Annotated in this window: 47 protein-coding genes and 3 pseudogenes; 19 read left to right on the forward strand and 31 right to left on the reverse strand. The window is 52.7% G+C overall.

Annotated elements, in window-relative coordinates; translation table 11 throughout:
* Positions 1 to 994: 994 nt before the first annotated feature.
* The 10 genes from yqjG to FDW88_RS14010 form a co-directional block, all read right to left on the reverse strand.
* Positions 995 to 1981 carry a glutathionyl-hydroquinone reductase YqjG gene (gene yqjG / locus FDW88_RS13965; protein WP_096755575.1) on the reverse strand — a complete coding sequence of 329 codons (987 nt, stop codon included), beginning with the start codon at positions 1979 to 1981 and terminating at the stop codon, positions 995 to 997.
* A gap of 71 nt (positions 1982 to 2052) precedes the next feature.
* The gene (locus FDW88_RS13970; RefSeq protein WP_135324236.1) at positions 2053 to 2445 is read right to left on the reverse strand and encodes a DoxX family protein; all 393 of its coding nucleotides are present in this window, start codon (positions 2443 to 2445) and stop codon (positions 2053 to 2055) included.
* Positions 2446 to 2663: 218 nt separating this feature from the next.
* Positions 2664 to 2963 (reverse strand): YqjK-like family protein, encoded by a 300-nt coding sequence (locus FDW88_RS13975; RefSeq protein ID WP_096755577.1) that lies wholly within the window; start codon positions 2961 to 2963, stop codon positions 2664 to 2666.
* Positions 2963 to 3358: a phage holin family protein gene (locus FDW88_RS13980; protein WP_096755578.1), complete on the reverse strand. Its 396-nt coding sequence runs from the start codon at positions 3356 to 3358 to the stop codon at positions 2963 to 2965. The genes FDW88_RS13975 and FDW88_RS13980 overlap by 1 nt, the downstream gene beginning before the upstream one ends.
* A gap of 2 nt (positions 3359 to 3360) precedes the next feature.
* Positions 3361 to 3666 carry a YqjD family protein gene (locus FDW88_RS13985; RefSeq protein WP_096755579.1) on the reverse strand — a complete coding sequence of 102 codons (306 nt, stop codon included), beginning with the start codon at positions 3664 to 3666 and terminating at the stop codon, positions 3361 to 3363.
* A gap of 33 nt (positions 3667 to 3699) precedes the next feature.
* Positions 3700 to 4068: a DUF1090 domain-containing protein gene (locus tag FDW88_RS13990; protein WP_137362785.1), complete on the reverse strand. Its 369-nt coding sequence runs from the start codon at positions 4066 to 4068 to the stop codon at positions 3700 to 3702.
* A 147-nt stretch (positions 4069 to 4215) separates the two neighbouring features.
* Complete coding sequence (gene mzrA, locus FDW88_RS13995) at positions 4216 to 4599, reverse strand: EnvZ/OmpR regulon moderator MzrA (protein WP_096755580.1); 384 nt, start codon at positions 4597 to 4599, stop codon at positions 4216 to 4218.
* A 3-nt stretch (positions 4600 to 4602) separates the two neighbouring features.
* Entirely contained in the window at positions 4603 to 5265 is a 663-nt protein-coding gene (yqjA, locus tag FDW88_RS14000) for a DedA family general envelope maintenance protein YqjA (RefSeq protein WP_045447871.1), read from the reverse strand.
* A gap of 350 nt (positions 5266 to 5615) precedes the next feature.
* Positions 5616 to 6392, reverse strand: a complete 777-nt coding sequence (exuR, locus tag FDW88_RS14005) for a transcriptional regulator ExuR (RefSeq protein WP_096755581.1) — start codon at positions 6390 to 6392, stop codon at positions 5616 to 5618.
* A 132-nt stretch (positions 6393 to 6524) separates the two neighbouring features.
* Positions 6525 to 7826 carry an MFS transporter gene (locus tag FDW88_RS14010; RefSeq protein WP_135911358.1) on the reverse strand — a complete coding sequence of 434 codons (1302 nt, stop codon included), beginning with the start codon at positions 7824 to 7826 and terminating at the stop codon, positions 6525 to 6527.
* A 473-nt stretch (positions 7827 to 8299) separates the two neighbouring features.
* Here FDW88_RS14010 and uxaC point away from each other — a divergent pair, with 473 nt between their 5' ends.
* The 3 genes from uxaC (at position 8300) to FDW88_RS14025 (ending at position 11975) form a co-directional block, all read left to right on the forward strand.
* On the forward strand, positions 8300 to 9712 hold the full coding sequence (gene uxaC, locus FDW88_RS14015) for a glucuronate isomerase (RefSeq protein ID WP_096755582.1): 1413 nt from the start codon (positions 8300 to 8302) through the stop codon (positions 9710 to 9712).
* Between the two features lie 13 nt (positions 9713 to 9725).
* A complete protein-coding gene (locus FDW88_RS14020; protein WP_096755583.1) occupies positions 9726 to 11213 on the forward strand; it encodes a UxaA family hydrolase in 1488 nt (495 codons plus the stop codon).
* 207 nt (positions 11214 to 11420) lie between these two features.
* Positions 11421 to 11975, forward strand: a complete 555-nt coding sequence (locus tag FDW88_RS14025) for a YgjV family protein (protein ID WP_137362786.1) — start codon at positions 11421 to 11423, stop codon at positions 11973 to 11975.
* A 16-nt stretch (positions 11976 to 11991) separates the two neighbouring features.
* Here FDW88_RS14025 and sstT read toward each other — a convergent pair whose 3' ends face one another.
* From sstT to FDW88_RS14045, 4 genes are all read right to left on the reverse strand, one after another.
* Positions 11992 to 13236, reverse strand: a complete 1245-nt coding sequence (gene sstT, locus FDW88_RS14030; protein ID WP_096755585.1) for a serine/threonine transporter SstT — start codon at positions 13234 to 13236, stop codon at positions 11992 to 11994.
* A gap of 218 nt (positions 13237 to 13454) precedes the next feature.
* On the reverse strand, positions 13455 to 14423 hold the full coding sequence (locus tag FDW88_RS14035; RefSeq protein WP_115257431.1) for a TerC family protein: 969 nt from the start codon (positions 14421 to 14423) through the stop codon (positions 13455 to 13457).
* Between the two features lie 270 nt (positions 14424 to 14693).
* A complete protein-coding gene (locus FDW88_RS14040; RefSeq protein WP_096755587.1) occupies positions 14694 to 15692 on the reverse strand; it encodes a Gfo/Idh/MocA family protein in 999 nt (332 codons plus the stop codon).
* 69 nt (positions 15693 to 15761) lie between these two features.
* Positions 15762 to 16265: a M48 family metallopeptidase gene (locus tag FDW88_RS14045; protein WP_096755588.1), complete on the reverse strand. Its 504-nt coding sequence runs from the start codon at positions 16263 to 16265 to the stop codon at positions 15762 to 15764.
* An 84-nt stretch (positions 16266 to 16349) separates the two neighbouring features.
* On the opposite strand from FDW88_RS14045, the gene rlmG reads away from it, so the two are divergent.
* Positions 16350 to 17486 (forward strand): 23S rRNA (guanine(1835)-N(2))-methyltransferase RlmG, encoded by a 1137-nt coding sequence (gene rlmG, locus FDW88_RS14050; protein ID WP_115257432.1) that lies wholly within the window; start codon positions 16350 to 16352, stop codon positions 17484 to 17486.
* A gap of 130 nt (positions 17487 to 17616) precedes the next feature.
* Here the strand turns inward: rlmG and FDW88_RS14055 are convergent, their stop codons facing one another.
* The 7 genes and pseudogenes from FDW88_RS14055 to ebgR all read right to left on the reverse strand — a co-directional run bounded on the left by FDW88_RS14055 (position 17617) and on the right by ebgR (position 29557).
* Positions 17617 to 19635, reverse strand: coding sequence for an NADPH-dependent 2,4-dienoyl-CoA reductase (locus FDW88_RS14055; RefSeq protein ID WP_096755590.1), 2019 nt, complete (start codon positions 19633 to 19635; stop codon positions 17617 to 17619).
* Positions 19636 to 19816: 181 nt separating this feature from the next.
* Positions 19817 to 22168, reverse strand: coding sequence for an alpha-glucosidase (ygjK, locus tag FDW88_RS14060; RefSeq protein WP_137362787.1), 2352 nt, complete (start codon positions 22166 to 22168; stop codon positions 19817 to 19819).
* Between the two features lie 16 nt (positions 22169 to 22184).
* On the reverse strand, positions 22185 to 23246 hold the full coding sequence (ygjJ, locus tag FDW88_RS14065; RefSeq protein WP_137362788.1) for a protein YgjJ: 1062 nt from the start codon (positions 23244 to 23246) through the stop codon (positions 22185 to 22187).
* 83 nt (positions 23247 to 23329) lie between these two features.
* Positions 23330 to 24762: pseudogene (locus FDW88_RS14070) on the reverse strand (amino acid permease).
* Between the two features lie 65 nt (positions 24763 to 24827).
* Positions 24828 to 25277, reverse strand: coding sequence for a beta-galactosidase subunit beta (locus tag FDW88_RS14075; RefSeq protein WP_115257437.1), 450 nt, complete (start codon positions 25275 to 25277; stop codon positions 24828 to 24830).
* Positions 25274 to 28366: a beta-galactosidase subunit alpha gene (gene ebgA / locus FDW88_RS14080; protein ID WP_137362789.1), complete on the reverse strand. Its 3093-nt coding sequence runs from the start codon at positions 28364 to 28366 to the stop codon at positions 25274 to 25276. The genes FDW88_RS14075 and ebgA overlap by 4 nt, the downstream gene beginning before the upstream one ends.
* Before the next feature lie 207 nt (positions 28367 to 28573).
* Positions 28574 to 29557 carry a transcriptional regulator EbgR gene (ebgR, locus tag FDW88_RS14085; RefSeq protein ID WP_096755596.1) on the reverse strand — a complete coding sequence of 328 codons (984 nt, stop codon included), beginning with the start codon at positions 29555 to 29557 and terminating at the stop codon, positions 28574 to 28576.
* 209 nt (positions 29558 to 29766) lie between these two features.
* Here ebgR and FDW88_RS14090 point away from each other — a divergent pair, with 209 nt between their 5' ends.
* Positions 29767 to 30099: a tRNA-binding protein gene (locus tag FDW88_RS14090; RefSeq protein WP_096755597.1), complete on the forward strand. Its 333-nt coding sequence runs from the start codon at positions 29767 to 29769 to the stop codon at positions 30097 to 30099.
* Positions 30100 to 30188: 89 nt separating this feature from the next.
* On the opposite strand, the gene ygjG is transcribed toward FDW88_RS14090, so the two are convergent.
* On the reverse strand, positions 30189 to 31568 hold the full coding sequence (gene ygjG / locus FDW88_RS14095) for a putrescine aminotransferase (protein WP_170974173.1): 1380 nt from the start codon (positions 31566 to 31568) through the stop codon (positions 30189 to 30191).
* Positions 31569 to 31998: 430 nt separating this feature from the next.
* On the opposite strand from ygjG, the gene FDW88_RS14100 reads away from it, so the two are divergent.
* Positions 31999 to 33519: a PAS domain-containing methyl-accepting chemotaxis protein gene (locus tag FDW88_RS14100; RefSeq protein ID WP_096755599.1), complete on the forward strand. Its 1521-nt coding sequence runs from the start codon at positions 31999 to 32001 to the stop codon at positions 33517 to 33519.
* 45 nt (positions 33520 to 33564) lie between these two features.
* Here FDW88_RS14100 and FDW88_RS14105 read toward each other — a convergent pair whose 3' ends face one another.
* On the reverse strand, positions 33565 to 34185 hold the full coding sequence (locus FDW88_RS14105) for a PadR family transcriptional regulator (RefSeq protein WP_137362791.1): 621 nt from the start codon (positions 34183 to 34185) through the stop codon (positions 33565 to 33567).
* Between the two features lie 238 nt (positions 34186 to 34423).
* Between FDW88_RS14105 and FDW88_RS14110 the strand changes: the two genes are divergently transcribed.
* Entirely contained in the window at positions 34424 to 35206 is a 783-nt protein-coding gene (locus FDW88_RS14110; protein ID WP_115257442.1) for a siderophore-interacting protein, read from the forward strand.
* On the opposite strand, the pseudogene FDW88_RS14115 reads toward FDW88_RS14110, so the two are convergent.
* Positions 35203 to 36050 (reverse strand): annotated as a pseudogene (locus FDW88_RS14115) (helix-turn-helix domain-containing protein). The gene FDW88_RS14110 and the pseudogene FDW88_RS14115 overlap by 4 nt on opposite strands.
* Before the next feature lie 67 nt (positions 36051 to 36117).
* On the opposite strand from FDW88_RS14115, the gene cfa reads away from it, so the two are divergent.
* Positions 36118 to 37272, forward strand: a complete 1155-nt coding sequence (cfa, locus tag FDW88_RS14120) for a cyclopropane fatty acyl phospholipid synthase (RefSeq protein ID WP_096755602.1) — start codon at positions 36118 to 36120, stop codon at positions 37270 to 37272.
* Between the two features lie 111 nt (positions 37273 to 37383).
* Here the strand turns inward: cfa and FDW88_RS14125 are convergent, their stop codons facing one another.
* Complete coding sequence (locus FDW88_RS14125; RefSeq protein WP_137362792.1) at positions 37384 to 39042, reverse strand: glycerone kinase; 1659 nt, start codon at positions 39040 to 39042, stop codon at positions 37384 to 37386.
* Between the two features lie 564 nt (positions 39043 to 39606).
* Here FDW88_RS14125 and FDW88_RS14130 point away from each other — a divergent pair.
* Together FDW88_RS14130 and dhaR are read left to right on the forward strand one after the other, a co-directional pair.
* Positions 39607 to 40704: a glycerol dehydrogenase gene (locus FDW88_RS14130; protein ID WP_115257445.1), complete on the forward strand. Its 1098-nt coding sequence runs from the start codon at positions 39607 to 39609 to the stop codon at positions 40702 to 40704.
* Between the two features lie 91 nt (positions 40705 to 40795).
* Positions 40796 to 42724, forward strand: a complete 1929-nt coding sequence (dhaR, locus tag FDW88_RS14135; RefSeq protein WP_137362793.1) for a dihydroxyacetone kinase operon transcriptional regulator DhaR — start codon at positions 40796 to 40798, stop codon at positions 42722 to 42724.
* Here dhaR and FDW88_RS14140 read toward each other — a convergent pair.
* The 4 genes from FDW88_RS14140 to FDW88_RS14155 are packed head-to-tail and all read right to left on the reverse strand — an operon-like array spanning position 42699 to position 45217.
* Positions 42699 to 43232, reverse strand: a complete 534-nt coding sequence (locus tag FDW88_RS14140) for a cob(I)yrinic acid a,c-diamide adenosyltransferase (RefSeq protein WP_137362794.1) — start codon at positions 43230 to 43232, stop codon at positions 42699 to 42701. The two genes, dhaR and FDW88_RS14140, sit on opposite strands and share 26 nt — an antisense overlap.
* Positions 43233 to 43586 (reverse strand): glycerol dehydratase reactivase beta/small subunit family protein, encoded by a 354-nt coding sequence (locus tag FDW88_RS14145; protein ID WP_137362795.1) that lies wholly within the window; start codon positions 43584 to 43586, stop codon positions 43233 to 43235.
* Positions 43587 to 43602: 16 nt separating this feature from the next.
* The gene (gene dhaT / locus FDW88_RS14150) at positions 43603 to 44766 is read right to left on the reverse strand and encodes a 1,3-propanediol dehydrogenase (protein WP_135911375.1); all 1164 of its coding nucleotides are present in this window, start codon (positions 44764 to 44766) and stop codon (positions 43603 to 43605) included.
* A gap of 22 nt (positions 44767 to 44788) precedes the next feature.
* Positions 44789 to 45217 carry a heme-binding protein gene (locus FDW88_RS14155; protein WP_117342700.1) on the reverse strand — a complete coding sequence of 143 codons (429 nt, stop codon included), beginning with the start codon at positions 45215 to 45217 and terminating at the stop codon, positions 44789 to 44791.
* A 392-nt stretch (positions 45218 to 45609) separates the two neighbouring features.
* Between FDW88_RS14155 and FDW88_RS14160 the strand changes: the two genes are divergently transcribed.
* The 7 genes from FDW88_RS14160 to FDW88_RS14190 all read left to right on the forward strand — a co-directional run bounded on the left by FDW88_RS14160 (position 45610) and on the right by FDW88_RS14190 (position 52314).
* On the forward strand, positions 45610 to 47277 hold the full coding sequence (locus FDW88_RS14160; RefSeq protein WP_137362796.1) for a propanediol/glycerol family dehydratase large subunit: 1668 nt from the start codon (positions 45610 to 45612) through the stop codon (positions 47275 to 47277).
* Between the two features lie 11 nt (positions 47278 to 47288).
* Complete coding sequence (locus FDW88_RS14165) at positions 47289 to 47873, forward strand: propanediol/glycerol family dehydratase medium subunit (protein WP_096755611.1); 585 nt, start codon at positions 47289 to 47291, stop codon at positions 47871 to 47873.
* Between the two features lie 2 nt (positions 47874 to 47875).
* On the forward strand, positions 47876 to 48304 hold the full coding sequence (locus FDW88_RS14170) for a diol dehydratase small subunit (RefSeq protein WP_137362797.1): 429 nt from the start codon (positions 47876 to 47878) through the stop codon (positions 48302 to 48304).
* Positions 48305 to 48314: 10 nt separating this feature from the next.
* Positions 48315 to 50129 (forward strand): diol dehydratase reactivase subunit alpha, encoded by a 1815-nt coding sequence (locus FDW88_RS14175; RefSeq protein ID WP_137362798.1) that lies wholly within the window; start codon positions 48315 to 48317, stop codon positions 50127 to 50129.
* Positions 50130 to 50263: 134 nt separating this feature from the next.
* Entirely contained in the window at positions 50264 to 50563 is a 300-nt protein-coding gene (locus FDW88_RS14180; RefSeq protein ID WP_115257453.1) for a DUF1889 family protein, read from the forward strand.
* A 696-nt stretch (positions 50564 to 51259) separates the two neighbouring features.
* Positions 51260 to 51598 carry a LysR family transcriptional regulator gene (locus FDW88_RS14185; RefSeq protein ID WP_135911380.1) on the forward strand — a complete coding sequence of 113 codons (339 nt, stop codon included), beginning with the start codon at positions 51260 to 51262 and terminating at the stop codon, positions 51596 to 51598.
* A gap of 68 nt (positions 51599 to 51666) precedes the next feature.
* Positions 51667 to 52314: a hypothetical protein gene (locus FDW88_RS14190; protein ID WP_137362799.1), complete on the forward strand. Its 648-nt coding sequence runs from the start codon at positions 51667 to 51669 to the stop codon at positions 52312 to 52314.
* A 147-nt stretch (positions 52315 to 52461) separates the two neighbouring features.
* On the opposite strand, the gene FDW88_RS22810 is transcribed toward FDW88_RS14190, so the two are convergent.
* Positions 52462 to 52752: a LysR family transcriptional regulator gene (locus tag FDW88_RS22810; protein WP_371414757.1), complete on the reverse strand. Its 291-nt coding sequence runs from the start codon at positions 52750 to 52752 to the stop codon at positions 52462 to 52464.
* A 610-nt stretch (positions 52753 to 53362) separates the two neighbouring features.
* On the opposite strand from FDW88_RS22810, the gene FDW88_RS14200 reads away from it, so the two are divergent.
* Positions 53363 to 54679 (forward strand): site-specific integrase, encoded by a 1317-nt coding sequence (locus FDW88_RS14200; RefSeq protein WP_006812031.1) that lies wholly within the window; start codon positions 53363 to 53365, stop codon positions 54677 to 54679.
* A gap of 4 nt (positions 54680 to 54683) precedes the next feature.
* Positions 54684 to 55296: pseudogene (locus FDW88_RS22815) on the forward strand (Fic/DOC family protein).
* On the opposite strand, the gene FDW88_RS14215 reads toward FDW88_RS22815, so the two are convergent.
* The gene (locus FDW88_RS14215; protein WP_006812029.1) at positions 55293 to 55451 is read right to left on the reverse strand and encodes a hypothetical protein; all 159 of its coding nucleotides are present in this window, start codon (positions 55449 to 55451) and stop codon (positions 55293 to 55295) included. The pseudogene FDW88_RS22815 and the gene FDW88_RS14215 sit on opposite strands and share 4 nt — an antisense overlap.
* Between the last annotated feature and the right edge of the window lie 98 nt (positions 55452 to 55549).

Here is a 55549-nt window from a genome sequence, read left to right on the forward strand (position 1 = left end):
ATGGAGAACATGTGATTCCGGCTCAGGGTTCCGTTCACTTTAGCGGTATTATTTCTCTGAAGTGCAGATACCCGTGAACGTGCAAGGGAGGCTCACCGCCGCCTCCCTTGCAACCCAGGCTCCCGGCGGGAAAATCGTCGCTGCGCGAGTTATTCGTCTTATTCCGTCTGCCTGTCGGGTCGGGGCCGAGCCTGCATCCATGCAGGCCGTCCCCTCTGCCCGCATCCCTGCGGGCAGACCCGGTCAGCCGTCAACACCTCATCGATTTTCAGCCGGACCAGGGTGTCGCTTCAGCGCTCTGGCTTTCAGCTATATCCGTTTTGCTGTTCAGAGATATTCAAGTAAAAGCGCAGGTGGTCAGTTGTGGGCTGGTCCGGCTGAAAATTGCCGACGTGTTTCCGTAAGGCCGGGTGAGCCAGCATGGATGATTAAAGCGCAAGTGGTCAGGTGTGGGCTGGTCCGGCTGAAAATTGCCGACGTGTTTCCGTAAGGCCGGGAGAACCCGCAAGGATGCGGGTTCAGGGCGCGTTTTGCAGGGATGCTACCTCGCGCCCGGCCCGGTAGCCTGGAGGAATAAGCGTAGGGGATTGCGAAGCAACAATTTTCCGTGCCGGGAGCCGGGATTGTAAAGGGCGTGGCGAAGAACGCCCTTTACACGTTCACCGTAATCAGTGCTTCAGAGAAATGATTAACATGAGGTGAACGGAACCCTTTCTCTGATGCTACCTCGCGCCCGGCCCGGTAGCCTGGAGGAATAAGCGTAGGGGATTGCGAAGCAACAATTTTCCGTGCCGGGAGCCGGGATTGTAAAGGGCGTGGCGAAGAACGCCCTTTACACGTTCACCGTAATCAGTGCTTCAGAGAAATGATTAACATGAGGTGAACGGAACCCTTTCTCTGAGGTAGCATGTTCATTACTTCCGTCAATACAGGTTTATACTTTCTGAAACTGAAGCGTTAACTGAACGGCATTGCCCAAAGGGACCCGTGTAAATCATGCGAAACGGCTGTCTCGTCCATGTGGCTCGCTGAGATCCTGCCATGGCCCGATTGAAATAATACCGGTCGGATTGATGGTTTTGTGGCTACGGAAGTAGTGATGACGGATATGGTCAAAATTGACGGTCTCCGCAATGCCCGGCATCTGGTAAATATCGCGCAGGAAACCGTACAGATTCAGGTAGTCACTGATGCGGTGCTTATCGCACTTGAAGTGGGTAACATACACCGGATCAAAGCGTACCAGCGTGGTCCACAGGCGAATATCTGCCTCGGTCAACTGGTCACCGGTCAGATAGCGATGCTGACCCAGAATCTGCTCCAGTCGCGCCAGTGAGTGAAACACTTTATCAACCGCCTCATCATATGCCTCCTGACTGGTGGCAAAACCGGCTTTATAGACGCCATTATTGACGTTGTCATAAATCCAGCTGTTCAGCTCGTCAATTTTACTTTGCAGGGCAGGCGGGTAGTAATCACCGGCTTTGGCGCCCAGTGCATCAAACGCCGTGTTAAACATGCGGATGATCTCCGCCGATTCATTACTGACGATGGTGTGATTCTTTTTATCCCACAGCACCGGTACGGTGACGCGGCCGCTGTACTGCGGGTCGGCGTGCAAATAGAGCTGATAGAGAAACTCGTGCTGGTAGAGCGTATCTCCCGTGGCGGCCGGGAAATTATCATCAAACGTCCAGCCGTTCTCTAGCATCAGCGGATGCACAACGGAAACGGAGATAAATGGCTCCAGACCTTTGAGCGTGCGTAGAATCAGCGTGCGATGCGCCCACGGACAGGCGAGGGAAACGTACAGGTGGTAACGGTCTTTTTCGGCGGCAAAACCGCCAGTGCCGGTCGGGCCAGGTTCGCCATCCGCGGTGAGCCAGTTACGGAAAGCCGATGCAGAACGTTGAAATTTTCCCCCGGTAGATTTTGTGTCATACCAGGTGTCATGCCAGACGCCGTCAATAAGTTGTCCCATGGTTTTGCCTCCTCAGATAGCAAAAGCGAGGAGATGTCTCCTCGCTTTTTGATGCGTTTAGTATAGCTTGCTTACCACTTTTTATTCAGTACGCGGTCAATGCTGAATGCGCCTGGACCGGTGATAGCCAGCAGCAGGAAACCGCCTGCGATGGTTAAGTTTTTCATGAACATCAGCGAGTTCATCCCTTCCGCAAAGTTGCTGTGGAAGATGAACGCGGTCAGCACCGTGAAGCCTGCGGTAAACAGCGCGGTAGTACGGGTCAGGAAGCCGAACAGAATGGCCAGGCCGCCGCCGAACTCAAGCAGAATAACCAGCGGTAACATGAACCCCGGAACGCCCATGGCTTCCATATATTGTTGGGTACCCGCATATCCGCTGATTTTTCCCCAGCCTGCAGAAATAAACAGGATTGGCATCAGAATGCGCGCTACCAGTACACCAACATCTTCTAATTTTTTCATCGTACTCTCCAGGAAACCACTCAGGCGGCTGATTTTGTTTTTTGTTGCATTAACGCTGTATGGGGCGTTATTGCTGTCGATGGAGAGAATCATAAACGTGACGAATGACAATTGTTAGCAAGGAAAACTGTCAGTATTTTTCAAAAATTTTGAGTGAAGGGGGGTGATAGAATGAAGTAGGCCTTGCCATCAGGCCTACGTGGGGAGAACAGAAGAGATTAACCGCGCAGTTGCTGCTGTCTGATGGTCGCTTTGACCAGTCGCCAGGCGCTCCAGACGCTAAAGCCGCGTTTGGCCCAGCGTACGAGCATATTTGGGTGGCGAATAGTACGAACGGCTATGATGCTGCTGCCAACCAGTATCCACGAGCGCAGGTTCAACAGCGTGTTCCAGCCGCGATCGTATGCAGCAGTGACCTCCAGCCAGTCGCGGCGGGTGGCGGTCAGATCCAGCCGTTGCTGCTGGATCTGACTAAGCAGCAGCGCCTTACGTTTTTCGCGTTCGACTTTACTGCTCATTATGCATCATCCTCCAGGGCCTGCCTGTCGTTAGCAAGTTCATGGCGGGTATGACGTAACAGCGTTGACTTACGGGCTTTACGTAGCGTCCATATCCCGCCAATGAGCGCCAGAAGCAACAGCACAACGGTGGTGGCTATCATCGCGTTGAGACGGTACTGAGGGTCAATGGCCCAGATGATAAGCACCATCAGGCTCATCAGGCCAAATGCTGCGAACAGCATAGTTAGCCCCAGCATCAGCAGTAGCTGAAAGAGGTTGGCTTTTTCCTCTTCCAGTTCAACAACGGCCAGACGTAACCGGGTCTCAACTATCTCGACGAGGATCGTGATGATCCGTTGTCCGATACCCAGTACGTTTTTGCCTGGACCTTGTGCGTGATCGGAGTCCGCCATTGTTAGCGGCGCGACAGCAGTACGCCAAGCACCACGCCGACCGCAGCGCCAATACCAACGCCTGTCCATGGATTTTCGCGTACGTAGTTGTCGGCTTTTGCCGCGGCTTCGCGAGTTTGCTTAGCAATCACATCGCTGGTTTCACCCAAGCGATTGCGGCTCTCTTTCAGCGCGCGTTCTGCTTTACTGCGAATTTTACTCAACTCTTCTTTCGACTTATCGCCAGAGGAGCTCAGTACCTCTTCAAGCGTATCCGCAAGGGATTTCAGCTCAGCGCGCAGGTGTTCCGTAGCATTATCTTTTGACATAGTTTTCTCCAGGTGAGTGGGTCGTTACCGTACTTAGTAATCGCGTGACTCGAGTTCTTTCAGTTCAGTCTGAGCTTCGGCAAGCTTGCGCTCGCGTTTGGTGATTTTATCTGTATCGCCTTTTTGTTTCGCCTCGGCGAGATCACGTTTACGCTCGGCGATCTCATCTTTCTGTTCTTCAATTTTTTTCTGATGCTCGGCACGTAGCTTGCTGTCAGAACAATTGGCCCGGACTTCGCTCAGGGCCTTGTTCAGGCCGTTGATACGACTCTGATTGTTGTGCTTTTCGGCATAGCTAATCTCCCGCTGAATATCGTGTTCTTTTTCCTGACAGAGGGTGTTGGCGTAGCTGCTGGCACTGAGAGCGAAAAGGGTAACAGCCAAAGCGATGCGGTATTTCATACTTGAACCTTCCATTGTGATTCGACCCGGTAACGCGAGGGTCGTTGCTCCAGATAAAAAAGCGTGGGCCATAAACCCAGCTTATTAATCATAGGCACTAAACGGCAAAATCACCAAAGTGGGTGAAATAATTCAGATTCCTGGAAGTTAACCAAAACGGTGTGGGTTATCACGCAAACGTGATAACCACTGCACCGCCTGATTATCATCATCCTGTTGGGCGATGACGAAGCCATGCGGCAACGTTCTGTCGAGAACGACCTTCGCGGCTGCGCTTTGCGCGCTGGAATCAAAGGTGATCAGCAGCGCATCATTTTGCGGGGTAATGCTTTTAAAGCGAATGCCGTTGGCATCCAGATGATGCCAGATAGAAAAACCATCTGGCATGCTGGCGCCCTGGTTAACGGCGCGAATGGCTAGCGTCGACTCCTGCTGACGAATGGCAGACCAGGTCAGGATAAGCGCGCCTAAAAACAGGATAAAGGTGGTTGTCCAGGCCAATCGTCGGAGCGTTATGCGTGGTAGCAGCATAATTTATCCCCGGTTCCCGTATTTCTTTTTCCATAAAACAACCAGTGAACCGGCGAGGCCAAACACCAGTAAAACAACGGGAAGCAGCATCAGGCACGACATTAACTGATCTTCGTACTTGAGGAACACCGGCGTTTTGCCCAGCAGATAACCGAGTGACGTCAGGATCAAGACCCACAGCAGTCCGCTCATCCAGTTGAAGAACTGAAAGCGCGCATTGTTCAGGCCGGAGAGTCCTGCAATGGTCGGCAGCAGCGTTCTGACGAAGGCAATGAATCGCCCGACCAGCAACGCAGACAGGCCATGTTTATGGAACAGATGGTGCGCGCGCTGATGATAATGCGCGGGAAGATGAGAAAGCCAGTTTTGCACGATGCGGGTATTCCCCAGCCATCGTCCCTGGATGTAGCTGACCCAACAGCCGAGGCTGGCCGCGGTGGTGAGGAGCAGCACCGTTTGTGGAAAGCCCATTGCGCCTTTAGCAATAAGCACGCCGACCAGCACCAGTAAGCTGTCACCAGGTAAAAAGGCCGCAGGAAGCAGCCCGTTTTCCAGAAACAAAATGGTAAACAGGACAAAATACAGCATGCCAATCATCGACGGATTGGCCAGAGTTTCAAAATCCTGAGCCCACAAGGCATTCAGTAATTGAGTCAGTAGTTCCATTCAGTATTCCTGGAGAAATCGGTTGTCGTCATGCCGGTTTTCTGGAGTTTGTAACGCCGCAATATTATTGATCTTTTTTTGCATGTATCGCGGTCTGACACAAATTCACGGCCTGAACTGTTCCCTGTTAAGTTGCAAAGTAAGCAAGCACTGATACACAAAAATTCAAAACGCATGTAATTGTAACAAAGGTCAACGTAGTCCGTTATAGAAATTACGGTCGCTGAACCGTGATTTTGCTTATCGCAAAGGAGGGTGGCGAGAGGATTTACACAGGCTGACACTTTATACCTAATGCTTACCGAGCGTCAGAAACAGGCGCCCTGGCGCGCCTGTAAATATGAGAACGCTTATTTTGCCCCGTTAGCGGCCGTATCCAGATGAACCACCGGATTATCGGTAAAAAGATAACGGTCGGCGTTGAACTCAAAATCATCGCTGGTTTCGTTAAACAGCATCTGTTTGGTGTTCTCAAGGTGCTGCCACATCGCCAGTTTGGCAGCATGGGGATCTTTACGGATTAATGCCCGTAGGATCTGGTCATGGTCATCGCACCAGTTATCTACCGTGCGCAGGTCGATGTGATCGTGCAATTTCTTCCAGTACGGGTTGTGAACACGCTGAGTCCACATTTTTTCAACAATCGCCGCCAGTGCGGTATTTTGCGTTGCCAGCGCCACTTGCACATGGAACTGGAGATCCCACTCGGAGTCACGGAAGCTTTTTTCGTTGCGCGACTTCTCCTGGATTTCCATCAGTTTCATGATGTCCTGTTTAGTCACCTGGGTGGCGGCAAACTCGGCAATATTGCTCTCTATAAGCTGGCGTGCCTGCAGCAGTTCAAATGGACCGTAGCTGGCAAACTCAAGATTGGCATCTGGCGCGACGTAGTGTTTTGGCTGGTTAGAGATGACGTGGATCCCAGATCCTTTACGCACCTCAACGTAGCCCTCAACCTCGAGCATGATAATGGCTTCACGGACCACGGTACGGCTGACGTTCTTTTCATCGGCGATAAAGCGCTCGGCGGGAAGTTTTTCACCCACCAGGTAAACACCCTGCTCAATGCGCGCCTTCAGATCGGCAGCAAGTTGTTGGTACAAACGTCGTGGTTCGGTGATTTCCATATGCGCTCCAGGCATGATACGGCAGACTCTATTTGTTATACCACTTTTGCGAATTTGGCTCCACTTGTGACGATAAAAAAGCCGCCAGAACGCTGGCGGCTTTGAACGTATTTCGTTGGTGATTGAGTCAGGTCAACTTTGTGGTGCGGGATCGCCGGTTTGCGGTCCCGAGTCGAGCTCGCTGGCCGGTTTGTTTTGCAGCACCGTCCAGATGACTAACGCACCGAGCAGGTCGAATACTGCCAGTACCGCAAACAGTGGGCTAAAGCCGATGGTGTCAGCCAGGGCGCCCACGACCAGCGCAAACAGGGTGCTTGCCAGCCAGGCAGACATCCCGGTCAGACCGTTCGCTGTAGCCACTTCATTACGACCAAAGACGTCAGAAGAGAGGGTGATCAGCGCACCGGACAGGGCCTGGTGAGCAAAGCCCCCGACGCACAGCAGCGCGATGGCAATATACGGGCTGGTAAACAGACCAATCATGCCCGGGCCAATCATCAGGAATGCGCCCATGGTGACGACCATTTTACGTGACACAATCAGGTTGACGCCGAACCAGCGCTGGAACAGCGGCGGCAGATACCCACCAACGATACAGCCGAGGTCAGCAAACAGCATGGGCATCCAGGCGAACATGGCAATTTCTTTCAGGTTAAAGCCGTAAACTTTAAACATGAACAGCGGGATCCAGGCGTTAAAGGTACCCCAGGCCGGCTCTGCCAGGAAACGCGGCAGTGCAATGCCCCAGAACTGGCGGTTACGCAGGATCTGCGCGACGGACATTTTCTTCGCCGTGCCGTTTTTATGCTGTGATTCCTGGCCGTTGAGAATGTAATCACGTTCTTCGTCGGACAGTTTTTTCTGATCGCGTGGGTGTTTGTAAAACACAAGCCAGCACATGGCCCAGATGAAGCTCAGGACACCAGAGATAATGAACGCCATCTGCCAGCTGTGCATCACGATGGCCCAGACTACCAGCGGCGGTGCAATCATCGCGCCAATAGAGGAACCGACGTTAAAGTAACCGACGGCAATGGAGCGCTCTTTGGCCGGGAACCACTCCGAGCTGGCTTTCAGGCCCGCTGGGATCATCGCCGCTTCAGCTGCACCGACCGCGCCTCGCGCCAGCGCCAGTCCACCCCAGCTTCCAGCCAGTGCAGTCGCGCCACAGAAGACGGCCCACAGAACGGCGAACATCGCGTAACCTATTTTTGTTCCCAGCACGTCCAGAACGTAGCCAGCAACGGGTTGCATAACGGTGTAAGCAGCAGAGTATGCTGCGATGATATAGGAATACTGTTGAGTGGAGATGTGTAACTCTTCCATCAGCGTTGGCGCAGCTGCCGCCACAGTGTTACGCGTCAGGTAACCCAGCACGGTGCCAAGCGTCACCAGTGCGATCATATACCAACGTAACCCTTTAATTTTACGCATGTAAAACCTCATCGTTTTGTTATTTCCGCGAACGAGCGGTCATCTTCCTGTGTAGGGCGGAGGATGTTCTTTTTACGAAAGGGGTGACCGAAAAAAACCGGGACTCCCCGAACTTTGCCATTTCAAGAATCGTGCTAATTCGGTTTCCGTACCGGTCAATCCGATGGTGGACCATCGGTAATTTGCATTCCGTCGGCTTATGTATTGCGACGGCAAAAAGATAACTTGTCATACATCTTTAAAAGGTGAGTGCCATCACAAAAGTGTGAATCTTCGTGTGGTCATTATTTCGATTCAGCAAAGCCAGAACTGGCGCGGGTTGGCGTAAGATTTACCTCTTTGAGAGTAATTTTTTTGTCGCCATTTGTTGATCTAACTCACGAAAATATCTTCAGCCTGTGGAAATTGGTGTGATAACTTTGTCAGCATCAAAACATAAGCAATCTGACGCACTCGCTGAGAGGAAGACGATAATGACCCCGTTTATGACTGAAGATTTTCTGCTGGATACCGAATTTGCCCGCCGTCTGTATCATGATTACGCCAAAGATCAGCCAATCTTCGATTACCACTGCCATCTGCCGCCGCAGCAAATCGCGGACAACTACCGTTTTAACAACCTGTATGACATCTGGCTGAAAGGCGATCACTACAAATGGCGCGCTATGCGTACTAACGGTGTTGCTGAGCGCCTGTGTACCGGCGATGCGTCCGATCGTGAGAAGTTTGACGCCTGGGCCGCGACGGTTCCGCACACTATTGGCAACCCGCTTTACCACTGGACGCATCTTGAATTGCGTCGCCCGTTTGGTATTACAGGTAAGCTGCTGTCGCCTGCGACGGCGGATGAAATCTGGAATCAGTGCAACGAACTGCTGGCGCAGGAACAATTTTCCGCGCGCGGCATCATGCAGCAGATGAACGTGAAAATGGTCGGTACCACTGACGATCCGATTGATTCACTGGAACATCACGCCTCGGTCGCCAAGGACAGCACCTTTGCCGTCAAAGTGCTGCCGAGCTGGCGCCCGGATAAAGCCTTCAATATTGAGCAGGCAACCTTTAACGACTACATGACGAAGCTGGGTGAGGTGTCCGACACCGATATCCGTCGCTTCACCGATCTGCAAACCGCGTTGACCAAACGCCTGGATCACTTCGCTGCACACGGCTGTAAAGTGTCTGACCATGCGCTGGATGTGGTGCTGTTTGCTGAATCTAATGAATCTGAACTCGACAACATCCTGACGCGTCGTCTGGCCGGTGAAACGCTGAGCGAGCATGAAGTGGCGCAGTTTAAAACGGCCGTGCTGGTGTTCCTTGGTGCGGAATATGCCCGTCGTGGTTGGGTCCAGCAGTACCATATTGGCGCACTGCGTAATAACAACCTGCGTCAGTTCAAACTGTTGGGGCCGGACGTGGGCTTTGACTCGATCAACGATCGTCCGGTTGCGGAAGAACTTTCCAAACTGCTGAGCAAGCAGAACGAAGAAAACCTGCTGCCAAAAACTATCCTGTACTGCCTGAACCCGCGCGACAACGAAGTGCTGGGCACCATGATCGGCAACTTCCAGGGCGAAGGTATGCCGGGAAAAATGCAGTTCGGGTCCGGCTGGTGGTTCAACGATCAGAAAGACGGAATGGAACGCCAAATGACGCAGTTGGCGCAGCTCGGTCTGCTGAGCCGTTTTGTCGGCATGCTGACCGACAGCCGTAGCTTCCTGTCATATACGCGCCATGAATATTTCCGCCGCATTCTGTGCCAGATGATTGGCCGCTGGGTTGCCGCGGGTGAAGCCCCGGCAGATATCCAGCTGCTGGGTGAAATGGTGAGAAATATCTGCTTCAACAATGCGCGCGATTATTTTGCCATTGAACTGAACTAAGGTCCGGGTTGATATGCAATACATCAAGATCCATACGCTGGATAACGTTGCGGTTGCGCTGGCCGATCTGGCGCAAGGCACGCAGGTTAGTGTAGATAGCCATACCGTAACGCTACGACAGGACGTTGTACGTGGACACAAATTTGCCTTGAGCGATATTGCTCAGGGTGAGAACGTCATTAAATATGGCCTGCCGATTGGCCATGCCCTGGCGGATATTGCGGCGGGTGAACATATCCATGCTCACAATACGCGCACCAATCTGAGCGATCTGGATGAATATAGCTATCAACCCGACTTTCAGGAACCTGAGGTACAACCGGCAGATCGCGATGTGCAGATCTACCGTCGTGCCAACGGCGATGTCGGGGTGCGTAACGAACTGTGGATCCTGCCGACGGTCGGCTGCGTCAATGCCATGGCGCGACAGATGCAGACCCGCTTCCTGAAAGAGACCAACGATGCTGAAGGCATCGATGGCGTTCATCTTTTCAGCCACACCTACGGCTGCTCGCAGCTGGGTGACGATCACATCAACACCCGCACCATGCTGCAAAACATGGTGCGTCACCCGAACGCGGGGGCGGTGCTGGTGGTGGGGCTTGGTTGTGAAAACAACCAGGTGGATGCCTTCCGCGAAACGTTGGGCGAGTTCGATCCTGAACGCGTGCACTTCATGGTCTGCCAACATCAGGAAGACGAAGTGGAGGCGGGGATCGAACATCTCCATCAGTTGTACAACGTGATGCGCCACGATAAGCGTGAGCCAGGTAAACTGGGCGAGCTGAAGTTTGGTCTGGAATGCGGCGGGTCTGATGGCCTGTCCGGCATCACGGCTAACCCGATGCTGGGACGTTTCTCCGACTATGTGATTGCCAACGGTGGCACCACCGTGCTGACCGAAGTTCCGGAAATGTTTGGCGCTGAGCAACTGCTGATGAGCCATTGCCGTGACGAAGAGACGTTTGGCAAGCTGGTGACGATGGTCAATGACTTCAAGCAGTACTTCATTGCCCACGACCAGCCGATTTATGAGAACCCGTCACCGGGTAACAAGGCGGGGGGCATCACCACGCTGGAAGATAAATCACTGGGCTGCACGCAGAAAGCGGGTTCCAGCCAGGTTGTCGATGTATTGCGTTACGGCGAACGGCTAAAAACGCACGGTCTGAATCTGTTAAGCGCACCGGGGAACGACGCCGTTGCCACCAGCGCGCTGGCGGGTGCTGGCTGCCATATGGTGCTATTCAGTACCGGTCGCGGCACGCCTTACGGCGGATTTGTACCGACGGTGAAAATCGCCACGAACAGCGAGCTGGCAGCGAAGAAAAAGCACTGGATCGATTTTGATGCGGGACAGCTGATCCACGGTAAAGCCATGCCTCAACTGCTGAATGAGTTTGTCGATACCATCGTCGAGTTTGCTAATGGTAAACCGACCTGTAACGAACGTAATGACTTCCGTGAGCTGGCTATTTTCAAAAGTGGCGTAACGTTGTAATTACCCTTCATTTTTTGCACCACAGCCGTGTTGGCTGCGTTCGCCCACCCCGGTCACTTACTCATGTAAGCTCCCGGGGATGTGCGAACTTGCCGCCTTGCTGTGGCACAAAATCTTTTGGGTAAGATTGTTTATGGTGGAATCTAAAAACGGTGTTTCATAATATGGAACGCCGTTTGTTTTTGCATTTCCTCACAAGGATTTTTCATGACCGCGTATTGGCTGGCCCAGGGCGTAGGTGTCATCGCCTTTCTGATCGGGATTACCACCTTTTTCAACCGCGATGAGCGCCGCTTCCGGCTGCAGCTTGCCGTCTATAGTGCCACTATCGGGGTACACTTCTTTTTGATGGGGGCCTGGCCCGCGGGGATGAGTGCGGAGCTAAACACCATCCGAACCCTGGTCTCGATGCGCACCCGCAAACTGTGGGTGATGATCGTTTTTATCGTTCTCACGCTGGTTCTTGGGTTGGCGAAACTACAGCATGCGATGGAGTTACTCCCCATTATTGGCACGCTGGCCAGCACCTGGGCGCTGTTTCGCTGTAAAGGATTAACCGTCCGCTGTGTGATGTGGTGCGCGACCGCCTGCTGGGTGGTGCATAATTTCTGGTTGGGATCGATTGGCGGCACGATGATTGAAGGCAGTTTTCTGGTGATGAACGGCCTGAATATTATTCGTTTCAGACGCATGCAAAAACGGGGGATAGATCCCTTCAAAATTGAAAAAAGCGTACAGAAAGAAAACCCCTCCGCACCATGACGGAGGGGAAAAGTGATTAGCCGCGCAGGGCGTTGTTTGCCAGACGTTCGTCTTCAGCCTGGCAGGCTGCAGCGGTAAACAATACGTCGGTTGAGGAGTTCAGTGCGGTTTCACAGGAGTCCTGCAACACGCCGATAATAAAGCCGACGGCAACTACCTGCATGGCGATATCATTCGGGATACCGAACATATTACACGCCAGTGGGATCAGCAGCAGAGAGCCACCCGCCACGCCAGATGCGCCACAGGCACAAAGCGATGCCACGACGCTCAACAGCAGCGCAGTCGGTAAATCAACCGGGATCCCCAGTGTATTCACCGCTGCCAGCGTCAGCACGGTAATGGTGATCGCCGCGCCAGCCATGTTGATGGTTGCACCCAGTGGGATAGAAACCGAGTAGGTATCGCGGTCCAGATTCAGCTTCTCACACAGCGCCATATTCACCGGAATGTTGGCGGCAGAGCTGCGGGTAAAGAAGGCATACACGCCGCTTTCACGCAGGCAAGCCAGCACCAGCGGATAGGGGTTGCGACGAATTTTCCAGAACACCAGCAGCGGGTTGACCACGAACGCCACCAGCAGCATACAACCTACCAGCACTGCCAACAGCTGCGCATAGCCCCACAATGTAGCAAAACCCGTGGTAGCAAGCGTGGAGGAGACCAGGCCGAAAATACCGATAGGGGCGAAACGAATCACCAGTTTCACCATAAAGGTGACGGCGTTGGACATATCGTTGACCAGATTCTTAGTCGTTTCATTCCCGTGGCGCAGGGCAAAGCCCAGGCCGACGGCCCATACCAGAATGCCGATATAGTTCGCGTTAAGCAGGGCATCAATCGGGTTCGACACCATACTCATCAACAGCCCGCGCATCACTTCGACAATGCCCGATGGTGGCACAATATCGTTAGCGCTGCTGGCAAGATGCAGCGTCGAGGGGAAGGCAAAGCTGAACACCACTGCCGCTAATGCCGCGGAGAAGGTACCGAGCAGGTAGAGGAACAGAATCGGACGGATATTGGTTTTTTGCCCATGCTGATGGTTCGCAATAGAGGCCATTACCAGCATCAGAACCAGGATGGGAGCGACGGCTTTTAATGCGCCGACGAACAGGGTGCCCAGCAAACCAGCGGCTTCTGCAGCCGGTTTTGAGATCAGTGCCAGCGCAATCCCCAGTACTAAACCTATCAAAATTTGCTTAACAAGGCTCCCTTGCGCCAAACGCGAGATCAGCCCCGACGAACGTTGCGTAGTCATTTCGTAATCCTTTTATTGTGTTGTCGCCTGACCCTTGTGCGTTCTATAGACGCATCTTTCAGAGTGAGGCAAATGTTTGCATGGCTGAGTATAAGGAAAGAACACGCTTCGGGAAGCGAAATATCCTGGATTTTACGCTGAGATCATATTTTATAACTTTAAATTAACATTGTGATGACATGTTAAACAAAAAGCCCGACGCAGCTAGTGGATGAGTGTTACTGCGTTTGCTGCTTTTTATCGTGCTGGTGGTTGACCCACGCATTCACAATCAGCGTTACAAACAGGATCCCGAACACCACGCCTAACGAGATAGCGATAGGGATATGGTAGAAGTCGACGATCAGCATCTTGATGCCGATAAACACCAGAATGATCGACAGGCCGTACTTCAGCATCGAGAAACGCTCCGCCACGCCGGCCAGCAGGAAGTACATCGCACGCAGACCAAGGATGGCAAACAGGTTAGAGGTCAGCACGATGAACGGGTCGGTGGTCACGGCAAAGATTGCCGGAATGCTGTCGACGGCAAAGATAACATCGCTCAACTCAACCAGAATCAGCACCAGCATCAGCGGCGTAACGAACAGCAGACCGTTTTTACGCACGAAGAAATGCTCGTTCTCGATGGTGTCGGTCATACGCAGATGACCGCGCAGCCAGCGCACTAACGGCCTGTCGCCAATGCCGGAAGCATCTTCTTTTGCCAGCGCCATCTTCACGCCGGTAAACAGCAGGAACGCGCCGAACACGTACAGCAGCCATTCGAACTGGGTGATTAGCCAACTGCCCGCGAAGATCATGATAGTACGCAGAACAATCGCCCCCAGCACGCCATACACCAGCACTCGACGCTGCAACGCTGGCGGCACCGAGAAGTAGCTAAACAGCATCAGCCAGACAAAGACGTTATCCACCGCCAATGATTTCTCGATCAAATAGCCGGTGAGGAACGCCAACGCCTGCGGGTCTGCGACCGCACGCCCCTGGGTTTCTGCCAGATACCACCAGAATACGGCGTTAAACAGTAACGACAAGGTGACCCAGACGATTGACCAGGCAGCCGCCTGCTTCATTGACATCGTATGCGCGCCGCGACGACCCTGCAACAGCAGGTCGATGGCCAGCATAATCACCACTACAACAGCGAAGCCACCCCATAACAACGGTGTGCCGACAGTATTCATTATATTTCCCCATGCATAAAAAAACGGCCAACGCCGAATGACGTTAGCCGCTGCTTTTCATGCATAGACCTTGCCATTCGGCAAGGTCTCACTTACAACAACAAAGGAATACGTTGACGTATTCCTTTGTTATCGCCCGGCGACCGGATGTGGTTTTTCACACATCGTAATGACGATCAACCGACAACGAAGTTACTCCCCTTTGCGGGTAACAAAGTATTACAGGCCACGCTTTCAGTCAATGGCCTGCAACATTTGTTTTACACAGTTTTACGCAATCAGCGACGTATTCGCGCTATCTGCTGGGAAAACGACGCCGGTCTGGCGGCGAATTTCCGTTTGCAGCTTAGCGGTAATGCGACTGACAGCCAGTGCCGGGTGATCCACTTCGCCGGATTCAACCAGATGAGCAAAGCGCTCTGCCTCATACAGCATAGTATTGATGTGCTGAGGCACCGTCAGATCCTGCGTTTTTCCACCACGCGGAACAAAACAGACTTTCTGGCATTCGGAGATTTTCTCAATAACCAGTGACCCTGATTCGCCCTGAATCTCGCTGGCCAGCACCGAGTCGCTCACTTTGGAATGCTGTAACGTGACGCTGAAATCACCGTAGTTCAGCACCACAACGCCGTGGGCATCAACACCGCTTGCCAGCAGGCTGGCGCTGGCCTGTACGCTCTGCGGTTCGCCCCACAGCGCAACCGCCGAAGCCAGGCAGTAAAAGCCGATATCCATAATCGAGCCATTTGAGAACGCTGGATTAAAGGTATTCGGGTTTTCACCGTTCAGATAACGCTGGTAGCGTGAAGAGTACTGGCAGTAATTGATAAACGCCTTTCTGACATTTCCTACCTTGGGCAGAGATTGCTGCAGCAGCAGGAAATTGGGCAGGCAGGCGGTTTTAAACGCCTCAAACAGCACCACCTGATTTTCCCGAGCGCAGGCGATAGCGGCATCGACTTCTGCCAGGTTTGATGCCAGAGGTTTCTCACAAATGACGTGCTTTTTATGGCGTAAGAACAGCTCGGTCTGCGGGAAGTGCAGAGAGTTTGGGCTGGCGATATACACTGCATCAATAGCGTCACTCTGCGCCATTGCATCCAGCGAAGTAAACAAATGCTCGACGAGATAATCGTTAGCGAAGCTTTGCGCCTGTTCAAGGCTGCGGGAATAGACTGCGGTTAACTTATATTTGCCGGTTTCATGGGCGGCATCCACAAACTGGCGGGTGATCCAGTTTGTGCCAATCACTGCGAAACGTATCATAAAGGCCTTCAGGCTGCGAAAAGGGATCCTTGCGCCAATTTAGCATGCCTTGCTGACAAAGCCAGTGCGCTACTGCGCAGTTTGCTTTAGCGATTGTTGCGTTAACCACAGGCGGGTGTCGAACTCCAGTTGGTGATACTGAGGTTCCATATGGCAGCACAGCTGGTAAAACGCTTTGTCGTGTTCTTTTTCTTTCAGATGCGCCAGTTCATGAACCACGATCATGCGTAAAAAAGGTTCCGGGGCGTTGCGAAATACGGTGGCGACGCGAATTTCCGCTTTTGCTTTCAGCTTGCCGCCCTGCACGCGAGAGACGGCAGTATGCAGTCCAAGCGCATTCTTCAACACGTGGATCTTACTGTCATACATCACTTTATTGAGCGGTGGGGCATTGCGCAGAAACTGACTTTTCAGATCCTGGGTATATTGCCAGAGCGCCTTATCGGTCGCGAAGTCATGCGTACCCGGATAACGCTTTTCCAGGACCGCGCCCAGACGTTGCTCGCTGATCAAGGTTCGAACCTGATCAAGTAAATTCTCCGGGTAGCCCTGCAGATAGGTCAACTGACTCATTTGTGCCCCATATAAAGTATAAAAAGTGTATACTCACGCACCCTTTTCAGGGATACGCCGAAATTTTACCATTCAGGAGGGCCGATGAGCCACATAGACAACGGTTTCCGTTCGCTGTCACTTAAACGTTTCCCGGAAACGGATGACGTTAACCCGCTGCTGGCGTGGGAAGCTGCAGATGAATATCTGCTGCAACAGCTGGACGATACCGAGATTTGCGGCCCGGTGCTGCTCCTGAATGATACCTTCGGTGCGCTGGGCTGTGCGCTGGCGGAACATTCGCCGTACAGCATTGGCGACTCTTATTTAAGCGAACTGGCAACGCGTGAAAACCTGCGTCATAACGACATTGCCGAATCCAGCGTCCAGTTCCTCGACAGCACGGTCGATTACCCACAGGCGCCGGGCGTGGTACTGATTAAGCTGCCAAAAACCATGGCGCTGCTGGAACAGCAATTGCGTGCGTTACGCCTGGTCGTCACGCCGCAAACGCGCATTATCGCCGGGGCGAAGGCGCGCGATGTGCATACCTCAACGCTTGAGCTGTTTGAAAAGGTGCTGGGCCCAACCACCACCACGCTGGCATGGAAAAAAGCCCGTCTGATCAACTGTACGTTCAGCAATCCTGAACTGGCTGACGCCTCACAAACGCTGAGCTGGAAGCTGGAAGGCACCGACTGGACGATCCACAATCACGCTAACGTCTTCTCCCGTACCGGGCTGGATATTGGCGCACGTTTCTTTATCGAACATCTGCCGGACAATCTGGAAGGTGAGATTGTCGATCTCGGTTGCGGTAATGGCGTAGTGGGTCTGACGTTGCTGGAGAAGAACCCGCAAGCGAGCGTGGTGTTTGTGGATGAATCGCCGATGGCGGTGGCGTCCAGCCGCCTGAACGTGGAAACCAACATGCCAGACGCGCTGGATCGCTGCGAGTTTATGATCAACAACGCACTGTCTGGCGTGGAACCGTTCCGCTATAACGCTGTGCTGTGTAATCCGCCGTTCCATCAGAAGCACGCGCTGACCGATAACATCGCGTGGGAGATGTTCCACCACGCCCGCCGTTGCCTGAAGATTAACGGCGAGCTGTATATCGTGGCAAACCGTCACCTCGACTACTTCCACAAGCTGAAGAAGATTTTCGGCAACTGCGAAACCATCGCCACCAACAACAAATTTGTGGTGCTGAAAGCGGTGAAATTAGGGCGTCGCCGCTAATCGCTGATGCCGGATGGCGGTTAACACCTTATCAGGCCTACAACGAACTGCCTCGTAGGCCTGATAAGCGTAGCGCCATCAGGCAATGATGTGTGCAATTACCTTATCCGGCCAACGTAAAGACATAACGTTAAATTTCCAGCGCCAGTCGAGTGCCTTGCGCGATGGCGCGTCGGGCATCCAGTTCTAACGCCACATCACACCCGCCGATCAGATGTACTGTTTTACCGGCAGCATGCAGCGGATCGACCAGTCCACGACGAGGTTCCTGACCTGCACAAATTACCACATGATCCACGTTCAGGAGCTGAGGCTCGCCGTTGATCAACACGTGCAGTCCATCATCATCGATCTTCTGATAGCTCACCGCCGGGATCATTTTCACTCCACGAGACAGCAGGGTGGCGCGATGGATCCAGCCCGTGGTTTTACCTAACCCTTGTCCCGGTTTACTGGCTTTACGCTGCAACATGACTATCTGGCGCGGGCTACGGGATAACTGTGGCCCTTCCGGGCGTAAACCACCTGCTTGCTGGAGGCTGGTATCGATTCCCCATTCCACGCAGAATTCTGCAATGTTTTGGCTGGTGGGCTCGCCGGGCTGGCTCAGATACATGGCAGTATCAAAGCCGATCCCGCCGCTGCCGATAATCGCCACGCGTTGACCTACCGGCGTTTTATCACGTAAGACATCAAGATAGGTCAGTACCTTAGGATGATCGATGCCGTCGATCGGCGGCGTGCGTGGTTCGATCCCGCTGGCGAGGATCACTTCATCAAACGAGAGCAGATCGTCTGCGGTGACAAAATGATTCAGCTTCAGCGTCACGCCGGTGACGTCGATCATCCGGCGGTAATAGCGCAATGTTTCGTAAAATTCTTCTTTGCCGGGGATCTGTTTGGCGATATTGAACTGTCCGCCGATCTCCGCGTTGGCATCAAACAACGTGACCTGATGACCGCGTGAAGCGGCGTTGATGGCAAAGGCGAGCCCCGCAGGACCGGCACCGACTACCGCCAGATTCTTCAGATGTGTCGCCGCTACGATCGGCATTTTGGTTTCATGACAGGCGCGGGGGTTCACCAGGCAGGACGTCACTTTGCCGACGAAGATCTGATCCAGACAGGCCTGATTACAGCCTATGCAGGTGTTGATCTCATCCGCTCGCCCGCTTTGCGCTTTTGACAGCAGCTCGGCATCGGCGAGGAACGGGCGTGCCATCGACACCATATCAGCATCACCACGGGCCAGAATATCGTCGGCAACGCCCGGATCATTAATGCGGTTAGTGGTGACCAGTGGAACCGTTACGTGACCTTTCAGCTTGCGCGTCACCCAGCTAAACGCCCCGCGCGGCACCGGCGTGGCGATGGTCGGGATCCGTGCTTCGTGCCAGCCGATCCCGGTGTTGATGATCGTAGCACCTGCCGCCTCAATGGCTTTCGCCAACTGGACAGTTTCGTCAAACGTGCCGCCATTTTCCACCAGGTCGAGCATCGACAGACGAAAGATAATAATAAAGTCGTTACCGGCACGTTGACGAACGGCCCGTACCACCTCGACGGCAAATCGCATGCGGTTGGCGTAATCGCCGCCCCATTGGTCAGTCCGCTGGTTGGTGCGCAGGGTGAGAAATTCGTTGATCAGATAGCCTTCCGAGCCCATGACCTCTACGCCGTCGTAGCCAGCTTCCCGCGCCAGCTGTGCGCAATGGGCAAAATCCTCAATCAGTTGCAGCACTTCATCGTGGGTCAGCTCATGCGGGGTAAAGCGGTTGATCGGCGCCTGAATAGCGGAGGGCGCGACGAGGTGAGGCTGATAGCTATAGCGTCCGGTGTGCAGAATTTGCAGCGCGATTTTGCCGCCTTCGTCATGCACCGCGTCGGTAATTACGCGGTGATGTGGTAACTGGCTGGCATCGTTTAACATCGCGCCGCCTTCCATACCCACGCCGGAAAGCGCAGGGGCAATACCGCCGCTCACAATCAGAGCGACGCCGTGACGGGCGCGCTCGGCATAGAACGCGGCCAGCCGTTCTGCGCCATCGGGATACTCTTCCAGACCGGTATGCATTGAACCCATCAACACGCGGTTTTTAAGCGTGGTGAATCCCAGATCGAGCGGGGCGAACAGCGACGGATAGCTCATAATGGTGTCCAGTATGTAAAATTATTGTTATGTGGTCGGATGAGTTACTAATTTAGCCGTCGCGGCGCAAAAGGGAAAAGGGGAATGCCGTGATTGTGATGGGATTCAAAAAAGGAGTGGGGCCAGAGAAAGAATTTGCCGGATGTCGGTGCAAGCACTTTATCCGGCAATAGGTCACAGCTTACTGTTTTTTAAGAAAATCATTATACAACATGTACAGATGCGCCGCGCTCCAGGAGAAGTTGGGGGCACCCTGTTGCGCGCCGGTCAGCGGGTTATAGTTTTCCTGAATCGGGCCGTCCGCGGTGAGTCCTTTGGCATGGTTGAAGAACGTATCCGCCATTTTCAGCGCTTCATCGCGGTAGCCGTAGTGCGCCATGCCTTTTAAGCCAAACCAGAACTGATCCACCCACACGCGCCCGCGCCAGTAAATATCCGGGCCGAAAGCCGGGTTGGTGAGCGCCGCGGTGCCCAGCGGCACAAAGGTGTTGAACTCTTTCGGGTCGAGCATCACCTTCACCACCGCGTCAGCATGAGACTGCGTGGCCGCGCCGTTAAACAGCGGTGACCAGCCTTCCGGCCCTTTCCCTCGTTCGACAATCGGTTTTCCGGCACAGCCGTTTGCCAGCGGCTTATCTTCAATGCGAACGTCATAGAAATACTGCGTAGTCGCATCGAACATACAGGTATTGATGTAATCCGTCAGTTTCGTCGCCAGCGCCTGATAGCGTTTCGCCTCCTGCGTTTTCCCGAGCAGGGTCGCCATTTCCGCCAGGTAATGGTTATCGCTGACCATGTAGCTGGCCTGATCGACCGACTCCTGGAGTAGCGAATAGCCCAGTAATTTTCCGTCGTGGCTGCGATTTTCAGCGAATTTCACCACCCAGTCGCTGCGTTTGCCACCGTTAGCGACGTACTTATCCAGTTGTTCTTTGTCGATGAAACCAAACACCGCGGCGTCGTCACGTCCGGATTCCCACGAGGCGGCGACCTGCGCCGGGATCTCCAGGCTGTCATACTGGCCGTTGCGGGTAATAGCGGCATAGTTTTGCAGCCCTGACAGGGTTTCTTCTTTGTCACCCTTTTTCACCGTGAACAGCATCTCGCCGCTGGCGGTGTTGTGCGCTTTATCGCGAGTGGCGCCGTACTCTGGAACGCCGTTGCCGTTATGATCGCGGTTACGCAGCCACCAGTCGTGGTATGCCACCAGTTTCGGGTACATTTCTTCGAGCCAGGATTTGTCTTTGGTGACGTTGTAGACTTCCATCACCGACCATGCCGCCAGGCTGGGCTTGGTATTGCGCTCGTTCCAGTTACCGCCATCACCACCGCGTTCCGGGCTGAGGTTCCAGGCAATCAGATCGGGAATAAATCCCGCGTCCTGTGGGCGCACCGGATCGCCGGGTTTAACCTGCCACGAGAAAACAGCGCGAATATTTTCTTTCGCGATATCCGGGTTAAAGTGCGCCATTGCAAACGCCTGCTTCCAGGTGTCCCACGGCCAGGTCTGGTTGCCAGAGAACCAGCGGCCCGTTACCGACGGCGTCACGGTATTGTAGTTAACTGCGCCGCCCGGTGAGCGCCAGTTACCGTTCAGCGTTTCGATAGCCTTCACCGCCACGCGGGTTTGTTCTGGGGTGGCATCCGGGTTGTTTAAACCTTTTTTGAGATAGGATTCCCAGCGCTGCTGTGAGGCGAGCATGTAAGAAGACGGGCGCGCCAGAATATCGCGGATCTGCGCCTGTTCTTTGCTGACCTCCTGCGCGGTCAACAGATGTGAATAGGTGGTGTAAAGCGTGGTAGAGCCATTGATATGCGCTTTACTGGTAAATCGGTGGCCATCAACAGTGGTGTTCATGGCAAGTGATTTGTGTACCTGATACTCCGACTCGCCGGAGGTCAGCAGATCCCAGGTTGATCGCACTTTACCGAAGGTGACCTTCAGGCCGTCGCGCGTAGCGATGATTTTTCGCTGGTAGTCCGGATACTCGCCATCAATGGTTTTATCGGAGAGGGGTTTTCCCTCTTTCGCTTCCAGCTTTTCCAGTAACTCTCCGTCCCACACCAGATCCAGCGGCGTATTGCTGGTGATTTTGGTTTCCAGTAGTGAGGTATGTGAACTGGCAAAGCGCAGCGTCATCTCGACCTGCACCGCAGTGGATGACAGTTTCTGTACCAGTGCGCCGGGCAGGCTGTAAGCCTCGAGAGTGAAATCGACCTTTTTACCGTTCTGGTACACCGTCAGCCGGTCAAAATTTGTGGCCATAAAGTTGATGTACTCTTCCGTCAGTAGCGCCACGCCAGGGAAGCCGCCCATTGTTGCAGGGCCATCCGGCAACAGGTGTCCGTGCCATGCGCCGAGGTCGAAAAAGGGATTAAAACGCTGATGGTCGTCATAATCGTAGTCGTGCATATAACCTGGCGCGCCGGTGCGATTGATGACGTTTTTAACGCTGTCTACGTTAGCTGCCAGTGAGGAAAAACTCATCAGCAGCCCACACGCCAGCGGCGTAAGAATAGGTGTCATGTTCATGGTATTCCGGTCCTTGTTACCAATAGAAATATTGCATCAGGAAGATCTGGTCGCTCGGGTCGCCAGATGCATTTTGCATATAGAACCGGCTGTCGAAGGCGGTGGCGAAACGACCGCTGCCGTATTCATACCAGATACCGAACTGCATAAAAGAGGTGGTTTCATCCTCGGCGTTGTCTGGCCGATGTTTGGCATAGCTGTAGGCGGTGGAGAGGTAGACGCCTTTGAGCGCTTCATACATGGCACTGACCATATAGCCGGTCTCTGTACCCCATTCATCCAGGCCGTCGGCGCGTCCGGTGTGATGCCAGGCGCGCGCAGCAAAGTTAGGCGAGAGAAGGCCGGTCAGGAACAGTTGTCCGGTGCCGTCGGTGATCTCCAGACCGTTCATCCAGGTTACGCCTTCGGTCAGGTCGTACTGGATGTAGCCATTCATCATGGCTGGATAGGTATACTTATCGTCGTAGCGATCGTATTTGCCGAAGTGCAGCCAGGCCTTGCTTTCATCATGATGTCCGGCAGGCGTGGCGGTCACGCTATAACGCAGCGGGCCGGTCAGGTTTTGCACCTTAATGGCGGTTATGATGTCGCGCGTGTTGGGGATGACGTAGCCCAGATCCGGCGTGAAGTCTCCCCACCATTGCAGGTCATCGAGCGATGAGTCCTGGCGCAGGCTGAGCATTAGCTCCGTGCCGTCATCGGTGCGGTAACCGCCGTAAAATCGGTTAATTCCGCCTTCAAACCCGCCCCAGCTATGATCGGGAACCCAGGCGTTTCCCTGGTGATCCGCCTGTACGGTCCAGCCTTCGCCATAGATCAGACCAAACCACGAGCCGTGTTTAATTTCCAGGCCCCCTTCGATATAGGTTCCGTCACTGTATTTATGTTTATCCTGTCCCTCTAAATCCATATATCCCCCCATTCCCAGTTCGCCATAAAAACGAAATGAGGGAGAGGATATTGCGGGCGTTTTTGTGTCGTCGTGTTCTGCCGGTCGCACTTCTTCTGCACCCAGAGAGGAGACACAGAAAAAGGGCAGGGCAATAAATGCCCTGCAACAATGGCTATTGATTTTCATGCTTCTATCCTAAGCAAAATAAAATAATGTTTTTATTGTTATAGCCTTGGCGAATATTGTTTATTGTTATTATGTTTTATGAATTAATGACTGTCTGAAGCTGGTGCGGCTTCAATGGCTTTTTCTTCTTTGGTTAGTCCTTTGATGTATTTACTGTATTTCCACCAGGCAAAACCGAGGAAAATAACAATACCGCCGACGTTATAGAAAATAATGGTGATAATGTTGCCGCCGGTTGGGAACGTTGACGCGATAAATCCAATGGTGAACAGGGCAATCAGCATCGATACCACGATAATCCCGGTTTTTTGCGATCCCATGCGGAAGTCGCGCGGTAAGTGGTCCAGCTTGGCGCGCAGATTCAAATAGGCCAGCATAATAAACAGCGGAGGCAGCATGGATGCCGCAGCGGTCATGTTAATGATGGTATTCATTAAATCCTGCACGGTATTCGAACCGAGCGTGGGGATAATCATCAGCGGGATCACGATCAAAAACTGGATCCAGGCTGCGCGAGCGGGAACGCCGTTTTCATTCAGTTCGACGGTTTTCTTGCCAAAAATACCTTCCGGGATTTCGGAGAAGAAAATTTTAACCGGTGTTGCGGTCCACATCAGCAGTGACCCAAACATTGCGGTAAAGGACACCAGACCGACAAAGCGGTTAACCACCAACTCAGGTAAGCCGAAGTATGCGGCCAGACCGTGGAATACCTGCACCGAGCCACCGGTAAACTTCAGCTCTTTGCTGCTGACAAAAACGTTGATCAGTACTGAGGAGATTGAGTAAAGCACACCGATAAAAATCCCGGCGATAATAATCACTTTCACAAATGATTTTGAGCCACCCTTCACGTCGTTGACGTACACCGCCACGGACTCCGCGCCGCCTGCCGCCATAAAAATCCAGGTCGTAATACCGAGGAAGGCCCAGTTAAAATTCGGGATCATGGCATCCACGGTGATGGGATCGGCAGGCTGTACGCCGCCAACCAACGCAGTCCCCGCCAGTAAAATATAAGACAGCGTCAACAGCAGCATCAGCGTGGAAGTGACGGAGGTAATCGGCCCGAGCATTTTTGCGCCGTTGGTCGAAACCCAGGTTGAGAAGGCAAACAGCACCATACTTAACACGGTGGTAGCGAACGGCGTCAAAATGTATTCGTAGCCTAAAAATGCATAGGAGGCATAAGCGATTACGCGCGGAAGTAACGAGGTAAAAAGAACAGGTTAACGAACCAGTAGGTGTAGGCGGTAATAAATGCCCAGCGCCCGCCCAGTGAGCTTTTTACCCATGCGTAAACACCGGCTTCGGAGTTTTTGTTCAGCGAAACAAATTCGGCAATGATTAAGCAGAACGGAATAAAGTAGAAAATCGTGGCGAGGAAAAACATCGGTGCAGATGCCAGACCAAGCTCAATATTATTATTGATTACGTTGTTAAAACTATAAACGGCGGCAAAGGTCAGCGACAGTAAGCCGAACTTGCCGATGGTATTACGCTTGGTATCAGACATAGCACATCTCCGATTCCTGATTATTGTAGGGTACTGGCGGCACAACTTCTGTGCCGCCTGTCTTTTTATTTATTATGAAAATAACCATCTTCGATGGTGACTTTGAGTACGACTTTCTTCACCGCGCTATTACAGATAAAGCGGTAGGCTTCGTGGTTGTCGCAAATAACCAGCTGCCCTTCGTGTACTTCTACCGTTTTTCCGCATCCCTTCAGGTATTCGCGATCGGTTTCATCGCGATAGTATTCAACCACCTGTAAATCCTCTTTGGCGGCATACTCAATTTTTTGCTGCCCTTGCAGGTAGTAATGCACCTCAAAGTAACGGCGATGACCGGTAAACAGCGCATCGGTAGCGGAGTCGGTCTCCACGCGGTAAGTGAGCGAATCACCGATGGAATGGGCGACGCCGGGCTGAATGTTGTCGATATTTTCAATCGCCTCAACGCAGCGCTGCCACTTCCGACCTGAAGCGTAGAGTTGTCGGAACTGCTCTAAGTTATCGATGATCCTCATTTTGTATTCTCGCTGTGCAAATTCGTGGAAAAGAACTCCGTGCCAAAGGCGCGATTAGCAGTGGTCTGAACGGTGGCCTCGGTGCCGGAAATGGGCAGCAACGTAAAGCCGTAGTTGAACTCGCGGAACCAGACGCGCCAGGAGTCGAGCACCTCGCTTCCCCAGGAGTTGGAACCCAGGCCCAGTAGCTGATGGTCCAGATTCAGAGTGATGTCATCGCTGCGCTGGAGTTCATTGCAGTGCTGTGCGGCAAAGAGATTTTCGGGCGTATAGTGCCAGGTACTTAAATTGACAGGACGTTGTGGGACGACCAGCAGACCGTTGCCATGGCGGTTGGTCAGCGCTGCCCAGCGCACATCCTGGCGATTGCCGTTGTTTTGGGGGAACGGGTAGTTCTCGAACATCGCATCCACGGTCGAACGCCAGATATCGATAATGTTGGCCTGCTGGCTGTCGGCGTAATTCTCGCCCGGACCACGTCCGTAATACGCGACTTGCCCCAAATCACCGTTGATGCCCATGGTGAAGCCAATGCACGGAATAATGTGCGGATACTCGCCGTAAGGCTGACCGGAAAGCTCAACATTCAGCTGACCGTCGACCGTTACCCGCCAGCGGTAGGTGCAACGCATACCGAAATCAAATACCGGCGGGGCGATGATCGTCTGGCTGGTAATCACCACCGCATTGTCAGTGTGTTCGAGGGCAAAATCCCGCAGATGCTCCTGCATAATCTGTAAATGATTTGGCTGCCATAGACCTTCGAACTCCTGTTTGTGGTTATCAATCGTCGGCTTGAAGAAATTAATCTTCGGCTCGCGGGTAATGAGCTCTTCGCCATTCACGTTCCAGCTGATCGGCTTCCCGTTCAGCTTTGAGAAGGTTATCGCGAAGTTATAGCCGCGAACGGTGTAGCGCAGGCGATCGTCTTCCAGCGTCAGGGCGCTGGCGTTTTGCTGACTAAACGGTACTGGCGTAGCGGTTCTGGCCTTCAGCGGGAACTGGTAAGTGGCAATATGGTGCCCGGCGTCGCTGTAGGACGTGCGGGAGTCTTTGCTGACGATGACATTGAGAAAGGCTTCCCTCTCATCCAGCGTCGGCAGTGTGCAGTGCAGCAGTGCGTCGCTGTTGGGGGCCACGTCGTGAAGTTTAATCCGCTGCGTGGAGAGCGTTTCTCCTTCGGCCCGCACTTCAATTTGCAGGGTGTAGTCGTCAAGCGTGGTGAACCACAGCTTATTTGCGACACGCAGTTCACCGCGCGTCAGGTCCTTCGCGTAGACCTTCACTGGGGCGATCACCTGCTTATACTCTTTCAGACCCGGTCCCGGTGTTTGATCGGGGTAAATCAGGCCGTCGAGGCAGAAGTTGTAGTTATTCGGGTAGTCGCCGTAGTCACCGCCAAATTTATACCAGACGTTGCCGTTATCATCTTTTGCCTGAATGCCATGGTCGCACCATTCCCAGACATAGTGTCCTTGAATGCAATCGTGCTGGTAAAAAACGTTTTGATATTCCGTCAGCCCGCCGGGGCCGTTACCCATGGCGTGGGCGTATTCGCAGATGATGCGTGGTTTCGGATGCGGATATTCACCAAACTCATTCATCAGCGGCACGCGGGTATACATGGTGGAAATAATGTCCACCACTTCGGCGTCGCGATCTTCTTCGTAATGCACCAGACGCGTGTTATCCAGCGCTTTCGCAGCGTGGTACATGGCACGAATATTACAGCCGTACCCGGATTCGTTGCCCAGTGACCAGATGACGATCGACGGATGGTTTTTCTGTGCGTGGATGTGGCGCACGATGCGCTCAACGTATACCGGTTCCCAGGTCGGATCGTCGGTGATGCGACTGATATCGCCGACGTTGGCGAAGCCGTGGGATTCGACGTCGGTCTCGGCCATCACAAACAGGCCGTAGATATCGCACAGCTCATAGAAGCGCGGATCGTTCGGGTAATGCGCGGTACGCACCGAGTTAATGTTGTGCTGCTTCATCAGCAGCAGATCTTTTTCGACCCGATCCATTCCGACCGCGCGGCCTTTCAGATGATCGTTATCGTGGCGGTTAACACCGTGCAGCATTACGTAGTGGTTGTTGATGTAAAACAGCCCGTCGCGGCTCGTAATGTCGCGGAATCCGACGCGCTGCGGAACCACCTCAATAATATTGCCGCTGGCATCTTTTAACGTCATCACTAAATGATAAAGATACGGCGACTCAGCCGACCACTGCTGTGGCGCACTAACCTCGAAATCAAAGGCAGTACGGGTGAGCTTATCGAGAGTCAGATGACTGATAACACCGCTGTGCAGCACCCGCTCGCCGTCAAATAAGGTGTATTCCAGCGAGGTCTGTGCCGGTGAATCGGCAAGGTTTTCCAGCACAATGTCGCAGGAGAGAGTGGCATCACGGTAGTTATCATCGAACTCGGTACGAACGGTAAAATCCTGAATATGGGTCGCCTGCTTGCCCACCAGATAGACGTCGCGGAAGATCCCCGCAGACCACCACATATCCTGGTCTTCAACGTAGGTAGAGTCTGCCCACTGCATCACGCGCACACACAGCAGGTTGTCACCGGTGTGCACCATTGCGCTGATATCAAATTCGGCCGTCAGACGGCTGCCCTTGCTGAAGCCCACGTACTGGCCGTTGACGTACACTTCGAAGTAGGTTTCAACGCCGTCGAACTTAATCAGCGTTTGTTTTCCCTGCCAGCCTTCGCTGAGGGTAAACATCCGCTGATATGCACCGGTCGGGTTATCGGTGGGGACGTAGGGCACATCAATCGGGAACGGGAAACCTTCGTCGGTATATTGCAGCTTGCCGTGTCCTTCCATCTGCCACATGCCGGGGACGGTGATGCTGCCCCAGTCGTGCATATACTGCGACGTAAAGGCTTCTGGCACCTGCAGCGGATGCTCAAAGAACTGAAAATTCCACTGACCGCTCAGCAGTTGAAAAAGGCTGCTGGTTTCACGGGCAAACGAGCGAGCCTGCGCAACCGAGTCATAAGAGAAAAAGTATGCGCGTGGCGCCAGTCGATTTTCGTGGGTGAGCTGAATGTTTTCCCAGCGATTCATAAGGCCTCCCGGTGGAGAGAAATCGGAACCATTCAAAGTGATGGTGAGTAAGTGTCATTGCAGGTGATTTTAGTAAAAGTTTTACTAAAATATAGCGGGTAAGATGATTTACTTTAACTTGATCACGAAAATAACCCGTGCAGAGAAAAACAAGACATGACAAAGCATGCCCGGTATCAGAAGAAACCGGGCGCGAAAAAAGGGAGGTTAGCGGGTGGTGCCGCGCAGTTTCAGCTTGCTGGGCACGAAAACCAGCAGCGGCAGCGCGCGTCCGTCACGGGCTTTTTCAAACAGCAGGTTAACGCCCTGACTGCCCATCATTTCTGAATGGATGCGCACGGTGGACAGCGGAGGGAAGGTGAATCGTGCCGTCGGAATGTCATTGACGCTAATCAGCGAAATATCCTGTGGAATCGCCAGGCCACGTTCGTGAATTGCGCGCAGAACGCCAATGGCGATTGAGTCTGAGGCGACAAACAGGGCGCTGGGATAATCTTCTTTGGCCAGCATTTTTTTCGCCAACTCATAACCTGACGAGCTGGAGAATCCGCCACGATAGATATCGTGTTCCGAGACCACCTGCTGCAGGCGGCCGTATTCGACAAACGCGGCCTCGCGGATATCCGCTTTGCCCGGCTCGTCTTCACCGCCGATGAAGCCAATGCGGGTCACGCCCTGGGCGATGAAAAAATCGATACTCTCTTTGCTGATGCGGGTCAGATCGATATCGACGGCATCATAGTCGCTGCCGGGTTCATGAAAGTCGATAAAGCAGATGTTGTCGGTCAGCGCGGTAGCTGCAGCGCGCTGGGCAGGAGATGGCTTACCAACGATGAGAATGCCGGTAATATTTTTATGGTCGGGCAACCCGCTGTGTTCATAGCAGTTGGTCAGTTCGATCCCCAGCTTTTCACATTGCGTTTCAATCCCGTGTCGTATGGCGAGATAGTAAGGATCGTTGATTTCCAAATCCTGCTGGTAGCTGTAGAGCGCCAGAATATGCTGGGGGCCGACCGTACTGGTCTGGTGTTTACGCGCGCTGCTGGTTTTGTACTCCAGCTTTTCCGCGATCTCAAGAATGCGACGCTTGGTTTCTTCTTTTACGTTTAGCGTCGGGTCATCATTTAACACCCGGGACACTGTCGCCAGGGATACACGAGCTTCGATTGCGATGTCTTTAAGTGTTGCCATGTTTACCTTTTCCCTGAGTTACCCCCGCATTGTAAATGAAGTGCTTATCTATTCACCTGTTTTCAGTAAAAAAAGTACCTCTAATTGACATATTCACGGTAAAACCCCGCTTTCAGAGTGTGATGGGCGCATCATTTTACGGCTTTTGAGAACAATGCCAGGACGGTTTTTTGCTAACATTTAGTAAAATTTTACCAAAGGAGAAAAGAATGGACACGATCGCATTTACGGATTTCGCCCGAATGGAAATTCGCGTGGGAAAAATTACCCAGGTAAAGCGTCATGACAATGCCGATAAACTCTACATCGTTCAGGTCGATGTCGGCGAACGAACGCTGCAAACCGTGACCAGCCTGGTGCCTTACTACCGCGAAGATGAGCTGATGGGGAAAACGGTGGTGGTGCTGTGTAATCTGCAAAAAGCGAAAATGCGCGGCGAAACGTCAGAATGCATGCTGTTGTGTGCGGAAACGGACGATGGCAGTGAAAGCGTGCTGTTGACGCCAGAGCGCGTGATGCCCGCAGGCGTGCGGATTGTGTAAGCGTGTGATGCTGCCGGATGGCGGTTACGCCCTATCCGGCCTACATGTGATCCCGTAGGCCGGAAAAGTGCAGCGCCATCCGGCGTCTGTCACACTTGCTCCACGCTGACGCGTAATGCGGCCAGCGCTTTACGCGTTGAGCGTAATACCAACTCACATTGTTCGATGGTTAACGTGAGCGGCGGTTCGATGCGGATCGTCTTCGCGTTGTTCAGCGTTCCGGCAACCAACACCCTCTGGCGGAACATCTCGCTGGCAAAGTTGTAGCCGATCTCATTATCAACAAATTCGATCGCCATCAGCATGCCTTTACCGCGTACGTCCTGCACCAGATCCGGGTATTCCCGCGCCAGATGTCGGAAGCCATCCAGCAACATATCGCCTTTTTGTTCTGCCTGAGCCGGTAAATTCTGCTCCAGCAGGACATTGATGGTTGCGAGTGCCGCCGCACAGGAAAGGGGGTTGCCGCCAAAGGTGGTGGTGTGCAGGAATGGGTTATCGAACAGTACGGAGAACACCTCTTCGGTAGCGATGGTCGCACCGATAGGCATTACGCCGCCGCCTAGCGCTTTCGCCAGACACATAATGTCGGGCTGCACGTTTTCGTGCTCGCAGGCGAACATCTTGCCAGTACGACCCATGCCGGTTTGCACTTCATCAAGGATCATCAGCGCGCCAAACTCGTCGCACAGTTTGCGCACGGCGGTCAGGTATCCCTGCGGTGGCAGGATCACGCCACCTTCACCCTGAATCGGCTCGAGGATCACGGCAGCTACATCATCACCGGTCTTTTTACACTCGCTGAGCACGGTACGCATCGCGTCAATGTCACCAAACGGAACATGACGGAAGCCCGGCAGCAATGGCATAAACGGTTTACGGAACGTGGATTTGGCCGTCGCGGACAGTGCGCCCAGCGATTTACCGTGGAACGCGCCGCTGGTGGCAATAAACGTAGATTTGCCGCGTGGCGATTGATAGGCTTTCGCCAGCTTCAGCGCCGCTTCAACCGACTCGGTTCCGCTGTTGCAAAAGAAGCTGTATTTCAGCTTGCCGGGCGCCAGTGCGGCGAGCGTTTTCGCCAACATGGCCCGCAAGGGGTCAAGTAATTCCTGGCTGTGCAGAGGTTGTTTAGCGAGTTGATTCTGTACGGCGGAGACCACTACTGGATTACGGTGCCCCACGTTGAAAATTCCAAAACCGCCCAGGCAGTCAACAAATTCCTGTCCCTGGGTGTCGACAAGCGTATTCAGGCTTCCCGCTTGCCACTCTACGGCTCCGTAATCCCCGCCGGCAGTTACAGATTTTCGATACTCTAAGAACCCCGGATTGACATGCTCTTTGAAGTATTCAATGACCTCTCGGTTAAGTGCTTTCATTTCCTCATGATCAAGCGTTCGCTTTTCGATGAGGTTCAGTGCGTGTGCGCTGCAGGCCAGGGCCGATGCGCTGGAAGGTAACCTGTTCAAAATATGCTCCCGGAGTTCGCGTATCACATGATACTGAATTAAGTATTGCAGGGATTACGCCATCCCGGCGCGCTTAACGAAAATCGGGATAAACACCAGGATACATTTCATTTGCGAAACATTTAATGCCAAAAGTTAACATTTGGCGGTATTTTGCCCAGGTTGACTCTCTGAAAACAGGTGAGATACGCGATCTTCTGCGCCAAAAACAGGCAGAAGTTGCACTGTGACGGTGCGCAGAGTGAAGCCTGATTGAATAGTTACAGGATGAAAGTATTTTAAATCAATGAATTAGAAAACATACAAATTCTGAGGTTTAATCGCAAATTGCGATCTAAATCAAATTTAACAACTAAAGATAAAAAAATTATCGCCGAAATAACATATGCCGAAAAAGTTAACAACCAGATAACCTGCATAGGACGCAACCATGTCTTCTGATCCCTACGTTAGTCAGCAGCATACTCCGCTGGATGATGATATTACCCTCATGTCGACTACCGATTTACAAAGCTACATCACTCATGCGAATGACACATTTGTCCAGGTTAGCGGCTATCAGCTGAGCGAGCTGCTCGGCAAGCCGCATAATCAGGTTCGTCACCCGGACATGCCCAAGGCGGCATTTGCTGATATGTGGTACACGCTGCAACAGGGGGAGCCATGGAGCGGCATTGTAAAAAATCGCTGTAAAAACGGCGATCACTACTGGGTGCGAGCCAATGCGGTGCCGATGGTACGTGAAGGGCGAATGACCGGGTATATGTCGATTCGAACCCGGGCGACGCAGGAGGAGATTGCGGCGGTCGAGCCGTTGTATCAGGCGCTAAATGAAGGACGTTGCAACAAACGCATCCATAAGGGACTCGTGGTGCGTAAAAGTTGGCTGGGAAAGCTGCCGGCGCTGCCGGTTCGCTGGCGGGTGCGCAGCGTGATGACACTGATGTTTGCCGTGCTGGCGGCAGCGTTGCAGCAAATGGGCGCGGCGTGGCCGCTGCTGCTGGTGAGTGCGCTGGTGATGCTGGCGGGTACGGCGATTTTCGAATGGCAAATTGTACGCCCGATAGAAAATGTCGCCCGCCAGGCGCTGAAAGTGGCGACCGGCGAGCGCAACAGCGTGACGCACCTGAACCGCAGCGATGAGTTGGGCCTGATGCTGCGGGCGGTGGGGCAACTGGGATTAATGTGCCGCTGGCTTATTCACGACGTTTCAAGCCAGGTTTCCTGCGTGCGTAACGACAGCGATACGCTGGCAAAAGGTAGCGATGATTTAAACAAGCACACCCAGCAAACGGTTGAAAACGTGCAGGAAACGGTGACGACGATGAACCAGATGGCGGCGTCGGTGAAGCAAAACTCGGCGACAGCATCTGCGGCTGACAAACTCTCGATTGCCGCCAGCAGTGCGGCAACGCAGGGAGGCGAGGCGATGGAGACGGTGATCAAAACGATGGACGATATCGCCAGCAGCACCCAGCGTATCGGCACCATCACCACGCTGATTAACGATATTGCTTTCCAGACCAATATCCTGGCATTGAATGCGGCGGTTGAAGCGGCGCGAGCGGGCGAGCAGGGGAAAGGGTTTGCCGTCGTGGCAGGGGAAGTACGCCATCTTGCCAGCCGGAGCGCCAGTGCGGCGAATGACATCCGCAAGCTGATTGATGCCAGTGCCGACAAGGTGCAGTCCGGATCCAGCCAGGTTCACGCCGCTGGCCGCACGATGGACGACATTGTGGCGCAGGTACAGAACGTCACCCAACTGATCGCACAAATCAGCCATTCGACGCTGGAACAGGCAGACGGGCTGACCAGCCTGACTCGCGCGGTGAATGAGTTGAGCAACATTACGCAGAAAAATGCCGAACTGGTTGAAGAGAGCGCGCAAATTTCAGTGCGGGTGAAACATCGCGCCGGGCGCCTGGAAGATGCGGTGACGGTGCTGCATTAAGCACCGCTATTCGGGCGGAACAACGGGTTCCGCCCGATGACCCGATTAATCCAGCTGAGCGATATCCAGCGCTGCGCGATCGATAATACCGATGATTTTTTTGATCTGTGCATCGCTGGTGTCACCGTGATTGACCCGCAGATCCAGCACGGCTTTAAAGTTTTCCAGCGCGCGTTTCATCTGCGGATTTTTACGTAATTCAAAGCCAACGCAGCGTGCTTTAACGCGTTCATGAATAAGCGCCAGATGCTCGCGATTTTCCTCCAGCCACTGCAGGCCTTGCGCCGTGATCGTGATCTGTTTACGCCCACCTTCCTCTTCGCTGATGACAATCAGCTCTTGATCCTGCAAGAAATCCAGCGTCGGATAAATCACCCCTGGACTCGGCGTGTAGTGGCCCTGAGTCAGCGTTTCGATGGCTTTGATCAGCTCATAGCCGTGGCTGGCATCGCGGGTCAAAATATCCAGAATCACCAGGCGTAATTCGCCGTGACCGAAGAAACGCTGACGACGCCCGCCGCCACCGCGACCATGGCGATGCCCGCAGCCGTGCTCGTGGTGATGTCCTTCACTGTTGCAGCCTTCGTGGCGATGTTCTTCGCCTTTGCAGCAACCTTCGTGTGGGTGATCTGTATGTTTGCAGCAACCGTCATGGTGGTTTTGCATAGTAGTCTCCAGATGTTATTTCGATATATCTAATTTATATCTAAAAGTTATGATTTTGCAAGTGCGTGATAGGCTGGTGTTTTAATTGATTGATTTTTATGTCAATTATTATCAATGGTGAGAAGGGGATTTACGCCGTGGCGTGTATCAAAAAAATGCTTGCAATCTTTGTTATTAGCAATCATTATCATTTGAATATTAATTTAGATATATCGTATTATCCTCACGAAGGCGAAAAATGACAAAAAACACCTCACGCTACCCCCAGCGCGTTCGTAATGAACTGCGCTTCCGTGAACTTACCATCCTGCGCGTTGAGCGTATCAGCGCAGGTTTTCAGCGCATCGTGCTGGGCGGGGAGGCGTTGGACGGCTTCAGCTCACGCGGCTTTGATGACCACGCCAAAGTTTTCTTTCCTGAGCCAGGCAGCCATTTTGTGCCGCCGGTGGTTACCGATGAGGGCATCGTCTGGGCTGACGGTGTGCGCCCTGCGTCCCGGGATTACACGCCGCTATACGATGATGCGCGTCATGAACTGGCGCTGGATTTTTATATTCACGACGGTGGCGTGGCGAGTACGTGGGCGATGCATGCCCGTGCAGGGGATACACTGACGATTGGCGGACCGCGCGGCTCGCTGGTGGTACCGGAAGAGTATGCGTATCAGGTTTATGTGTGCGATGAATCGGGAATGCCCGCATTGCGCCGTCGCCTGGAAGCGCTCAGTCGTTTAGCGCGACGCCCGAACGTCACGGCGCTGGTAAGCGTGCAGGATGCGGCGTATCAGGACTACCTTGCCCATCTGGATGGGTTTGCTATCCAGTGGTTTGTCGGGCATGACGAACAGGCGGTGGATGACGCGCTGGCTCGGCTGACGGTGCCTGCAGACGATTATTTCATCTGGGTAACCGGCGAAGGGAAAGTGGTAAAAAATTTGAGCGCCCGCTTTGAAACCGAGGCGTTTGACCCGCAGCGGGTGCGTGCGGCAGCCTACTGGCATCAGCGGAAAGCGGCTGATTAATAATTTGACGGCGGAACGCCAAATGCCTGGCGGAACGCGTAGCTAAACGCCGCGGTGCTCGAATACCCCACGTCGAGCGCCACGGCGGTAACGCTTTTATTTTTCTTCAGCATTAACACCGATTCCAGAATACGCATCTTTTGCTTCCAGACGCTGAACGGTAACCCGGTTTCTTTTTTGAAATGACGCGAGAAAGTTCGGGCGGACATGCCAAGATGATTAGCCCAGTACTCCACCGAGTGTTCCCGTGCGGGAGATTCCTGTATTGTCCGGCACACTTTTGTTAATTCTGCATCCTGCGGCCAGGGTAATACAAAGGCGACTTCCGGTAATTGCAAAATAATATCGACCAGCACGCTCACCAGTTTTCCTTCTTTTGACTGGCTATCATAATGGCCTGAAATGACGTTGGTGGCGTAATGAATAAACTCTCTGGCGAAATCACTGATCGCCACCACTTTACACTCGTCGATGCGCTTCTCAAGAAAGCCTGGCTTAATATCCAGATTCTCTAAATACACGTCATCCAGCGCCCATACCGCATGCTCAATATTATTCGGGATCCAGATACCGTAATGTGCGGGAATTATCCAGCATTTACCGGCGACATCAATGCGCATACTGCCCTTACGGGCGAAATGAAACTGGGTAAATGCGTGTGAATGCGGTGGAACATGGTTATTCGCTTCAAGGACATAAGAACGAAAGTACACGTCCTGCGGCAGTTCCGCCATTGAATCATCCGGGAAGGAACTCCACTGTTTTTGCCTGAGGGTGTCCATAAAAAATACCTGATACTTCCGGTGATGTGGCTTCTGTTCGATAGATCTTGTCCGCAAATCATAATACATACACCCTGTTTTCCATAATAATCTTGCGTAAGAATTATTCGTCCACCTTTGGTAAATACCATGAATTCGCTGTGTTCTGATGCTGTCATCGTCAATGAAACAAATGATAACTGGACCCGAATGGGGAAAGACCTGCTCCAGCAGGCTGATATCCAGATTAATGGTTCGCGCGCCTGGGACATTCAACTTCACCATGCCGGTTTCTTTAAACGGGTGCTGCAACAAGGCTCGTTAGGGCTGGGTGAAAGCTATATGGAAGGCTGGTGGGATTGCGAGCGGCTCGATATTCTGTTCTGCAAAATCCTTAAAGCAAAACTCGACCAAAAAATGCCGGGCAATCTGAAAGATATTTTACGCATTGCCAGCGCGCGTTTGTTTAATCTGCAATCACGCAGCCGTGCCTGGATTGTCGGCAAAGAACACTACGATATAGGTAACGATCTTTTCGCCCTGATGCTTGATCCCCACATGCAATATTCCTGCGGCTACTGGAAAGACGCGACAACATTAGACGACGCGCAGAATGCCAAATTAAAAATGATTTGCGAGAAGCTGCAATTGCAACCGGGCATGCGTTTGCTGGATATCGGTTGCGGCTGGGGCGGGCTGGCTGAATATGCCGCACGCCATTATGGCGTAGCGGTAGACGGGGTTACCATCTCGAAAGAACAGCAGAAAATGGCGCAGCAGCGCTGTGACGGGCTGGATGTCACTATTCTGTTGCAGGATTATCGCGACCTCGATAAACACTATGATCGTATTGTCTCCGTGGGGATGTTTGAACACGTGGGCCCGAAAAACTACGACACCTATTTCAGTATTGCCGACCGCTGCTTAAAACCCGATGGACTGTTCCTGCTGCATACTATTGGCAGCAATAAAAAAGGGATGAGTGTGGATCCGTGGATCAATAAATATATCTTCCCAAACGGCTGTTTACCGGCGATTTCCCACATTGCCGAGGCCAGCGAATCGCGGTTTGTGATGGAGGACTGGCATAACTTCGGCAGCGACTACGATAAAACGCTGATGGCCTGGCATGAACGGTTTAACCAGGCATGGCCGACGCTGTCGTCGCGTTATTCCGCGACCTTCAAAAGGATGTTTAATTACTATTTATGCGCGTGTGCTGGGGCATTCCGTGCCAGAGATATCGAGCTTTGGCAGGTGCTGTTTAGCCGGGGCGTAGAGGGCGGACTTCGCGTTTATCGTTAATGTTTTGCCGGATATCAGCGCAAGCGCCTTATCCGGCCTACAAAAGCGAGCAAACCGCAGGCCTGATAAGCGTAGCGCCATCAGGCATTGATAACCCGTAGAACGAAGAACTTAGCCCAACTCACTCTCTGCCAGCGCTTTAAACACCATTGCTACCGCGTGTGCGCCGGGGTCCATATTACCAAGCAGACTCTCACTGCTGAGATACGACGCGCGCCCGGCGTTGGCTTTGCTCGACAGGCAGGTCCGTTCTGCGCCTGCCAGCGCAGCGTCATAGGCGGCTTGCAGGTTATGTGGTTGTGCCAGTAGCGATGTTAGCGCGGGCTGCAGCGCATCAATCATCGTACGATCGCCTTCATCTGCACCACCGTAGAACTTCATCTGGGCGAGCCCCGTATTTAGCGCATCGGCGACCCCGGCACCTTGCTCCAGCTTTTGTCCGGCAGCGGTGAAGAAAATTGACATCAATACGCCGCTGGAGCCCCCCATGACCACGGTCAGGCGCTCGCCAATCAGTGCAAACAACGTGGCAAGGTTATCCAGCGGAAGCTGCTGGTGATGTAGCAGGTCGGCAATTTCACGCGCACCTGCGGCAAAGGTTGACCCGGTATCGCCGTCGCCGACTTTCGCATCCAGCGCATTGAGGTGTGCTTCAAGATTGGCGAGCGTTGCGGTGACTTGCTCAATAATCCCGGCAACCTGTCCGTTAGCCGAAGGCTGAAATTCCACGCGTGCACTGCGCTGAGATGACGGCACGGTCGTGATGTCACGTGGCGGCACGGGCGTTGACCAGTTACTGGTTTCCACTTCGGTCAACAGCGCTTTTTCGATGCTTTCTTCCAGCACCATGGCGGTCAGCGAGAAGCCTTTCATATCCAGCGCGGTGACCAGCGAGGCCGGGCCAATCAGCCAGTCGATACGTGCGTGCAGCGGGCTGTTGGCCAGTTCGCGGGTAATGATGGCCATTTCGGCAACGGAGACGCCGCCGAGGTTATTGATCATCACTGCCAGACGGCCGGTTTCCGGCAGGGCGGCCATCAGCTTCTCTACCATCAGATTAACCACCTGCGCGCTGTTTTGCGTGTCAATCACCGACGCACCCGGCTCGCCGTGAATGCCCATACCCAGCTCTGCATGGCCCGGATGGTGACGCGGAGCCTCGTCGGTCTCCTGTGGCAAATGACAGCTGGAGAGTGCGACGCCCAGGCTGAAGGCGTTGTTCGCCGCATACTGTGCTTCACGCAGCACGGTAACGAGGTTGTAGCCACGTTCGGCGAAATAGCCGGCAACTTTGTGCACCAGGATGGTGCCAGCGATCCCGCGTGGATGCTTGTTATCCGGTAGCGAAATGTCGTCGCCGACGATCAGCATTTCGACGTTATAACCGAGCCGACGCGCTTTCTCGGCGGCCAGACCAAAATTTAGGCGATCGCCGGTGTAGTTCTTCACGATCAGCAGGCAGCCTGCCTCACCGGTCACCGCCTGAATGGCGGTCAGTACCGCATCGACGCTCGGGGAGGCAAACACGTCACCGCAAACCGCGGCGGTTAACATGCCTTTACCGATAAATCCAACGTGGGCGGGTTCGTGACCTGAGCCACCGCCGGAGATCACCGCGACGTTCTCTTTGTTGAGGTCGCGACGCACCACGATGCGGATGGCCGGATCGCTCTCCAGGCGTGCCAGGTTATTCCACGGACTGGCGATAATCGTACCGTCGATGACATCGTTAACGAGATGGGTACGCTGGTTAAAAAAGAATTGAGACATAACGGCTCCGGCAGGTTGAGTATTAAACAAACCCCCGAATGCATGGTCATGGTAGCGGAGGCGATGGAGAGATTCTGGCCGAGTCAGCGCGGAAAAAAACTCAAGTAAAATGAGTTTCATTTCGGAACGTAAAAACTGTTTTTTGTTCCTAAATGGAACGTAATGACGAGTGGAAATGGCTAAATGCGAACCCACGCGGCTTTTTTCACCGGCCGTCAGGGCAGGGTGTTCGGGACAGAGCGCTTTTTTTTGCCGGTTATTCCGGCGGTAGATAACGAAAAGGCGAAACCGGGCCTCTTTGCGTGACAGAAATATGGGCTAAAGGAACGGATCGGGATCGCAAACCTTATCTTTTTTAGGGTTAATTGTTTCAATATGGAACGTATTTTCCTTTTATCCGTTTCATATCAGAACAAAAAGACGAATGATTTTTTTGTACTCGCCTCGCCATACAGTGATTGCATCGCTCCGGTAGCGCTTTGTTTTCGCCGTTAGCATCAGGCTAAACAGGTCAATGCCAGGGCTCATCATGTCAAAACATGTACTTATTTGAGGATGAAAGGAATGCTAAACGTTATTCAATCTCCAGCCAAATATCTCCAGGGCCCTGATGCATCTATCTTATTTGGTCAATATGCTAAAAATCTGGCGGACAGCTTTTTTGTGATTGCGGATGATTTCGTGATGAATCTGGCGGGAGAGAAAGTGCTCAATGGCCTGCATAATCACGATATTAGCTGCCATGCGGAACGCTTTAACGGCGAATGCAGCCATGTGGAAATTAATCGTTTGATTGCCATTCTGAAGCAACACGGTTGCCGTGGCGTGGTCGGGATCGGCGGCGGCAAAACGCTGGATACCGCCAAAGCGATTGGCTATTACCAGAAGCTGCCGGTGGTGGTGATCCCGACTATCGCCTCGACAGATGCACCAACCAGCGCGCTGTCGGTCATTTATACCGAAGCCGGTGAGTTTGAAGAGTATCTGATCTACCCGAAAAACCCGGATATGGTGGTGATGGATACCGCGATTATCGCTAAAGCGCCGGTGCGTTTGTTGGTTGCTGGGATGGGCGATGCGCTCTCTACCTGGTTTGAAGCGAAGGCCTGTTATGACGCCCGCGCGACCAGCATGGCGGGTGGACAGTCCACCGTGGCAGCATTGAGCCTGGCGCGCCTGTGTTATGATACGTTGCTGGCAGAAGGCGAAAAAGCCCGCTGCGCGGCGCAGGCAGGCGTCGTAACCGATGCGCTGGAGCGCATTGTGGAAGCGAACACCTATCTTAGCGGTATTGGTTTTGAAAGCAGCGGCCTCGCGGGGGCGCATGCGATTCATAACGGCTTCACGATTCTGGAAGAGTGCCACCATTTGTACCATGGCGAAAAAGTCGCGTTTGGTACGCTGGCGCAGCTGGTGTTGCAGAACAGCCCGATGGAAGAGATCGAAACCGTGCTGGCGTTCTGTCAAAAAGTCGGCCTGCCGGTCACCCTGGCGCAAATGGGCGTGAAAGACGGCATTGACGACAAAATTCATGCTGTTGCCAAAGCCACCTGCGCAGAAGGTGAAACCATTCACAACATGCCGTTCCCGGTGACGCCTGAAAGCGTGCATGCCGCTATTCTGACGGCAGACCTGTTGGGACAGCAGTGGCTGGCGCGTTAATCAGACATCAGTAACGCTCTGCGCCGGCATTTTCTCCCCTCTGACTGTCTCTGTCGGAGGGGGTGTCCAGGGTAAAACAGCGGAAAGGAATATGACGGCGCACACTCAGAACATTGGAAAGGACGTCTCTTCGGTTATTGCCCAGTCATGGCACCGTTGCAGTAAGTTTATGCAGCGGGAAACCTGGCAGGCGCCGCATCAGGCGCAAGGGCTGACGTTTGCCTCGATTTGCCGCCGCAAGACTGCGCTGGTGACGATTGCTCAGGCCGCACTGGAAGACGCCTGGGAGTTTATGGATGGTCGTCCCTGTGCACTGTTTATCCTCGATGAGTCCGCCTGTATTCTCAGCCGCTGCGGCGATCCACAGACGGTGGAACAGCTGGCGGAGCTGGGTTTTCTCGACGGCAGCTACTGTGCGGAGAGTATTATTGGTAGCTGTGCGCTGTCGCTGGCGACTATGCCGGGGCAGCCAACAAAAACTTCAGGCGATCAGCACTTTAAAAAAGCGCTACATCCGTGGTCGTTCTGCTCAACGCCGGTATTTGATAACCACGGGCGACTGTTTGGCTCCATCTCGCTGTGCTGCCTGGTGGAACATGAGTCCGTTTCCGATCTCTCCCTGACGCTGGCGATTGCCAGAGAGGTAGGCAATTCGTTGCTGACCGACAGCCTGTTGGCTGAATCTAATCGCCATCTGAATCAGATGTACGGGCTGCTGGAGAGCATGGATGATGGCGTGATGGCATGGAACGAACAGGGTGTGCTGCAGTTCCTCAATGCGCGTGCCGCCATGCTGTTGCATCTGGATGTGCAGGCCAGTCAGGGGAAAAATCTTCATGACCTGGTGAATATGCCGATGCTGCTGCGCCGGGCAATCAAACATGCTCGTGGCCTCAATCACGTCGAAGTCACCTTTGAGAGCCAGCACCAGTTTGTTGATGCGGTGATCACCTTAAAGCCGATTGTGGAAGAGCAGGGCAACAGCTTTATTCTGCTGCTGCATCCGGTCGAGCAAATGCGCCAGCTGATGACCAGTCAGTTGGGCAAAGTAAGCCATACTTTTGAGCAGATGTCGGCGGACGATCCGGAAACCCGACGGCTGATCCATTTTGGCCGCCAGGCGGCGAGGGGAAGTTTTCCGATCCTGTTGTGCGGCGAAGAGGGCGTCGGTAAAGAGCTGCTCAGTCAGGCGATCCACAATGAAAGTGAACGGGCCAGCGGCCCGTATATCGCCGTAAACTGTCAGCTGTATGCCAACAGCGTGCTGGGACAGGATTTTATGGGCAGCGCGCCAACCGATGATGAAAACGGCCGACTGAGCCGCCTTGAACTGGCGAACGGCGGTACGCTGTTTCTGGAAAAAATCGAATATTTGGCACCGGAGTTACAGTCTGCATTATTGCAGGTGATCAAGCAGGGGGTGCTGACCCGTCTCGACGCTCGACGCCTGATCCCGGTGGATGTGAAAGTGATCGCCACCACCACGGTCGATCTTGCCAATCTGGTGGAACAAAACCGCTTTAGTCGCCAGCTGTATTACGCGCTGCACTCGTTTGAAATCGTTATTCCGCCGCTGCGCGCGCGGCGCAACAGCATTCCGGCGCTGATTTATACTCGCCTGAACAGCCTGAAAAAACGCTTTTCATCCAGCCTGAAGGTGGATGATGACGCGCTGGCGCAGCTGGTGGCCTATTCGTGGCCGGGTAATGATTTCGAGCTGAACAGCATTATCGAGAACATCGCCATCAGCAGCGAGAATGGCCATATTCGCCTGAGCAACCTGCCGGATTATCTGTTTGCCGAACGACCGGGTATGGATACGACATCTTCGCTGCTGCCTGCCAGCCTGACATTTACCGCCATCGAAAAAGAGGCGATTATCCACGCCGCCCGCGTCACCAGCGGGCGCGTGCAGGAGATGTCGCAGCTGCTGAACATTGGGCGCACCACGCTGTGGCGCAAGATGAAGCAGTACGACATCGACGCCAGCCAGTTTAAGCGCAGCAAACATCTGGAGTAGTTTCTTCGATTCTGGCCATCGAAAAGAGCGCGTCGGACAAGCGATTGATGTACCGCTTTAGTTCGTCGCGCACGGCGAGCGTTCTGTCCATCGCCGTGAGAATACGCTCCAGCCGACGTGCCAGCGTGCGCGCTACGTGTAGTTGTGCCGATGCGAGGTTTTTCCCCGGAATGACAAACTCTTTCAGCGGGCCGCTGTGCGCCATATTGCGGTCGATCAGCCGCTCCAGTCCCTGAATATCTTCATCGCTAATCGTCTGCTTCAGACGAGTGATCCCTTTATCGTCGCTGGCGAGTTCCACACCCAGCACAAACAGCGTCTTCTGGACGGTATGCAGATCCTCGCGTAGCTCGGTCTGGTGGGTTGTGGCATAGCATACGCCCAACTGGGAAATCAGTTCATCTACCGTGCCATAGGCGTTAACGCGGATGTCGTCTTTGTCGATGCGGCTGCCGCCAAACAGCGCGGTGGTGCCTTTATCGCCGGTTCGGGTATAGATGCGATACATTTATGTTATCTCACTGAAGGGAAGCACGTTGACCAGTTGGCCTGCGTTGGCGCCGAGCGTGCGGATCTGCTCGATCCCGGCGGCGATATGCCCGCAGATCAGCGCCCGATCCTCGGGCAACTGGGCATGCATTAAGGCAATCTCGCCGCTCACGCTGAGGCCGAGACCTACGCGCAGCGCCGAGCTTTTTGCTGCCCGTCTGCTGAGCGCCAGCGCGTTGCCGCTGTCGTCGCAGCTGATGGCCCGGCAAGGGACGCCTTGCTCTTCCAGCCCCCAGCATAGTTCATCAAGCACGCGGGAATCCTGCCAGCATGGGTGATAAAACAGGTTTACGCTCGGTGATGAAAGTGGCATCGCGTCCCTTTTTTTGTCAGAAAGCCTGATGGAAGATCGCGGCAATTTCTTTCTCGTTACCTTTACGTGGGTTCGAGAATGCGTTGCCGTCCTTCAGGGCCATCTCTGCCATATACGGGAAATCGGCCTCTTTTACGCCCAGTTCGCGCAGATGCTGTGGAATGCCGATATCAGCAGACAGGCGGGCAATAGCGTGAATCGCCAACTCGGCGGCGTCCATGGTAGACAGGCCGTCGGTGTTCTCGCCCATAAACTCGGCGATATCGGCAAATTTTTCCGGATTAGCGATCAGGTTATAACGTGCCACGTGCGGTAGCAGTACGGCATTCGCCACGCCGTGCGGCATGTCATACAGGCCGCCAAGCTGGTGCGCCATGGCGTGTACGTAGCCGAGGTTGGCGTTGTTAAAGGCCATCCCCGCCAGCAGTGAAGCGTAGGCCATGTTCTCGCGAGCTTTCAGGTTGCTGCCCAGCGCTACGGCCTGGCGTAAGTTACGGGCGATCAGGCGGATTGCCTGAATAGCGGCGGCATCGGTGACCGGATTTGCATCTTTGGAAATGTAGGCTTCCACGGCGTGGGTCAAGGCATCCATCCCGGTGGCCGCGGTCAGAGGCGCAGGTTTGCCAAGCATCAGCAGCGGATCGTTAATCGATACTGACGGTAGGTTGCGCCAGCTGACAATGACAAATTTCACTTTTGTTTTGGTGTTGGTCAGTACGCAGTGACGGGTCACTTCACTGGCGGTACCGGCGGTGGTGTTGACCGCAATGATAGGCGGCAGCGGGTGGGTCAGGGTTTCAATTCCGGCATAGCTGTAGAGATCGCCTTCGTGAGTGGCCGCGATACCAATACCTTTACCGCAGTCATGTGGGCTACCGCCGCCGACGGTGACAATAATATCGCATTGCTCCTGACGAAACACCGCAAGGCCATCGCGTACGTTGGTGTCTTTGGGGTTTGGCTCGACGCCGTCAAATATTGCTACTTCAATACCGGCTTCACGCAAATGCGCGAGCGTTTTATCTACCGCACCGTCTTTAATTGCCCGCAGGCCTTTATCGGTCACCAGCAGGGCTTTTTTCCCACCCAGTAGTTTGCAGCGTTCACCCACTACGGAAACAGCATTGGGGCCAAAAAAGTTCACATTTGGCACCAGATAATCAAACATACGATAGCTCATAATATACCTTCTTACGTTTATTTTATAATTCAGAGAAGCAATATAGTGCGGTTTCAGCTAATAGCTGGTCCTGTTCGACGGTGCCACCACTCACGCCGACGGCGCCAATTATTTTTCCATTTAATATAACTGGAAGCCCTCCGCCGAAAATAATAATGCGCTGTTGGTTGGTGAGCTGCAGGCCATAAAGCGATGCACCGGGTTGCACCGCATCGGTAATTTCGTGAGTACCCTGTCGCAGGCAGCAGGCGGTCCAGGCCTTATTGAGTGAAATATCGCAGCTGGTGACAAACGCCTCATCCATGCGCTGTATCAGCAGCGTGTTTCCGCCGTGGTCAACAACGGAAAAGACGACCGGGACGTTGATTTCAAGCGCTTTAGCCTCAACGGCGACCGCCATTTTCTGTGCGGCCGCCAGCGTGATGGTGGCGATGGGTTGGCTCTTATTCACGGTATCTCCTGTTAATTGTGTAGGGCTGAGGTCACGAAAAATATCGCGCGCAGCTATTTTTTATCATTGGGTTTTCTTTATTTTCGCGCAGCACGTTATTAAGTCAATACAGTAAAAAATTCTAAAATAGCAAGTGAGTGATCTTCCTTTGGCGTTTATTGATAATGATCATTTAACCTCGTCACAATTCTCTATGGATATTCCAAATACGCGTTTCAATATGAAACGATGCGTTTTAATTGCGTGCCAAATTGGAACGTAATTAATTTTATTTTTTTATTATTCTGCTCATTTAAAGTTCGGCTATTGCTGATAAAGGCGATTGCTGGGACGGTAAACCACCAGCGATACGGCCCGGCGTCCTTATTATTTACTTTTTGAGTCAACGCGCTATGAGAAGATCAAAACGATTCGAAGTTCTTGCCCAGCGGCCTGTCAATCAGGATGGGCTGATTGGCGAATGGCCGGAAGAGGGGCTGATCGCCATGGAAAGCCCCTACGATCCTGCGTCGTCGGTGAAAGTGGAAAATGGCCGTATTGTGGAACTGGACGGTAAAGATCGTGCACAGTTCGACATGATTGACCGTTTTATTGCTGACTACGCGATTAACGTCGCGGAAACCGAACAGGCAATGCAACTCGACGCACTGGACATCGCCAGAATGCTGGTGGATATCCACGTCAGTCGGGAAGAGATTATTGCCATTACCACCGCCATCACCCCGGCGAAAGCGGTGGAGGTGATGGCAAAAATGAACGTGGTGGAAATGATGATGGCGCTGCAAAAAATGCGCGCCAGACGCACACCCTCTAACCAGTGTCACGTCACCAACCTGAAAGATAACCCGGTGCAAATTGCCGCCGATGCCGCCGAGGCGGGGATCCGTGGTTTTTCCGAGCAAGAAACGACCGTAGGCATCGCCCGCTATGCGCCGTTTAACGCGCTGGCGCTGCTGGTTGGTTCGCAGTGCGGCCGTCCTGGCGTGCTTACCCAATGTTCCGTTGAAGAAGCCACCGAACTGGAACTGGGTATGCGCGGCTTAACCAGCTACGCCGAAACGGTGTCGGTATACGGTACAGAGTCAGTGTTTACCGACGGCGATGACACGCCGTGGTCAAAATCCTTTCTCGCCTCGGCCTACGCTTCCCGCGGGCTGAAGATGCGCTACACCTCTGGCACTGGCTCGGAGGCGCTGATGGGGTACTCAGAAAGCAAATCAATGCTGTATCTGGAGTCGCGCTGCATTTTTATCACTAAGGGCGCGGGCGTTCAGGGGCTGCAAAACGGCGCGGTCAGCTGTATTGGTATGACCGGGGCTGTACCGTCGGGGATCCGTGCTGTGCTGGCGGAAAACCTGATTGCCTCGATGCTCGACCTTGAAGTGGCGTCGGCGAATGACCAGACCTTCTCGCACTCCGATATTCGCCGTACCGCCCGCACATTGATGCAGATGCTGCCCGGTACCGACTTTATCTTTTCCGGCTATAGCGCGGTACCGAACTACGACAACATGTTTGCTGGGTCGAACTTCGATGCCGAGGACTTTGATGATTACAACATTCTGCAACGTGATCTGATGGTTGATGGCGGTCTGCGTCCGGTAACGGAAGAGGAAACTATCGCTATTCGCAATCAGGCGGCTCGCGCTATTCAGGCGGTGTTTCGCGAGCTGGGTCTGCCGCTGATTAGCGATGAAGAGGTCGACGCCGCCACCTATGCTCACGGCAGCAAAGATATGCCCGCACGTAATGTGGTAGAGGATTTGGCCGCGGTGGAAGAAATGATGAAGCGCAATATCACCGGGCTGGATGTTGTTGGCGCGCTGAGTGCCAGCGGTTTTGACGATATCGCCAGCAACATTCTCAACATGTTGAGGCAGCGTGTGACCGGCGATTATCTGCAAACATCCGCCATTCTGGATCGTCAGTTCGAGGTGGTCAGCGCCGTTAATGACATCAATGATTATCAGGGACCCGGCACCGGCTATCGCATCTCTGCCGAACGCTGGGCGGAAATTAAAAATATTGCGGGTGTGGTTCAGCCTGGCAGCATTGAATAAGGCGGTATGCGGTGGAATGTACAACTGAACGTAAGCCGGTTTTCACCTTGCAGGTTAGCGAAGGCGAGGCGGCAAAAGCGGACGATCGCGCGGATGAAGTGGTGATTGGCGTTGGGCCGGCCTTTGATAAATACCAGCATAAGACCCTGATTGATATGCCGCACAAGGCGATCCTGAAAGAGCTGGTGGCCGGAATTGAAGAAGAGGGATTACATGCGCGGGTGGTCAGAGTTTTGCGCACCTCGGATGTCTCCTTTATGGCCTGGGATGCAGCAAATCTGAGCGGTTCCGGCATCGGCATTGGTATTCAGTCGAAAGGAACCACGGTGATTCATCAGCGTGATTTGCTGCCGCTGAGCAACCTGGAGCTTTTTTCTCAGGCCCCGCTGCTGACGCTGGAAACCTATCGCCAGATTGGTAAGAACGCCGCGCGTTACGCACGCAAAGAGTCGCCCTCGCCGGTACCGGTCGTTAATGACCAGATGGTGCGACCGAAATTTATGGCCAAGGCTGCGCTGTTCCACATTAAAGAAACCAAACACGTGGTGCAGGATGCCGCGCCTGTCACGCTGCATATTGCCTTAGTAAGGGAATGACGATGAACGAAAACATCATGACCGCGCAGGATTATCCGTTAGCGACTCGCTGCCCGGAGAAAATCCTCACGCCCACCGGAAAGCCGTTAACTGATATTACTCTTGAGAATGTACTGGCAGGGCGTGTGGGGCCACAGGATGTGCGTATTTCTCAGCAAACGCTGGAGTATCAGGCGCAGATCGCCGAGCAGATGCAGCGTCACGCCGTGGCACGTAATTTCCGCCGTGCGGCGGAACTGATTGCCATCCCGGATGCTCGCATTCTGGAAATCTACAATGCGCTGCGCCCATTTCGTTCTTCATTTACGGAGTTACAGGCCATTGCCGATGAACTGGAGCACGCCTGGCATGCCACGGTGAATGCCGGGTTTGTCCGCGAGTCGGCAGACGTGTACCAGCAGAGAAACAAGCTGCGTAAAGGCAGTCAGTGACGGAGGCGGTATGCCGTTAATTGCAGGGATTGATATCGGCAACGCCACCACGGAAGTGGCGCTGGCGCAGGATGGCCGGTTTGTTGCCAGCGGGATCGTCGCGACCACGGGCATGAAAGGCACGCGGGATAACATTGCCGGGGTAGTGGCCTCCCTGCAGCAGGCGCTGGAAAAAACGTCGTCGTCGCTTCAGGATGTGACGAAAATCTGCATCAACGAGGCCGCGCCGGTCATTGGTGATGTGGCGATGGAGACGATCACCGAAACCATCATCACTGAATCGACAATGATTGGTCATAACCCGCAAACGCCAGGCGGTGTTGGCGTAGGGATGGGTACCACGATCGCCGTGGAGAAACTGGCATCGTTGAGCCTCGATCGGTTTGCGCAGGGCTGGATCCCGCTGGTGGGCGCAGAGATGGATTTTCTCGAGGCGGTGTGGCTTATCAATGCGGCGCTGGATCGCGGCGTCGACGTGGTGGCGGCGATCCTGAAAAAGGACGATGGCGTACTGGTCAATAATCGTCTGCGACGAACGCTGCCGGTGATTGATGAAGTCACGCTGCTGGAGAAGGTCCCGGAAGGGGTGCTGGCGGCGGTAGAAGTGGCGGCAGCAGGACAGGTGGTTCGGGTACTGTCGAATCCTTATGGCATCGCCACTTTCTTTGCCCTGACGCCGGAGGAAACAAAAACGATCGTCCCGATCGCCAGGGCACTGATCGGCAACCGATCCGCTGTGGTGCTGAAAACCCCGCAGGGCGATGTGCAATCACGGGTGATCCCGGCGGGCAAGATCTTTATCAGTGGTGAAAAGCGCGGCGGAGAAGCCGATGTGGCCCAAGGCGCTCAGACAATTATGCAAGCGATGAACGCCTGTGCGCCGGTCTGCGACATTCGCGGTGAGGCCGGTACTCACGCGGGTGGCATGCTGGAGCGCGTGCGTAAGGTGATGGCCTCGCTGAGCGGGCACGATACGAATTCAGTACATATTCAGGATCTGCTGGCGGTCGATACGTTTATTCCCCGTAAAGTCCAGGGCGGTGTTGCCGGGGAATATTCAATGGAAAACGCGGTTGGCATTGCGGCGATGGTGAAATCCGATCGGCTACAGATGCAGACGATCGCCCGTGAGCTGAGTGTGCGGCTGAATACGCCGGTTGAAGTGGGGGGCGTGGAGGCCAATATGGCGGTGGCCGGGGCATTGACGACGCCAGGATGCGCCGCGCCGTTGGCGATCCTCGACTTAGGTGCCGGATCCACCGATGCCGCGATTATCCATAACGATAGCACCGTTAAGGCGATACATCTGGCGGGAGCAGGGAACATGGTCAGCTTGCTTATCAAAACGGAGCTCGGCTTGAGCGATCCTTTTCTGGCAGAGGAGATAAAAAAATATCCGCTGGCGAAAGTGGAGAGCCTGTTCAGTATTCGCCACGAGAACGGCGCGGTGGAGTTCTTTCGTGAACCGCTCAGCCCGTCGGTGTTCGCCAAAGTTGTGTATCTGAAAGCGGGCAAAGCCATCCCCATTGAGAACCAGACGTCGCTGGAGAAAATTCGGCTGGTACGTCGTCAGGCCAAGGAGAAGGTCTTTGTGACGAACTGCCTGCGCGCGTTGCGGCAGGTCTCACCCGGCGGCTCAATTCGCAACATCTCTTTTGTGGTGCTGGTGGGCGGTTCATCGCTGGATTTTGAAATCCCGCAGATGATCACCGACGCGCTGGCGCATTACGGCGTTGTTGCCGGTCAGGGCAATATTCGGGGAACCGAAGGGCCACGAAATGCGGTGGCAACCGGGCTGGTTTTGGCTGGTGATGCGAAAAAATAGTGCAGAAAACCACCACCGCAAGCGTTTGGCTGCGGCATAAATCAAATAAAGGCAACGTTCTCTTTGATATCCCGGCTGACTTGGGTACATAGTATAAAGGTGTTTAATACGCGGTTAATTTTAAGGATAAGAGCATGCCAACAGCAATTGAGAAAGCATTGGATTTTATTGGTGGTATGAACACATCGGCGCCAGTACCCCATTCCATGGATGAAAGTACGGCCAAGGGAATTTTAAAATATTTGCATGATTTAGGTGTGCCAGTGAGCGCAGCAGATGTGATGGCACGCGGTGAGCAAGAGGGATGGAATCCTGAGTTCACAAAAAAAGTCGCTGGATGGGCTGAAAAAGTCGCCTCCGGTAACCGTATCCTTATCAAGAACCCTGAGTACTTTTCGACCTATATGCAGGAGCAGCTCAAAGAACTCGTGTGAGCTGACTATCGAATAACACGCTAACGGACGTTTCCACTTTCAAGGTGGTGGCGTCCAAAAGAGTTGCCCTCAACCAGCCAGACAGTGCCGATTTTTTGCGTTGATGCAGATGGACACATTGTGTACCGCTCCGCTTAATTGAACGTGTTGAATCCTCTAATTTAACTTCAGCATTAACATTATCAGATTAACACTGGACGGTGGGGGTGCTTTTACGCTGCCCGGAATGTGCGTGGTTACCCTATTGAAACTAATTTTTAATACTTTGCTAAACGACGGTTAAGACTTTTCTCGAATTTATTTATTTATGAAACCTAACTGATAAATCGACATTTCTTTTTTTTGCCAACCATTTTTCGACGACTAATGTAAGTTTTAAGAATGGAAAACTCTTAAATAACATGGGCTTTAATAGAGTTTGGTTTCTTATTTTATTATTGATAGTATCTCAAATAATAAAACTTATTAAATCATTGAGTAATATTTAACTATTTCATTTTTTAATGTTTTCGGAATTTAACTCTATCTGCTTTGATTTATCTGATTTTTTTCACTTCCTTATTAAGAAGGTATGAAATAATCGTCTTTGTTTTTGCTTTTATTAATTGTTTTTACCTAATGTTTCTATTTTTGCATGGTTATTGCACCTTTGAAAAGAAAAGTATATTTTGGTAAAAAGTTATTGAGGCGTTTAATATGGATTTAATTAATTATGACTCTAGGCTTCGTCATCTTATGGATGTGGATTTTAGGTCCATACTAACGTTTATCGTTTTTGTTGACACGGGCAGTTTGTATGGTGCCTCACTGGTACTTGGTTGTTCTGCATCATCTATTAGCCTGCACTTGAAAAGAGTCAGAAGTTACTTTAATGACACCCTTTTCATACGTGAAGGTCGCAATCTCAATCCTACTGAATATGCTGTGGAATTAAGTCATCAACTTAAACTTGCATTTTATAATCTTGATACTGTCTGTCATGGGGAAAGTGCTGTTGCCGATTGTGAATTAGCTATCGGTGAAAATAAAAATTAATGAAACATAACCATTGGTTATGCTAAATAGTGCTTTTAAAATGTATTCGACAAAAAATAGAGCATAATATGGAAAATTTAAATTTTTCCTACGAGCGGGTATTGGTTATGGACACTATCTATTATAGTGCCCTTGGGCTATGTGCCTTTATTGATAGCCTGGCAGGTCGCTCAATTAGTCTAAGAGTAATGACGCTTTCCGCATTGCAGAAACAAGTGTCAGCCCGTCATGGGGAACCAGGGCGGGTACTCGTTATTACCGAGTTAACGAGCGAAAGTGAGACGCTGGCGGAAGGATTAGCATTCTTAAAGTTTGCAAAGGACGAGTGGCCTGCAGACCAATATAGTATTATTGTTTTTACCCGTTTACGTGACCCTCTGTTGCTGGCAGCAGTCGCAAATCTTCAACCTATGGGCATTGTTCATCGCGCGGAGGCGATTAATATCTTATCTAAACTCATGTTTTTCTCCACTGACGCATCATCAGGCACGATCATGAGTCCGTTGATCACCAGGAAAGTCGGCCAGGTCGGCGGAGTTCGATTACCACAAAGGGAATTGCAGTGGTTTGTTCTGCAGACAGAAAAAATAGGACTGAACGAAACAGCGAGGCGAATGGGGATTAGCTATAAAACTGCTGCTACCTATCGGAAAAGAATATCAGTCCGTCTTCAATTAAGTTTACGTGAAATTAATGAAAGAGTGTCACGATTATAAGTGAGAAAGATAATATTGCCATATCCCGCTGTGCGGATTGCCGACAGCAATGTAGTCGTGATTTTATTATTAAAGCGATTGTCAGTTTACCTCAGCATGCACAATTTAGGGTTCTCGTTGTGAATAACGATGTGCTTGCCACGACGTTTATGAAATCTGCTCTACGGCAGTTGAGGAAATGTCAGTGCTGGACGTCATTGCATATAAGAGATTCCTTATTGCAGGGCTAATGTCGTTATACAGTAATTGTGCCTCTTCTGTTGGTATTAAACAACGGCCCTCTCTGCTGAATAGTTTTTCGGGAAAACAAGTACAAAATTTTTTCAACGAAAGGCTCACTGCAGATGGTGAACAGTTCATATAGTATGAAGCAGAAACTATCCCTCCTGTATTCATGACTGCGGCAAAAACAAGAATGTTGTTAATCGAAATATTCATGTTTTTGAATTTTGAGAAATCAGATTGTGTAAGCAATGAATTATCCTTTTGAATTAATTTTCTTAAAAGAATATAAACATATAAGAAAATCAAAACAAACAATATAATAGATATATCTAAATATACGTTTTGATATAATGCAATGAAAATAGAGGGTTAGCCACCCTTTCTGATTTTTCCCTTCAATTCAATGTCGGCGTAAGAGGGCTTTTCCTGACATCGCCATCACCAAGGATGTAGTGTTCAAGAAGACATACCTGAGAATGGATGGGGATCATAGCCGTATTGCATGTTGGGGAAGCGGACCCAAATTGCATCCAAAGAAAAAGGAGTCAGACGATCTCTCATCTAACTCCTTGTTTTGTTTGGTGGCCCCTGCTGGACTTGAACCAGCGACCAAGCGATTATGAGTCATAAAATTGGCATGTTTTTAATTGTTCGTCATTGTCTCTATTCGTATTTTTAATTGTCTATAATCAATCAGTTATGAAGTTATTTTTGTTTCTGATTGGTTCTCTCATTTCCCCATTGTACTATCCTTACCTGACCCGTTACCTGACCCGAAATGAGCATCGGGTCAGGTAACGCTTATCCTTAGAAAGGTAAACTCATGGCCGCTAATCTTACCGAGACTGCTATACGTGGATTGAAGACAAAAAGCACGGCGTACTACGTGTGGAGCAACAGCGCTCAACGTGGTACTGGCAGGCTTGGCGTTAAGGTTCAGCCTTCAGGCAGCAAAGTTTTTTATTTCCGTTACTACGTTGAGAAAGGGAAGAAAGAGAAGTTCATCCAGTTGGGCATCTGGCCTGAGATGAAACTGGTGACGGCCAATGAGCTGGCGAAAAAGTATGGTGCCTGGCTTGTTGAAGGAAAAGAGCCCCAGCAAGAGCTTGAGCAACAGCGCCTGGCCGAACAGCACATCATGCAGATCCATCGTTCTCAAGGATCGTTTGAAGAACTGGTGCATGGTTACGTTAACAAGATGAAGCTCGACAATAAGCGGACCTGGGCTGATGTTCTGAAGCGTCTTGAAAAAGAGTGCTACACGGTTATCCCTCGAGAAACCAAAGCGAAAGATGTAACACCTCTCCAGATTAAAACCATCCTCTCAGGCATTATCCAGCGTGATGCGGTGGTGCATGCTAATCGGATTCGCTCGTATCTGATGGCGGCATTTAACTACGGCCTGAAAGCTGATAACGATCCGATGAATACCAGCGTGGGTATCACGTTTGGTCTTGAAGTTAACCCGGTCTCGGCCATACCGAAACAGTCTTCGGCGGAAAAAGTGGGTGATACATGGCTAACGCTGGAAGAGTTGCGTGTTGTCATGGAACAGTTCGCCGAGGCCACCAACGTTGGGCCGCTGATGCAGCATCTGATTCGCTTCTGTGTTTATGCTGGTGGGCAGCGTCCGTTTGAAATGATAGCCAGCCAATGGAGCGCGATTGACTGGCAGCAAAAGACGCTACTGGTCATAGCTGATGTATCGAAAAACAAGCGCGAACACCTGATCCCGCTGACTGATTCTGCGCTACAGGAATTAGCCTCGGTGAAAGAACTGGCTAAGGAAAGTGGGAGCCCCTATATCTTCCCACTCTCGACCAATGGAGAGCGACCGGTACGCACTGATAGCTTGGCGCGTTCCATCATGTACTTCCGGGCCTTTAATCCTGAGTTTAAAGTTTTCACGGCACGAGATTTACGTCGCACCTGCAAAACGCTGATGGGGGAGGCGGGGATCAGCAAAGAGATCCGCGACCGTATCCAGAATCACGCTTTAAATGACGTCAGCTCGAAACACTATGATCGTTATGATTACTTGCCTGAAAAGCGTAGGGCGCTTGAGATCTGGGAAGACCGGGTTAACAACTATCAGCGACAACAGGAAAACAACGTTGTGAACTTGTTTGGACGGAGGTAAGAGCTTGGCAAAATATGAGCTTAATTCAGCAGAAGAGCGGTATCAGCCGGACTCTGGAGATTTAGTGCTGGCTAATAAGCTGGGAATCATTGATGAACAGGAAATGGATACGCTGGAGTCTGGCTTGCTGCTGATGCTGTATGAGCAGCTATTTATTGAGAGCCAGCCGCCTGAGTCGCTGGTTTTTGAGCATATCAGTAGATGGCATCGTCAATGGCTGGGGAATGTGTACGACTGGCGGGGAGGTTGCGTAATGCCAACCTGACAAAAGACGGCTTCCAGTTTGCCGCTGCCGACAGGATTCCTCTGCTTCTTGATGGTTTCGCGAGGTAGTTTCTCTCCCGAACTGGTGAACTGAAATCCCTGGCTCGCCCGGAGCTGGTTAGTTATCTGGCTGAATGCCACGTTGAGTTTATTTTGATCCATCCATTCAGAGAAGGTAACGGGCGTCTGTCGCGGCTACTTTGCGATGTGCTGTCGGTTCTGGCAGGGAAGGGCTTACTGGATTACAGCCTGTGGGATGAGCACAAGGCATTTTACTTCAAGGCAATACAGGCGGGGGCTCAGGGAACTATAACCCTATGATGCAGCTGGTAAGCGATATCTTGCCAGACTAGCGGGCGAGGCCAACGGCTTTCGCCTGTGCCTGATTTTTTTTTAGTTGCTGCTCAATCTTTTGTACAGAAACGCCCGTTTCGATAGCTGTTGAGCTGGCAACGGAACGGTAAATCTGGGCTTTTGTAACTTGCGGTGATATTGATTGTTTGCGCATGGAGCGGTTCCTTGATGTATTCAATTGGATTATAGTTGTACTGGATGAATTGGACAATAGATCTCATTGGTTAGGGAAGGTGCGAATAAGCAGGTCAT

Origin of the sequence: Citrobacter sp. wls829, from assembly GCF_005280825.1 — a bacterium.
Lineage (GTDB): Bacteria > Pseudomonadota > Gammaproteobacteria > Enterobacterales > Enterobacteriaceae > Citrobacter > Citrobacter gillenii.

Bases quoted from the DNA above. Each gene is read 5' to 3' on its own strand.
- FDW88_RS14045 (WP_096755588.1), bottom strand. From the start codon at position 16,265: ATGAGTCAGTTGACCTATCTGCAGGGCTACCCGGAGAATTTACTTGAT.
- ebgR (WP_096755596.1), bottom strand. From the start codon at position 29,557: ATGGCAACACTTAAAGACATCGCAATCGAAGCTCGTGTATCCCTGGCG.
- FDW88_RS14140 (WP_137362794.1), bottom strand. From the start codon at position 43,232: ATGTATCGCATCTATACCCGAACCGGCGATAAAGGCACCACCGCGCTG.
- FDW88_RS13990 (WP_137362785.1), bottom strand. From the start codon at position 4,068: ATGAAATACCGCATCGCTTTGGCTGTTACCCTTTTCGCTCTCAGTGCC.
- yqjG (WP_096755575.1), bottom strand. From the start codon at position 1,981: ATGGGACAACTTATTGACGGCGTCTGGCATGACACCTGGTATGACACA.
- FDW88_RS14035 (WP_115257431.1), bottom strand. From the start codon at position 14,423: ATGAATACTGTCGGCACACCGTTGTTATGGGGTGGCTTCGCTGTTGTA.
- rlmG (WP_115257432.1), top strand. From the start codon at position 16,350: ATGAGCCACATAGACAACGGTTTCCGTTCGCTGTCACTTAAACGTTTC.
- ebgA (WP_137362789.1), bottom strand. From the start codon at position 28,366: ATGAATCGCTGGGAAAACATTCAGCTCACCCACGAAAATCGACTGGCG.
- FDW88_RS14180 (WP_115257453.1), top strand. From the start codon at position 50,264: ATGCCAACAGCAATTGAGAAAGCATTGGATTTTATTGGTGGTATGAAC.
- dhaR (WP_137362793.1), top strand. From the start codon at position 40,796: ATGACGGCGCACACTCAGAACATTGGAAAGGACGTCTCTTCGGTTATT.
- FDW88_RS14025 (WP_137362786.1), top strand. From the start codon at position 11,421: ATGACCGCGTATTGGCTGGCCCAGGGCGTAGGTGTCATCGCCTTTCTG.
- FDW88_RS14215 (WP_006812029.1), bottom strand. From the start codon at position 55,451: ATGCGCAAACAATCAATATCACCGCAAGTTACAAAAGCCCAGATTTAC.
- FDW88_RS14190 (WP_137362799.1), top strand. From the start codon at position 51,667: ATGGAAAATTTAAATTTTTCCTACGAGCGGGTATTGGTTATGGACACT.
- FDW88_RS13970 (WP_135324236.1), bottom strand. From the start codon at position 2,445: ATGAAAAAATTAGAAGATGTTGGTGTACTGGTAGCGCGCATTCTGATG.
- FDW88_RS14055 (WP_096755590.1), bottom strand. From the start codon at position 19,635: ATGAGCTATCCGTCGCTGTTCGCCCCGCTCGATCTGGGATTCACCACG.
- dhaT (WP_135911375.1), bottom strand. From the start codon at position 44,766: ATGAGCTATCGTATGTTTGATTATCTGGTGCCAAATGTGAACTTTTTT.
- FDW88_RS13980 (WP_096755578.1), bottom strand. From the start codon at position 3,358: ATGGCGGACTCCGATCACGCACAAGGTCCAGGCAAAAACGTACTGGGT.
- uxaC (WP_096755582.1), top strand. From the start codon at position 8,300: ATGACCCCGTTTATGACTGAAGATTTTCTGCTGGATACCGAATTTGCC.
- FDW88_RS13985 (WP_096755579.1), bottom strand. From the start codon at position 3,666: ATGTCAAAAGATAATGCTACGGAACACCTGCGCGCTGAGCTGAAATCC.
- FDW88_RS14170 (WP_137362797.1), top strand. From the start codon at position 47,876: ATGAACGAAAACATCATGACCGCGCAGGATTATCCGTTAGCGACTCGC.
- FDW88_RS14175 (WP_137362798.1), top strand. From the start codon at position 48,315: ATGCCGTTAATTGCAGGGATTGATATCGGCAACGCCACCACGGAAGTG.
- FDW88_RS14040 (WP_096755587.1), bottom strand. From the start codon at position 15,692: ATGATACGTTTCGCAGTGATTGGCACAAACTGGATCACCCGCCAGTTT.
- FDW88_RS14145 (WP_137362795.1), bottom strand. From the start codon at position 43,586: ATGCCACTTTCATCACCGAGCGTAAACCTGTTTTATCACCCATGCTGG.
- FDW88_RS14090 (WP_096755597.1), top strand. From the start codon at position 29,767: ATGGACACGATCGCATTTACGGATTTCGCCCGAATGGAAATTCGCGTG.
- FDW88_RS14200 (WP_006812031.1), top strand. From the start codon at position 53,363: ATGGCCGCTAATCTTACCGAGACTGCTATACGTGGATTGAAGACAAAA.
- FDW88_RS14185 (WP_135911380.1), top strand. From the start codon at position 51,260: ATGGATTTAATTAATTATGACTCTAGGCTTCGTCATCTTATGGATGTG.
- FDW88_RS14160 (WP_137362796.1), top strand. From the start codon at position 45,610: ATGAGAAGATCAAAACGATTCGAAGTTCTTGCCCAGCGGCCTGTCAAT.
- FDW88_RS22810 (WP_371414757.1), bottom strand. From the start codon at position 52,752: ATGAATATTTCGATTAACAACATTCTTGTTTTTGCCGCAGTCATGAAT.
- FDW88_RS14110 (WP_115257442.1), top strand. From the start codon at position 34,424: ATGACAAAAAACACCTCACGCTACCCCCAGCGCGTTCGTAATGAACTG.
- exuR (WP_096755581.1), bottom strand. From the start codon at position 6,392: ATGGAAATCACCGAACCACGACGTTTGTACCAACAACTTGCTGCCGAT.
- FDW88_RS14105 (WP_137362791.1), bottom strand. From the start codon at position 34,185: ATGCAAAACCACCATGACGGTTGCTGCAAACATACAGATCACCCACAC.
- yqjA (WP_045447871.1), bottom strand. From the start codon at position 5,265: ATGGAACTACTGACTCAATTACTGAATGCCTTGTGGGCTCAGGATTTT.
- FDW88_RS13975 (WP_096755577.1), bottom strand. From the start codon at position 2,963: ATGAGCAGTAAAGTCGAACGCGAAAAACGTAAGGCGCTGCTGCTTAGT.
- mzrA (WP_096755580.1), bottom strand. From the start codon at position 4,599: ATGCTGCTACCACGCATAACGCTCCGACGATTGGCCTGGACAACCACC.
- FDW88_RS14125 (WP_137362792.1), bottom strand. From the start codon at position 39,042: ATGTCTCAATTCTTTTTTAACCAGCGTACCCATCTCGTTAACGATGTC.
- FDW88_RS14010 (WP_135911358.1), bottom strand. From the start codon at position 7,826: ATGCGTAAAATTAAAGGGTTACGTTGGTATATGATCGCACTGGTGACG.
- FDW88_RS14100 (WP_096755599.1), top strand. From the start codon at position 31,999: ATGTCTTCTGATCCCTACGTTAGTCAGCAGCATACTCCGCTGGATGAT.
- FDW88_RS14020 (WP_096755583.1), top strand. From the start codon at position 9,726: ATGCAATACATCAAGATCCATACGCTGGATAACGTTGCGGTTGCGCTG.
- FDW88_RS14130 (WP_115257445.1), top strand. From the start codon at position 39,607: ATGCTAAACGTTATTCAATCTCCAGCCAAATATCTCCAGGGCCCTGAT.
- cfa (WP_096755602.1), top strand. From the start codon at position 36,118: ATGAATTCGCTGTGTTCTGATGCTGTCATCGTCAATGAAACAAATGAT.
- ygjJ (WP_137362788.1), bottom strand. From the start codon at position 23,246: ATGAAAATCAATAGCCATTGTTGCAGGGCATTTATTGCCCTGCCCTTT.
- ygjK (WP_137362787.1), bottom strand. From the start codon at position 22,168: ATGAACATGACACCTATTCTTACGCCGCTGGCGTGTGGGCTGCTGATG.
- FDW88_RS14075 (WP_115257437.1), bottom strand. From the start codon at position 25,277: ATGAGGATCATCGATAACTTAGAGCAGTTCCGACAACTCTACGCTTCA.
- sstT (WP_096755585.1), bottom strand. From the start codon at position 13,236: ATGACTACGCAACGTTCGTCGGGGCTGATCTCGCGTTTGGCGCAAGGG.